Raw genomic sequence first — 56704 nt, 5'->3', positions numbered from 1 at the left:
GGTCGCGTGATCTCCACCTCCGCCACGGGACCCACTGTGCCGCACCCCGCGCCGGGCCGGGCCCGCGCGGGGGCCGTCCGGGGCACCGGGCTACCCCGCCGGGTGCTCCGGTTGCTCCGTACCGCTCCGCCGTCTTGCGCGCGGGCCGGTCCCCGCCGCACGCTCTGGGATGTTCCCGGTCCGGGCCCGCCCGGACCGTTCGCGCTCCCCGAGGAGGGGCAGTGGAAGCCGTACTGGACGTGGAACAAGCCGAAGACCATGTGGGCGGGATCTGTTTCAAGACGGGCCCGCCCCGTCGCGTCGGGGTGGAGCTGGAGTGGCTCGTCCGCGACAGCACCGACCCCGCCCGCCCCGTCCCCGCCACCCGGCTGGACGGGGTGCTCGACCCGCTCTGGACCCCGGGGGCGCTGCCCGGCGGGAGCAGGCTCACCCGGGAGCCGGGCGGACAGCTGGAGGTGAGCGCGCCGCCGGGTGACACGCTCGCGGAGTGCGTGGAGCTGGCCGCCACCGATCTCGCCGTGCTCCGCAAGTCCGTCGCCGAGGAGGGCGTCCTGCTCCACGGGCGGGGCCTCGACCCGGAGTTCGCCCCGCCGCGCGTCCTGACGCACCCGCGCTACCGGGCGATGGAGGCGTACTTCGACCAGTCGGGCCCCTGGGGGCGCACGATGATGCGCGCCACCGCCGCGGTCCAGGTGAGCCTGGACGCGGGGGACGAGTCCGAGGGTGTCACCGGGTACCGGCACCGCTGGCGGCTGGCGCACCGGCTCGGGCCCGTGCTCGTCGCCGCCTTCGCCAACTCGCCGCTGTGGCGCTCCCGTCCGACCGGGTGGCTCTCCACCCGGCAGCGCGTCTGGGACCGGATCGACCCGGGACGCACCCGGCCCCCGCCCGACGGCGGCGACCCCAGGGCGCTGTGGACCCGGTACGCGCTGGACGCCGAGGTGATGTGTCTGCGCCGCGATCCGCCCGCGGCGTGGACGGCCCCGCCGCGGCTCACCTTCCGCTCCTGGCTGGGCGGCCGGCACGGGCTGCGCCCGCCCACCCGCGACGACCTCGACTACCACCTGAGCACCCTGTTCCCGCCCGTACGGCCGCGCGGCTGGCTGGAGTTGCGGATGATCGACGCGCAGGCCGGCGACGACTGGATCGCCGCGACCGCCGTCGCCGCCACCCTGCTCAACGACCCCCGGGCCGCCGAGTCGGCCTGGGAGGCGACCGCCGCGCTGGCCGGGGAGCGCGGGCTGTGGGAGCGCGCGGCGCGGCAGGGACCGGCCGACCCGCTGCTCGGCCCCGTCGTCCGCGGCTGCGTGGCCGCGGCCGAGGAGGCGCTGGCCCGCACCGAGCCGGGCGGCGAACCGCACCGCGCCGTCGCCGCCTTCCACGAGCGCTACACCGCGCGGGGCCGCTGCCCGGCGCACGACCGACTCGACGCCCTGCGCGGCTGACCACCCGAGGAGCTCACCCCATGTCCCAGGACACCCGGCCACCGCGGCCTGCCCAGGCACCGACGATCCCCACGACCCCCGCCGGCTGCCCCTACGCCCGGGCCCGCGAGGCGCTGGAGCGGGCCAGGCGGCGGACCGCGCTGCTGACCGACGCCGTCGGCGAGGACGAACTGACGGCGCAGCACTCCCCGTTGATGTCCCCGCTGGTGTGGGACCTCGCGCACATCGCCAACCAGGAGGACATCTGGCTGCTGCGCGCCGCGGGCGGCGGCCCCGGGCTGCGCCCCGACCTCGACCCGGTCTACGACGCGTTCCGCACCCCGCGCGCCGACCGCCCCGCCCTGCCGATGCTGGCGCCGGAGGCGGCCCGCGCCTTCGCCGCCGAGGTACGCGTCCGCGCCCTCGCCGTCCTGGCCGAGGCGGAGTCCGGCACGCGCCGGAACGGGGCGGACGCCGCGGACCCGGACGCCGAGCGGCACCGGCGGCTGCTCGCCGACGGCTTCGTCTTCGGCATGATCGCCCAGCACGAGCAGCAGCACGACGAGACGATGCTCGCCACGCACCAGCTGCGCCGCGGCGCCCCGGTGCTCGACGCGCCCGCGCCGCCGGGCGGCTCGGCCGCCGGGCTGCCCGCCGAAGTCCTCGTCCCCGAGGGCCCGTTCGTGATGGGCGCCGAGGGCGAACCGTGGGCGCTGGACAACGAACGCCCCGCGCACACCGTCCTCACCGGCGCCTTCTGGCTCGACACGACCCCGGTCACGAACGCCGCCTACCGCAGGTTCGTCGAGGACGGCGGCTACGAGGAGGAGCGCTGGTGGGACCCGGAGGGCTGGGAGTACGCCCGCCACGCCGGGCTGCGGGCCCCGCTGTTCTGGCAGCGGGACGGCGGCCCGGCGGAGGCTCCCGGCGGGGGCTGGGTGCGCCGCCGCTTCGGGCACACCGAGCCGGTACCGGACGAGGAGCCCGTGCAGCACGTCAGCTGGTACGAGGCCGACGCCTACGCCCGCTGGGCCGGGCGGCGGCTGCCGACCGAGGCCGAGTGGGAGAAGGCCGCGCGGCACGACCCGGCCACCGGCCGTTCGCTGCGCCACCCCTGGGGCGACGCCGACCCCGGCCCCGAGCACGCCAACCTCGGCCAGCGGCACCTGCGTCCGGCCCCGGCGGGCGCGTACCCCGAGGGCGCGGCGCCGTGCGGCGCGCGGCAGCTGCTGGGGGACGTGTGGGAGTGGACGGCCTCGGACTTCACCGGGTACCCGGGTTTCGCGGCGTTCCCGTACCGCGAGTACTCCGAGGTGTTCTTCGGGCCCGGGCACAAGGTGCTGCGCGGCGGCTCCTTCGGCACCGACCGGGTGGCCTGCCGGGGCACCTTCCGCAACTGGGACCTGCCCGTACGGCGGCAGATCTTCGCCGGGTTCCGCACGGCGCGGACCGCGCGGCCGGGGGAGGGGCGCTGATGTGCCGTCACCTGGCCTATCTGGGCCCGCCGGTGCCGCTGGCCGAGGTCGTCTCCGGGCCGCGGCACGGCCTGTACGAGCAGTCCTGGGCCCCGCGCAGACAGCGGCACGGCACCGTCAACGCCGACGGCTTCGGCCTCGGCTGGTACCCGCCCGACGCGGGCGTCCCGGGCGCGCCCGCGCCCGCGCGCTACCGGCGCGCGGTGCCGATCTGGGCCGACCCCAACCTGCCCGACCTCACCCGCACCCTGACCAGCGGCGCCGTCCTCGCGGCCGTGCGCGACGCCACCCCGGGCACCTCGCAGGACGAGGCGGCGGCCGCGCCGTACGCCGCCGAGGGGTGGCTGTTCAGCCACAACGGCGCGGTCCACGACTGGCAGCGGCTCGCGGACGACCTGGCGGGCGCCGGGGGTTCCGGCGGCGACGTCGGCACGGCCGAGCTGCTCGCCATGGAGGCGCGGTGCGACTCGGCGCTGCTGTGGGCGCTGCTGCTGCGCCGTCTGCGCGCGGGTGAGAGCGCGGCCGACGCGCTGTCCGGGCTCGTCCGGCAGGTCGACGCCCAACGGCCGGGCGCCCGGCTGAACTTCCTGCTCACCGACGGCCGCACGGTCACCGCCACCCGGCAGGGCGACAGCCTCTGGTACCGGCACACGCCGGGCGCCGTCCTCGTCGCCTCCGAGCCGGACGCGCGCGAGGGCTGGCGCGAAGTGCCGGACGGGCACGTGCTGCTGGCCGGGCCGCACGGCGTCCGTTTCATCCCGCTGCCGGGGCCGGCGCCCGCGCAGCCCGTCACCGCGCCGGTCCGCTGACCGGCCGCCGCGCCCCGAAGGTCCACGACGCCACCGCCTCCGCGAGAGGAAGCCACCGCATGACGACCGATCCGCACACCCGTCCCGCACGGTTCGGGCTCGTCCGCCGGCTGCCCGTCGAGCACTTCGCCGACGCGCTGCGGGCCGATGTGCTCAAGGGGCTGACCGGGCGGCCCAAGACGCTGCCGCCCAAGTGGTTCTACGACGCCCGCGGCAGCGAGCTGTTCGAGGAGATCACCCGGCTGCCCGAGTACTACCCGACGCGTGCCGAGACCGAGATCCTGCGCGCCCGTTCGGCGGCCGTGGCGGGGGCGACGGGGGCGCGCACCCTCGTCGAGATCGGCTCGGGCTCCTCCCGCAAGACCCGGCTGCTGCTCGACGCGCTGGCCGCGCACGGCACCCTGGAGCGGTACGCGGGCCTGGACGTGAGCGAGGACGCGCTGCGCGAGGCGGGCGCCGAACTGTGCCGCGAATACCCGGAGTTGCACGTCGACGCGGTGGTGACCGATCTCCAGACCGACCTGGTGCTGCCGCCGGCCGAGCACGGCCCCCGGCTGGTCGCCTTCCTCGGCGGCACCCTCGGCAACCTGGACGCCGACGAGCGCCCGGCCTTCTACGCGGGCCTGCGCCGCCAACTCGCGGACGGCGACGCGCTGTTGCTCGGCGCCGACCTCGTCAAGGACCCGGAGGTGCTGGTCCGGGCCTACGACGACGCGCAGGGGGTGACGGCGGAGTTCAACAAGAACGTGCTGCGGGTGCTGGACCGGGAGCTGGGCGCGGACTTCGACCCGGACGCCTTCGAGCACCGGGCGGTGTGGGACGCGGCGGCCGAACGCATCGAGATGCGGCTGCGCGCCCGTACGGCCCAGCGGGTGGAGCTGCCGGCGCTCAACGTCGTCACGGACTTCGACGCGGGGGAGGAGCTGCGGACGGAGATCTCGGTGAAGTTCCGGCGGGACGGTCTGACGGCCGAACTCGCCCGCGGCGGCTTCGCCGTGCGCGAGTGGTGGACCGACCGGGCCGGGCGCTTCGCCCTGCTGCTGGCCGAACCGGCCTGAGCGGGCGGCCCGTTCGGGGACGCTCGCCCGGGTCAGCCCGCGAGCGTCCAGGTCATCGCCTGGCCGCTGCCGACCGCGAGGGCCAGCACCACGAGGTCGGCGGCGCCCAGCGTCATGCCGAACACGGCGCGGCCCCGGCGCGAGGTCCCCCGGAGCAGCGCGAGCCCGCCGAGCACGAGGGCGCAGGGGCCGAGGATCAGGTTGAAGACGAGCAGCCCGGTCAGCCCGAGCACGAAGGAGGCGACGGCCATGCCGTCGGCGTCCCGGTCCCGGACGCGTCCGGCCGCCGTGGCGGCGGCGGGCTTCGGCGGGGCGGCCGGGGTGGTGGCCGGGTTCCGGTCCGGGGCGGTGGCGGCGGGCCGGTGGTGCGCGTCGAGTGTGTGCGTCGCGCTCATGGTCAGCTCCCTTGACGGTGCTTGCGCTCACGGACGGCGAAGACGAGCAGCCAGCAGGCGATGACCGCGGCCGCTGCCAGGGTGGCGGGGAGCGGCAGGTGTGCCGCGGCTCCCACGACGAGTGCCAGCAGCATCACTGCGGCAACGATGAAGATCACGTGCAACCTTTCGGCGAAGGGCTGGATCCGCGAACTCGGGTGAGTCGGTGAACAGTTGGGATGACAACTGTTCACCGACTTCAGCGTACCTTGCCACCGATGGGAGAACGACTGTTTACTGAATGACATGAGCCACACCGCCACCACCCGTGAGGTCCAGAAGGCCAAGACCCGACGCGCCCTGCTCGACGCCGGGTTGAGGCTGCTGGAGCACCAGAGTCTGAGCAGCCTCGGGCTGCGCGAGGTCACCCGTGCCGTCGGCGTCGCCCCGGCCGCCTTCTACCGGCACTTCCGGGACATCGCGGACCTCGGCGTCGCCCTCGTCGAGGAGTCCCTCGGCAGCCTGCACGAGGTGGTGCGCACCGTCCTCGCGGAGCGTTCGGACGAGCTGGAGCGGATCGGCGCCACCGTCGCCACCCTCGCCAGGTACGTGCAGGAGCGCCCCTCGCACATCCGCTTCATCGCCCGCGAACGGCACGGCGGGGTGGAGGACGTCCGCAAGGCCATCGGCGCCCAACTCGACCGGTTCGCCGAGGAGGTGGCCGCCGCGCTGGGCACCGACGCCGTCTCCCGAGGGTGGAGCGCCGCCGACATGCGGATGCTGGGCGAGCTGTACGTCGACCACATGGTGATGACCGCCTCCGCCTTCCTGGAGGCGGCCCAGGGCGAGGGCCCGGACGCGGAGAGCGTCTCCCGCAAGGCCCAGCGCCAGCTCCGGCTGATCGGCCTCGGCCGCGCCCACTGGCAGGAAGCCTGACGGGGGAGCCCGACGGGAGGGCGGGGGCGTGCGCGCGGGTGTGTGCGCCGCCTCCTCAACTCCCTTACGTACCAGGTCTGTCGTCCCCGGCCCGGGGCCGGTAATCCAGGGGGTCACACCGGTCCGCCCTCGTCACGGAGACGCCCATGGCCACCGACCGCCCCACCCCCGAGAACGCCGAGCACCCCGACGGTGCCGACGCCGCGCAGCAGGCGCAGCTCCGGCAGGCCGCGCAGCTGATCGAGGCCATCATGGGCCAGCTGTACCCGGCGGCCCTGCACACCGCCGTCCGCTTCCGCATCCCCGACCTGCTCGCCGAGCACGGCCCCCGCACCGCGGGACAGCTCGCCGCCCTCGCGGACCTCAAGGAGCCGAACCTCTACCGCATCCTGCGCTACCTGGCCACCCGGGAGATCTTCCGCGAGGACGAGCAGGGCCGCTTCCACCTGACGCCCATGGCCGAGGCGCTCCGCGCCGACGCCCAGCCGCCGCTGCGGGACTTCGCGATGCTCCTCGGCGACGAGATGTTCTGGCACCCCACGATCCACCTGCACGAGACCGTCCGCACCGGCACCCCCGGCTTCGAGACGGCGTACGGCAAGACCTTCTTCCAGCACCTCTCCGAAGTCCCCGAGGCCGCGGCCACCTTCGACGCCGGGATGGCCGGCTTCTCCGACCTCGTCAACCACGCCGTCGCCGCCTCCTACGCCTTCCCGCCCGGTGCCACCCTCGCCGACATCGGCGGCGGACGCGGCGGGCTGCTGCGCGCGCTGCTCACCGCCGACCCCGTGCTGAACGGCGTGCTGTACGACCTCGAACACGTCGTCGCCGGGCACCGGTTGGACGTGCCCGAGCTGAAGGGTCGCTGGCGCACGGAGGCCGGTGACTTCTTCACCTCCGTCCCCGAGGGCTGCGACGTCCACCTGATCAAGCACGTGCTGCACGACTGGTCGGACGAGGACTCCGCGCGCATCCTCCGCGCCAGCCGCCGCGCGCTCCCCGACCACGGGCGGCTGCTCGTCGTCGACGCGGTGCTGCCCCGGGACAACGCGCCGCACCCGGGCAAGACCATCGACGGGCTGATGATGACGCTGCTGGAGGGGAAGGAGCGCACCCGCGAGCAGTTCGAGGAGCTGTTCGCCCGCTCCGGCTACCGCCTCACCCGGATCGTGCCCACCCCGTCCTTCGCCTGCGTCGTCGAGGCGGAGCCGGTCGCCCCCTGACGGGGTTTGCCGTACCGGCAACAATCTTTGCCTCCTCGCGTCCGCTCCCGCAGGGTGGTCCCCATGAGCCCACGGTGCGGTCGCGAGGAGGCCGGGATGAACGAGCAGGATGTGTACGACGTGGTGGTCGTCGGTGGCGGCGCCGCCGGACTGAGCGCGGCGCTGACCCTCACCCGCGCCCGGCGGTCCGTCGCGGTGATCGACGCCGGCGCCCCGCGCAACGCCCCCGCCGAGGGCGTGCACGGGCTCCTGGCCCTCGACGGCCTCCCGCCCGCCGAACTGCTGGCCCGCGGCCGCGCCGAAGTGCGCGGCTACGGCGGCCTGCTGGTCGACGGCGAGGTCACCGCCGTCACCCGTGTCACCGGGCGGGCGCCCGGTCCGGAGGTACCCGCCGCCTTCGAGGTGACGCTCGCCGACGGCCGTACCCTCCCGGCCCGCCGCCTGCTGGTGACCACCGGGCTCGTCGACGAACTCCCCGACGTCCCCGGACTGCGCGAGCGCTGGGGCAGGGACGTGCTGCACTGCCCGTACTGCCACGGCTGGGAGGTCCGCGACCGCCCCGTCGGCGTCCTCGCCACCGGGCCGATGGCGACGCACCAGGCCCTGCTCCTCCGCCAGTGGACCGCCGACGTCACGCTCTTCGCGCACACCACGCCCCCGGACGCCGAACAGGCGGAACAGCTCGCCGCGCGCGGCATCCGCGTCGTACCCGGCGAGGTGACGGCCCTGGAGACGGAGGACGACCGGCTCACCGGCGTACGCCTGGCCGACGGCACCGTGGTCGCCCGCGAGGCGGTCGTCGTCGCGCCGCGGATGCGGGCCCGCGCGGACCTCCTGGACCGGCTCGGGCTGCGGCCCGTCGCACACCCGTCGGGCGTCGGCGACCACATCCCCGTCGACGCGACCGGCGCCACCGAGGTGCCGGGCGTGTGGGCCGCGGGCAACGTGAGCGACCCCGTCGCGCAGGTCGGCCCGGCGGCCGCGGCCGGCACCGGCGCCGCGGCCCGGATCAACGCCGACCTCGTCGCCGAGGAGACCCGCCGCGCGGTCGAGGCCCGCCGCGCCACCACCCCCTGACAGCCCCCGCAGCACACCCGAAAAGGACCACCCCCATGCCCGAACAGCCCGCGGAATCCACCGAGTTCGACCGCACCTGGTGGGACGCGCACTACCAGGACCGCCACCACCACGGCCCGCACGGCCACACCCTCCACACCGCCGAACCCAGCCCCTACCTGACGGCCCGGGCCGGGGAACTCGCGCCCGGCACCGCGCTGGACGCGGGCTGCGGCGAGGGCGCGGACGCCGTCTGGCTCGCCGCGCGCGGCTGGCGGGTCACCGCTGTCGACCTCGCGGACGCGGCCCTGGGCCGGGCCCGCGACCGCGCCCGGAACGCCGGCGAGGAGACCGCAGCGCGGATCGACTGGCAGTGCGCCGACCTCACCGCCTGGACGCCGCCCCGGCGCGGCTTCGACCTCGTCACCACGCACTACGTGCACGCGGCGGAGTCCCGCGAGGTGCTGTTCGGGCGGCTGGCCGAGGCCGTCGCGCCGGGCGGCAGCCTCCTCGTCGTCGGCCACCACCCCGCCGACCCGGAGGGCGACGGCGGCCACGCCTCGCTGCCCGGCGTCCGCTTCACCGCGGAGGAGGCCGCCGCCGTGCTCGACCCGGAGCGCTGGGACATCCTGGCCGCCGAGTCCCCGACCCGGACGGTGACCAGGCCCGACGGGCAGACGGTCACGATGCGCGACAGCGTCCTGCACGCCCGCAGGCGCCGCTGACCCGCGTGCGGCTCAGTCCGTGCCGCGGCGGGCGCGGCTGGGCTGCACGCGCTTCGGCTCGCCCGGCGCCTTCGGATGGTCCGGCGGGTAGGGCAGATCGCCCAGGCCGTGGTCGCGCTCGTCCCGCGCGGCCAGTTCGAGCGCCGCGTCGAGCCGGCAGGGCGCGTCCTCCATGCCCGCGTGCACGTCACCGGCCTCGGCGAACCGCACCGGCATGGACGCCAGATCGAAGTCCTCGGGCCGCGCGTCCGCCACCTCGTCCCAGCGCAGCGGCGCGGACACCGGCGCGTGCGGGCGCGGCCGCAGCGAGTAGGCGCAGGCGATGGTGCGGTCCCTGGCCGTCTGGTTGTAGTCGACGAAGATCCGCTCGCCGCGCTCCTCCTTCCACCACGCGGTCGTGACCCGCCCGCCCGAGCGCCGCTCCAGCTCCCGGCCGACCGCGATCGCCGCCCGCCGCACCTGCGTGAACGTCCACTCCGGCACGATCGGCACGAACACGTGCAGCCCGCGCCCGCCCGAGGTCTTGGGCCAGCCCACCAGCTCCAGCTCCGCCAGCACCGGGCGCAGCTCGCGGGCCGCGCGCACCGCGTCCGCGTAGTCGGTGCCGGGCTGCGGGTCCAGATCGATGCGCAGCTCGTCGGGGTGGTCGGTGTCCGCACGCCGCACCGGCCAGGGGTGGAAGGTGAGGCAGCCCAGATTCGCGGCCCACACGACGGCGTCCACCCCCTCGGGGCAGATCTCGTCCGCGTACCGGCCGCTGGGGAAGGAGATCCGCGCCGTCCGCAGCCACTCCGGGTGGCCCTTCGGCGCGCGCTTCTGGAAGAAGGACTCGCCGTCCGCGCCGTCCGGGTACCGCTCCAGCGTCGTCGGACGGTCCCGCAGCGCGCGCGTGATCCCCTCGCCCACGGACAGGTAGTAGCGGGCCACGTCCAGCTTGGTGAACCCGCGCTGCGGGAAGTACACCTTGTCCGGATGGGACAGGCGCACCTGCCTGCCGCCCGCCGTCAGCTCCACCGCGTCAGCCATACGGCCACGCTAAGCCGCCCCCTCGGGCACCGCCGCCCGGAGCCCGTTCCCCGGACCGCGCCAGCGCCCCCGCTCCCGACGGGCGGCGCCCGCGCCGCGCCGCCACAATCACGGGCATGGACCTACCGGTGATGCCGCCCGTGAAGCCCATGCTCGCCAGGGCGGCGGCGCGCATCCCGCCCGGCATGCAGTACGAGGCCAAGTGGGACGGCTTCCGGGCGATCGCCTTCCGCGACGGCGAGGAGACCGAGCTCGCCAGCCGCACCACCAAACCCCTCACCCGCTACTTCCCCGAGGTCGCCACGGCGCTGCGCGACCACGTACCTCCCCGCTGCGTCCTCGACGGGGAGATCGTCATCGTGCGCGGCGGACGGCTCGACTTCGACGCGCTGCTGGAGCGCATCCACCCGGCCGAGTCCCGCGTCCGGCTCCTCGCCGAGCAGACCCCGGCCGCCTTCGTCGCCTTCGACCTGCTCGCCCTCGGCGACCGCTCCCTGCTCGACACCCCGCAGTCCGAACGCCGCGCCGCCCTCACCGACGCCCTCCGCGACACCGGCGACCCCGTCTTCGTCGCCCCCGCCACCCGCGACGTGGACCTCGCGCGCACGTGGTTCAGCCGCTACGAGGGCGCCGGCCTCGACGGCGTCGTCGCCAAACCGCTCGGACTGCCCTACCGGCAGGACGAGCGCGTCCTCACCAAGGTCAAGCACGAGCGGACCGCCGACTGCGTCGTCGCGGGGCTGCGCGTCCACAAGAGCGGCGAGGGCGTGGGCTCGCTGCTGCTCGGCCTGTACGACACCGCGGGGACGCTCCAGCACGTCGGCGTCACCGCCGCGTTCACCGCCCAGCGGCGACGCGAACTCCTCGCCGAACTCGGCCCGTTGCGGATGGAAGGGGACGAGGCCGCGGCCCACCCCTGGGCCGACTGGCAGCGCGAGGAGGCCCACCAGAAGGACCGGATGCCCGGCGGCCCCAGCCGCTGGAACGCGGGCAAGGACCTCTCCTGGGTGCCGCTCCGCCCCGAGCGGGTCTGCGAGGTCGCCTACGACCACATGCAGGGCGACCGCTTCCGGCACACCGCCCGGTTCCGCCGCTGGCGCCCCGACCGCGAGCCCGGCCAGTGCACCTACGCACAGCTGGAGGAACCCGTCGGCTACTCCCTCACGGACGTCCTCCGCACCCCGGGCCCGTCCCCGTACGACGCCCCCTGACCCGCGCACAGGACAAGGCCCCGAACACGTCACACGAGAGGAAACAGCGATGAAGTGCACGCGCAGCAAGGCCGGTTCGGCCGCCACCCGCAAGGACCTCGGCCTGCTCGCCCTGCGGGCCGGAACCGGCGGCGTCCTCTTCGCGCACGGCGCGCAGAAGGTCTTCGGCTGGTTCGGCGGCCCCGGGCTGGAGGCCACCGCCGAGGCCATGCACCAGATGGGCTTCCGGCCCGGACGGCAGGCCGCCGCCGCTGCCGGGGCGGGAGAGGCGGGCGGCGGCCTGCTCCTCGCCCTGGGACTCGCGACCCCGGCGGCCGGTGCGGCGGCCGCCGGGGCGATGGCGGGCGCCGTGGCCGTGCACGCGCCCGCCGGGTTCTTCGCGATGTCCGGCGGCTACGAGTACCCCGCGTTCCTGGGGTTCACCGCCGCCGCGCTGGGACTCACCGGTCCCGGAAGGTACTCCGTCGACCAGACCATGAACCACTGCTTCAACCGCCCGTGGATCATGCTGGCGTCCTTCGCCGGAGCGGCCGTGGCCGCCTCGGCCGTCGTCGCCTCCCGCGCCCGGGTTCAGTCCGAGGAGGCCGGGGGAGCGGAGGAACCGGACGCGGCGCCCGCCTCGACCGCCGACTGACGCACCTCGTCCATGTCCAGCTCCCGTCCCTGACGGATCAGGTCCTCCAGGGCCTCCTCCGGAAGCGCGCCCGGCTGCGAGAAGACGACGATCCGCTCGCGGACCATCATCAGCGTCGGAATGGACTGGATCTCGAACGCGGCGGCCAGCTCCTGCTGCGCCTCCGTGTCGACCTTCGCGAAGGTGAGGTCCGTGTGCCGTTCGGCGGCCGCCTCGTAGACGGGGGCGAACTGGCGGCAGGGGCCGCACCAGCCCGCCCAGAAGTCGATCAGGACAAAGTCGTTGCCCGAGACGATCTCGTCGAAGTTGTCCTTGGTGAGCTCGATGGTGCTCATGTACTGCTCCTGCTGTGGTGGGGCATGGTCGCCGGAACGGTCCGCGCTGCGAAACCGGTGCGGCCGAACTCTGTAACGTCGGTGCGCCCCGTCCGCATTCCCCGAGCAGGAAGAGGCCACACCCATGAGCAACCTCGATCTGCGGCCCGTCCCCGCGCCCTGCGGCGGCCGGGAGGAGATCTCGGCCCGGCCCGTCCACGAACTCCTCGAACCGCGCCGCGTCCCCCTCGGCGAGAGCACCGAGGTACGCCGGCTGCTGCCCAGCCTCGGCCGCCGCATGGTCGGCGCCTGGTGCTTCGTCGACCACTACGGGCCCGACGACATCGCCGACGAACCCGGCATGCAGGTGCCCCCGCACCCGCACATCGGGCTCCAGACCGTCAGCTGGCTGCACGACGGGGAGGTGCTGCACCGCGACAGCCTCGGCAGCGAGCAGACCGTCCGCCCCCGCGAACTCGGCCTGATGACCTCCGGGCACGGCATCTCGCACTCCGAGGAGTCCCCGCGCCCGCACGGCCGGTACCTGCACGGCGCCCAGCTGTGGGTGGCCCTCCCCGACGAGCGCAGGCACGGCCCCGCCGCCTTCGAACACCACGCGGACCTGCCCGTCGTCACCGGCGGCGGCGGACTGGAGGCGACGGTCCTCCTCGGCGAACTCGACGGCGCCCGCTCGCCCGGCACCGTCCACACCCCCCTCGTCGGCGCCGACATCTCCCTCGCCCGCGGCACCGACGTACGCCTGCCGCTGGAACGCGACTTCGAGTACGCGGTCCTCACCATGTCCGGCGAAACCGTCGTCGACGGCGTCCCCCTCGCCCCCGGCTCGATGCTCTACCTCGGCTGCGGCCGCGACACCCTCCCCGTCCGCGCCGAATCCGACAGCGGCCTCATGCTCCTCGGCGGCGAACCCTTCGAGGAAAAACTCGTCATGTGGTGGAACTTCGTAGGCCGCTCCACGGAAGAGATCGCACGGGCCCGCGCGGACTGGACGGACGGCCCCCGCTTCGGCACCGTCCATGGCTACGACGGCGCCCCCCTCACCGCTCCCGAACTGCCGCCGGGGAAGCTGAAGTTGCGGGGGAGGACGCGGTGAGCCGGGGGCCGATCGGCTGGTACGGGGGGGCGTCAGGCCTCCTCGGTAGGCGGGGAGCGAGGTGCTGCTTCGTCTGACGCCCTGCGACGTTGCGCACCTGGGGCCGTTCACGACCGGGAACACGTCACCGGGCTGCGGAGAGGTCCATGAGACCCACCCCCGGCGGACGCGGGTGATCCGAGTCGCCGCGCCGGGGCGGGTGCCACCGCCGCACGGAGCCAAGGGCCCCTTCGGGGGCCCTTTCTCGTGCCGCCCGTGGGGAACTGCCCGGCGTGTGACGGGAGTTGTCGGCGCGGGCCGCGTGTGCACGGATGTGCCAGTGCCCCTCCGGTGCAGCCGCGTGCCGGCCACCCGCATGCGCCGCGCGTCCACCGCGCGCTTGTCAACCTGCGTGCGGTTCTCCGTTCACCCGGTGTTGAGGCCCTGGAAAGAGCGCCGACATCCGGCCTCGGCTGAAAGGTGCCTCTTGCGCTGTCGAAGAAGGGTTCCAATACTCCCCTCAGCGCTTACCAGGTGCACATCAATACGCGATGGCCGCGCATCTGACCGCGTCTCACGGGCCTGCCCTTCGACGGCGGACCCCCGATTCCTTGTGGAGGAAGAAGTGAGGTTCCAGCGCGCTCTCAGCAGCACACCCACCCGCCGCAGACGAACCGCCCTGATCGCGGCGGCGTCCGGACTGGCCGCCGCAGCCGTACTGGCAGCACCGGCCGGGGCAGGCGCACAGTCCCCCCACACGTACAGCGCCGAGCAACTCGCGGCAGCCGGCGACGCGGTGCACGACGCCGATGTCGCGGGCACCGCCTGGTACGTCGACAAGGCCGCCGACGCCGTCGTGGTGACGGCCGACAGCACGGTGGACACGTCCGAGCTCGCGCAGATCAAGAAGGCCGCCGGGGCTCAGGCCGGCGCCATCGAGATCGAGCGGGTCCCCGGTACGTTCAAGCCCCTCATCTCCGGCGGTGACGCCATCTACACGAGCAGGTCGCGCTGCTCCCTGGGCTTCAACGTCCGCAGCGGCAGCGGGGCTCAGTACTTCGTCACCGCCGGCCACTGCACCAACGGAGCGAGTACCTGGTACGCGAACTCCAGTGGCTCCACGGTGCTCGGCTCCACGGCGGGCTCCAGTTTCCCGGGCAACGACTACGGGCTGGTCAGGTACTCCAACTCCTCGATCTCCAAGCCCGGAACGGTGGGCGGCGTTGACATCACGCGCGCCGCCGACCCCTCAGTCGGGCAGTCGGTCACCCGCCGCGGAAGCACCACCGGCACCCACAGCGGCCGCGTCACCGCCCTCAACGCCAGCGTCAACTACGGCAACGGCGACATCGTGCACGGTCTGATCCAGACCACGGTGTGCGCGGAGCCGGGAGACAGCGGCGGGGCGTTGTACTCCGGTTCCACCGCACACGGCCTCACCTCGGGCGGCAGCGGCAACTGCAGGTCGGGCGGCACCACCTTCTTCCAGCCGGTGGTCGAGGCGCTGAACGCCTACGGAGTCAGCGTCTACTGACCCGCCGCGGGACCGGCCGGTAACGCCCGGGGCCCGGCTCGTTACCCAAGGCCCCGCATGCTCCGGTCACCCGCTTTCTCTCCCTGTCCGACAGCGGGCCGAACAGAGAGAGGGGTGGGCCCCCTTTCCGCCCCGGCGCCCGGCACCGGTGGTCCGGCTGCTGGGCGCCGGGCTTCGGTGTGGGTCATCGCACGACGAGCAAGCCGCAACTGTAGGCGCGTGCGTGTCCGATGCCCCGGGTGAGTGCCGTCACGAATGTCTTCGGGTCGGTCACGGTGAGCGTGCCCTTGATTTCCGCACGGCCGATGCGCAGCCCCTTTCGCGACGTTGAGCTGGAGACCTTCGGGAGCATCCGCAGAGCAAGGCGTTCGGTGTCCACATCGGCTCCGATGCGGCTGACGCCGTCGGGGGCGATGGGGGACGGCGCGGACCGGATTGACGACCGTCCGGAAATCGACGCGGTCACCGGTGCGGAACGTGGCCCACGGACGCATGCCCGTTGCGGGGGGACGCGAGCTCGCCTTCACCGCTCGCGTGATCGGGCAGCAGGGCATGCGCGATCTGTTCCAGGAGGGCGGCGTCGGGGTGCTCCAAGCCGACGAGGAAAGCGGCGTCGGCGAGGTGCCAGCGCTCCGTCACGACGGATGCCGTCGCACCTGCCCTGAGATGAGCGCCTGATGCCGGATCCGCGGCGACGTACTTGGGGGAGCCGGGGTTCGGGAGAACTCCATCGCCGTATGACCCCCCCTCAGTACAGCCCGTGCCGGTAGTGGTCGTCGACGGTTTCGTGGAGGTTGTCGGCAAGGGGGCCGAGGGCGTCGGCCATCCTGGCGGCGTTCTCCGCGATCGTCAGGGTGTAGAAGTCCCCGTCGGCCAGGGCCGCTCGGGCGAGGTCGTGGGTTTCGGTGTTCCAGAGGGCGGCGCGGATGACGGCCTTGCCGCACTGGCCGAAGACCTCGCGGACGCGCACGATCGTGGCGAGTACGGCGGGTTTGCCGTCGGCGCCGAGCATGTCGAGGAGTTCCGGGTCGTCGGTGACGAAGGCGTCGCCGTTGACCCGGATCACCTCGCGCACGCCGGGGACGAAGAAGACGAGGCCGACCGCAGGGTTGCGGGTGAGGTTCTCGAAGCTGTCGGCGAGCTTGTTGCCGGGGCGGTCGGGGAGGGCGAGCGTCCAGGGGTCGAGGACGCGGACGGAGCCGGGCGGGTCGCCGCGGGGGCTGGTGTCCAGCTGTCCGTCGGCGCCGACGGTGGCCATGCAGAAGAAGGGGCTGTGGGCGATGAACCGGGCGGAGAACTCGCCCAGTCGGGAGTCCTTCTTCTCCGCGATGAAGCGCGGCGGGTGTCCGACGATCTCGCGGATGCGCCGCATCGTCACCGGGGTGTAGGCGTCCGCGGCGGTGCGGGGCGTGCCCATGGGGTGCCGTCCTTTCACGGGGCTCGTGGTCACAGGCCGAGGACGAGTCGGGGGGTGCGGGCGCGGGAGACGCAGACGAACATCCGGTCGCCGGCGGCCCGTTCGTCCGGGGTGAGGATCTCGTCGCGGTGGTCGGGCTCCCCCTCCAGCACGGTGGTCGCGCAGGAGCCGCACAGTCCGGAGCGGCAGGACGCCGGGACGCGGATTCCGGCGTCTTCGAGGCCGTCCAGGATGCTGCGGCCCGCGGGGACGGTGACGGTGGTGCCGGAGGTCTCGCAGACGACGTCGACGGGCTTGTCGTCGGCGGGTGCCTGGGGGCGGTGGGCCTTGAAGCGTTCGACGTGCAGGGTGTCCCGGGGCCAGTGGGCCACGGCGTCGTCGAGTGCGTTCAGCAGGGCTGCCGGGCCGCAGGCGTAGATCTTCGCTCCGGGTTCGACTCCGGCGAAGAGTGAGCTCAGGGGCATGCGGCCGACGGTGTCGGCGGGGTAGAGGCTCACCCGCGAGCCGTAGGGCCGCAGCTCGTCGAGGAAGGGCATCGACGCGGCGGTGCGGCCGCCGTACAGCAGCCGCCAGGGCGTGCCCCACGCCTCCGCCCGGCGGATCATGGGCAGGATCGGGGTGATGCCGATACCGCCGGCGACGAACACGTACGAAGTGGCGGGCCGGAAGCCGAAGTTGCTGCGCGGGCCCTTCAGGCGCAGGCGCTGGCCGGGGCGCAGGAAGGCGTGGACGTACTCGGAGCCGCCGCGTCCGGCCCGCTCCCGGCGTACGCCGATCCGGTAGGGGGCGCCCTCGTCCGTGGGGCCGCACAGGGAGTACTGGCGTTGAATCCCGGTCGGCAGCACGAGGTCGACGTGCGCCCCGGGTTCCCACGGTGGCAGCGGCCCGTCCCCGTCCAGTTGGAGGGAGACGACGCCGTCGGCTTCCCAGCGGAGCTGCCGGACGGTGACGTCGAGGGCGTCGGCGGGGGTGGAGGCGGTAGCAGGCATCTCGCTCCCTGGCTCAGAGTGTTAACAGCGTTATCAGCACTCGGGCACGCTACTGATAACATCGTTAACATGTCAATGGAGGAGAAGGGCCGCGGACGCAGCACACCGGCCGCCGCGCGGGCCGACCGTGCGGTGCGCGAGGCGCTCGCGCTGGTGGACGAAGGCGGCCTGGAGACGCTCACGATGCGCCGCCTGGCCGACCGGCTCGGCGTGCATCTGCCCACGCTCTACCGGCTGTTCGGCGGCAAGGACGCGCTCGTGGACGAGATGGCCGAGGCGATCCTCGCCCGGGCGCTGCCCGCCGCCCCGCCCGACGGCGCCTGGACGGACCGCGTCCGGGGCCTGGCCGCGAGCCTGCGCACGGCCCTGCTGGCCCAGCGCGACGGGGCACGCATCGTCGGCGGCAACTACGCCGCGAAGCGCAACAACCTGACCTACATAGACACCCTCGTCGGCTGCGTCCGCGACGCCGGCCTCCCGCGCGACCACGGCCTGTGGGCCGCCGGTTCGGTCTTCTGCTACGTGCTGGGGGAGACCCTTGAAGAGCAGGGCGCCGACGGAGGCGAGGCCGGCACACTCGCCGACGTCGTACGCACCGGCCGCTACCCGCACCTGGCCGCCGGCCCGGTCACCCCCCTGCTCGACTTCGACGCACGCTTCACCTTCGGCCTCGAACTCCTGCTGGCGGGGATCGGGGCGGCGGTGGGCTCCGTTCCGGGCGGGAGAGGGCGGTGATTGACGGGGGGGCGAGGTGCCGGGCTCCTCGGCTTCCGGCGGACGCTGAGACCGTCGCGGGACGCCAAGGTGGGTACGGGCTGCCGAATCCGGGCCGGTACGCGAGGGGCGTTCCGGTCCGGACGACTACCCCCGCCCCCCGCCCAACACCCCCGCGTTCCGCTCCGACCAGTTCCACACGTCGGTGGTGATGCCGTAGCCGCGGGAGGGGTCGGTGATGGTGTTCCAGTGGGTGGCGAGGGATTCGATGGTGGGTGGGTCCTCGGGGAGGTAGCCGTCGGTTTCGGCGATGAAGAAGCGGGCGAAGCGGCCCATGCCGCTGAGGAAGGTCTCGCCGGTCACCGGGCAGGACTCGTGGGCCAGGCAGGCGACCATGGGGGAGACGAGGTCGGCCGTGCGCTGTTCGGCGTCGGCGGGCACGTCGTCCTCCGCGCGGCCCGTGCCGATGGCGTTCATGCGGGTGTCGGCGAAGGGGGCCACCAGGTTGACCTTGATGCCGGAGGCCGCGCCGGACTGCGCGAGGGCGCGGGCGAGCCCCGCGACTCCCGCCTTGGCGCTGCCGTAGGAGGTCATGGTGCTCGCGCCGAGTGCGCCGGTCGAGGTCGTCATGACCACCCGTCCGTCGCCGCGTGCGGAGAGTTCCGGCCAGGCCGCGCGGGTGACGTTGAAGGAGCCGCCGACGTGGACGTCCCAGTGCCGGCGCAGGTCGTCGAGTTCGAGCTCGGGGAAGCTGTCCAGCTCGTAGATGCCCGCGTTGTTGATGACGATGTCGACGCGGCCGAACGCGTCCACCGCGCGCCGGACGAGCTCCCGCGCGCCCTCGGGGGCGGCGATGTCGGAGGTGTCGCTGATCGCGGTGCCGCCGGCCGCGCGGATGGCGTCGGCCGTCGCGCGGGCGGGGGTGGTGTCGCCTCCCGTTCCGGACGCGGTGACGCCGAGGTCGTTGATCACGACTTGGCAGCCCCGTGCGGCGAGCAGCCGCGCGTGGGCGGCGCCTATGCCGCGTCCGGCGCCGGTGATGACGGCGACGCGGTCGTCGAAGCGCAGTGGTTCCATGGTCGTCCTCGCTGTTCGGGTCATGACGCGTCGTCGCCGCTCAGGGCGAAGCCGGTGTAGCCGCCGGCGGCCACCTCGTCGCACTTCTTCCGGTACACGTCCAGCCCGCCGACGTACGGCATGAACACCCGGGGTTTTCCGGGGATGTTGGCGCCCAGGTACCAGGAGTTGGCCTCGGGGTAGAGCGTCGCGTCGGCAGCCTTGTTGACGTGCTCGACCCAGGCGTCCTGTGCGTCGGCGCGGGCGACGCTGCGGGTCAGCCCGTTCGCGCGCAGGTGGCCGAGATGGCCGGTGATCCACTCCACGTGCTGCTCGATCGACATGATGACGTTGGCCAGCACCGACGGGCTGCCTGGGCCGGTGATGGTGAACAGGTTCGGGAACCCGGCCACCGCCAGCCCCAGATACGTACGCGGCCCCTCGGCCGCCCACCGCTCGGCCAGCGGGACGCCGCCGCTGCCGCGGATGTCGATGCGGGTCAGCGGGCCGGTCATCGCGTCGTAGCCGGTGGCGAAGACGATCGCGTCGAGTGCGTGCTCACCGGCGGTCGTCCGGATGCCCCGCGGGGTGATCTCGGTGATGGGGTTCTCGCGGACGTCGACGAGGTCCACGTCCGGCCGGTTGAACGTCTCGTAGTAGCCGGTGTCGACGCAGATGCGCTTGGCGGCGATGGGGTGGTTCGTCGGGGAGAGTTTTCCGGCGGTGACCGGGTCCGAGACGGTTTCGCGGATCTTCTCGCGTACGAATTCGGCGACGAGCCGGTTGGAGCGCTCGTCGGTGAGGACGTCGGCGTAGGCCGCGACGAAGAAGTTCCCGCCGGCGCGCCAGCGCCTTTCGAGTTCGGCCGTGACCTCCTCGGGCGGGGCCGCGACCGCCGATTTCCCGGCGACCTCGATGAGCTGCCCGGAGGGCGTGTTGCGGGCCTGTTCCCGCAACTGCCGGTAATTTCGCTTGACTTCCCGCCGTTCCTCCTCGCCCAGCGGCCGGTTCCGCGCGGGTACCGTGAAGTTGGGCGTGCGCTGGAACACGGTCAGCCGCTCCGCCTCCTCGGCCAGCGGCGGAATGGCCTGGATTCCCGAGGACCCGGTTCCGACGACGCCGACCCGCTTTCCGGAGAAGTCCACGGGACCGTGCGGCCACCTGCCCGTGTGGTAGACCGCGCCGGTGAAGGAATCCAGCCCCGGGAAATCGGGAATGCGGGAGGCCGAGAGACAGCCCACGGCGGTGACCAGGAAACGGGCGGTACTCCGGCCGCCCGCCCCGGTGGTGAGGGTCCAGATCCCGGCTTCGTCGTCGAATACGGCGCTTTCGACGGGGGTGTTGAACGAGATGTCGCGGCGCAGGTCGAAGCGGTCGGCCACGTACTCGGCGTAGCGCAGGATCTCGGGCTGGGTGGCGAAGCGCTCCGACCAGTCCCATTCCTGCTCCAGTTCGGGAGAGAAGGAGTACGAGTAGTTGATGCTCTCCACGTCGCAGCGCGCGCCCGGATAGCGGTTCCAGTACCACGTACCGCCGACTCCGGAACCGGTCTCGAAGACGTGCACCGCGTATCCGTTCGCGCGGAGTTCGTGCAGCATGTGCAGACCGGCGAAACCGGCGCCGATGACCAGTACGTCGTAATCGGGCCCTGGTTGAGTGCGGGCCGAGGTGTCACTGTTCGTCAAGGGATGCACCTTTGGGAAGTTCCGGTGGAAGGTCAGGAGGCGACGCCCAGTCCTCTGCCGAGTGCGTCGAGGAGTTCGCGGTTCATCCGGCGGGACACACCGGCCTGCGGGAAAGCGCCCGCGGAACCGTGGAACGTGCCGGGAAACAGATGGAGTTCGACCGGAACCCCCGCCTGCACAAGGCGCTGCGCGTACCCGATTCCCTCGTCGCGCAGCGGGTCGAACTGGCAGACCGACACGTACGCCGGCGGCAGGCCGCCGAGATCCGTGGCACGGCTCGGGGCGGCATAGGGCGAGGCATTCCCGGGCACGGAATTGTCGCCCAGATAGTGCTGCCAGCTGCGAACGGCGTTGTGCCGGTTCCACATCGGGGTGCCGGTGAATTCCCGCATGGAAGGGGTGTCCAGCGCGTTGTCGAGCACCGGGGTCTCCAGCACCTGGAAGCACGGCGCGGGCCCGCCCTCGTCCCTTGCCCGCAGGGCGGTCGCGGCGGCCAGCGCGCCCCCGGCGCTGACGCCGCCCACCCCGATCCGGTCCGGGTCCACGCCCAGCGCCCCGGCCCGGTCCGCCACCCAGGCCAGCGCGGCGTGGCAGTCCTGGAGCGCGGCGGGGAACGGGTGCTCCGGCGCGACCCGGTAGTCGAGCGAGACGACCAGCACGCCGAGCTCGGCGGCGATCCGGGCCGCCGTCGCCGCGTCCGCGTTCTCGTCCGGGAGGACGAACCCGCCGCCGTGGAGGTGGAGATACGCCGGTGACGGCTCGACGCGGCCGTGCGGGGTGCAGACCGCGACGGACACCTCGGGTTCCCCGGGGAGGCCGGGGATCGTCCGCCGCTCCACCGCCACCGCCGGTACCCGCGTGCCCAGTTGGCCGTACATGGCGGCGACGGTGGCCCGGGCCGTCGGCAGGTCGCCGACGTCGAGTTCCGGCAGCTGCGACGGGTGCAGTTCCGGATCGAATCCGCTGTTCACGAGCGTCCCTCTTTTCGGTGAAGTGCTTCGTCAAGACTTCACCGGGGACGGGGGGACGGTCCTGGGACAGTTGGCGCCGGTTCGGGGGGCTTTTCCCGCCAGTTGGCCCTGGCCTTCCGTGCGTCCGGCTATTCGCCGGTGGCCACGTCGCGGAGCCGGCGCAGCGCCAGCGACAGGAGCAGCCGGTGCTGCCCCATCGGCTCGGTCACCCGGAACCCGAGCAGCGTCTCCGCCTTGGCGATCTGGTGGCGCACGGAGTTGTGGTGCAGGTGCAGCTCGCGCGCGGTGGCGCGTACCGTCCCGCTGAAGCACAGGACGTGCAGCGTGGTGAGGACCTCGGCCAGCGCCGGGTCGGCGGCCATCCCGTCGAGCACCGCCAGGTCCTCGACCTCGTCGAGGTAGGCGGTGTCCAGGTGCCGGGCGAGCAGGAGGTAGCCGCCCAGATCCTTGCTGAAGATCACGGGGTTGCGCGCGATCGCCGGACCGCCCGCGCCCGGCGCGTACGTCCGCGCGAACCGCAGCGCCGCCGCCGCACCGGCCCACGACCGCGGCGCCTCCAGCGCGGGCAGCCGCCGCCCGACGCCGATCCGTACGTGATGAGGCGCGCGCAGCTCCTCCGGCACCGCGCCGGTGGTGACCATCGCCCGGACCTTCCCCAGGTCCGTCGTCCTCAACCGGCCGCGGTGGTCCGGCAGTTGCTCGGCGACGGCCTCCCAGGCGCCCTCGGGTCCGGCCACCGCGAGGAGCTGCAGCTCGTCGGTGCTGTGGAAGCCCAGCAGCTGCGCGGCCCGCGCACGGTCGACGACGCCCGCGTCCTCGCCGATGAGCAGTTCGAGCAGGCCGGGGTCGCCGAGGCCGGGCAGCCGCGTGGCGAGCCGGTCCAGCACCACCGAGCACACGGCCGCCAGCCGCTCCAGCACGAGACCGTCGAGCGGCCACGCCGGCCCGCTCCGCGCGAGCCACACCTCCGCACCGGCCGGCAACGGCCGCAGGACCCGCCCCGGCGGCGGCTCACTGCTGCCCACCCGGCCCCCGGCATCCACCGAGAACCCGACCAACGGATCAGCTGCCCGCACCCCGCACGGACACCCGGCGACCTCGGCGGCCGCGGCCAGCAACTCTTCCAGCCCGGCACGCTCCTCAAGCAGCGAGTCGAAAAACCGCACAACCCGCAACACGCCCTCCGCGTCGGCCTCCCCCTCGCCCGGACGCCGTTCTGTGTCAGCCACGGGGGGACTTTATCCGGGGCGGCCGGGGCCGCGGCGGCATACGCCTCTCACCCCTCGTCGAACCTCTCCCGTGCCTCTTCGACGGCCGGCATGTGGGTGGTGGTCCAGTGGTGGAGGGCGTTTATCAGGTCCTGGAGGGTTGTGCCGAGGGGGGTGATGCGGTACTCGACGGCCAGGGGGCGGGTGTTGACGACGGCGCGCTCGATCATTCCGTTGCGTTCCAGGCGGCGGAGGGTGGCCGTGAGGGACTTCTGGGTGACGACGGGGATGGCGCGGCGGAGTTCGTTGAAGCGGGAGGGGTTTCCGCAGAGGGTGTCGAGGACCTGGAGGGACCACTTGTCGAGGATCTGGTCGAGCAACTCGCGGTGCGCGGCCGTGAGTTGGGGCACGGCGGCCTTGGAGGTATCGGGCACGACACCTGGTCTCGTTGAGGTTCCCTTTGGATACAAGGTAGTCATGGGATACCTACTCGGGCAAGAGCGAAGGGGAGTCCCATGACGGTCCAACTGTGCACCCCCGAGGGCATGTTCGAGCCTGTGCCCTACCACCATGTGTCGATCGGTACGGGTACCCGTCAGGTCCACGTGGCCGGTCAGATCGCGCGGGACGCCGAGGGCAACCGGGTCGCGACGGGTGACCTCACCGGGCAGGTCGCGCAGGCGCTGCGGAACACCGCGCGGGGCCTGGCCGGTGCCGGGGCGAGCTTCTCCGACGTCGTACGCCTCAGGTTCTTCGCCACCCGGTGGCGCCCCGAGAAGATGGACGACTTCATGGCCGGCATCGACCGCGTCGTCGCCGAACTCGGCATTCCGCAACCGTTGCCGCCGGCGTCGCTCATCGGCGTGGACTACCTGTTTGAGCCCGATGTCCTCGTCGAGGTCGAGGCGTTCGCCGTCCTCGACTGACCCGCTCCGGGCGGCCTCCGCCGCGTCCTCCTCCAGGGGGATGCGCCCCTTCGGGCAGCGGCCTTGCCCCCGTCCCGGTACCGCCGCCCGTTCCGATGGGCGGCGGCGGCCCGGTATCCGTGGAGGGTCGGCGGGAGGGAGCGGACATGGAGAGGGCCGGGCGTGAGGAGCGGCGGGGCGAGCGGGGGCCCCGGCGTGCGGCGCGGCGTGCGCCGGTGGGCGGCTCGCGGGCGGGGGCGCCGTCCGGGGCCGCGGGGCTGGCGGAGCTTCAGGGGGCCGCCGGGAACGACGCGGTGGTACGGATGCTGCGCGAGGGGCGGCAGGGTGCGGGGGCGCCGGCCGTGCAGCGGGTGCCGGAGGAGGGGGCCCAGGAGCCCCGGTCGGTCTTCGAGTCGGACACGGACTCCGCGTCGGAATCCGGAGCGCCGGCCGGGGAGCAGGCGAAGTCCGAGGAGGCCGCGCTGCCCTTCCACAAGCGGCTGCGGCCGCTGCGGACCGTGATCGAGAAGGGCAGGACGTCCCCGGAGGCGAAGGACAAGCCGTGGACGGTCACGGCGAAGATCGACTCCGGTGCGTCCTGGGTGAGCCGGGACTTCTACCGGGGCGAGGTGGGGCACGTCTGGATCGAGGTCGTCTCCCCGCTCGGGGACAGCACCGAGTTCGGCTTCTACCCGGCGGAGCCCATCACCGTCCGCAGCGCCCCCGGGGAGATCATGTGCCCGGACGGCCATGAGGGCCACGACGAGCGGAAGACGGCGCGCGTCGGCTTCGACGACGTGGTGGAGGGGTACCACGCGGCCTTCGCCAGGACCGGCGCCCGGTACCACCTCGGCGGCTACAACTGCGCCGCCTTCGCCTCCGAGGTCTGGAACGCCATGACGGGCAAACCGCTGCCGAACGGCCTCCTCGTCGCCAACCCGGCGTCCGCGGCCGAGTCCGTCGGGGCCGAGCGTGAGCTGCGCAAGGCGTACGGGGAAGGGCCGTTGAGCGACGAGACCGAGGACCTGATCGAGCAGGCGAGCTCCGGCCGCATGCCGCCCGCCATGTGACCTGCGACGGCGGGGACTTGCCCGGTCCGGACCCGGCGTTCACCGCGGCCCGTGGCGGCGTGTTGGGATGGAGGTGACCGGCAAGAGGGGGAGGTTCGTGGTGAAGACGCAACAGTTGACGGTGGCGTTCCTGATGTCGGCGGTCGCGCTCGTGCTGCTGTCGCAAGTGGTACCGGGAGCCGCCGCCGTGCTGTGGCTGGGTTCGCTCGGCTTCACGTTCGCCGCGTTGACGGTGGCCGTGCGGCAGATACGGGATCGAAAACGCTCCTGAGCGGAGCCCCGGGGTCACCCCGAGGAAGGCAGGCGCCCGGCGGACTGGATCCGCCGGGCGCCGCGCTGTTCCGGGCGTCAGGGTGCTCCGCGCGAGGCCCGCTTGGCCGCACGAGGTCTGCGCGTCCGTACCCCGGTGTGTGCCCGCGCCCGGGGTTCGCGCGACGGCCTGCTTTACCTGCCCGGCATCTGCGGTCCTGTACGTGGCCCGCTCGCGGGTAGGGAGCCCGCCGCACGTGCCTCGCGCTCGGGGTTCACGGGCCCGTCGTGGCTTGCTCGCCCGGACATGTTTCGTGCCGCACCCGGCCCGGGTTCCCGTCCGCACCTGGCCCGCATGTCCGGGCCGCAGTTGGTCCGCCCGCGGGCATGAACTGGCGTGCGCTGGTACGGAGTTCGCACGTGGCCTGCTCGCCCGCAGTGAGTCCGTGCGTCTGCACGTGGTCCGCTCGCAGGCGCGGGCTCGCGCGTGGCCGTACGGAGTTCGCGCCCGGATGTGGCCTGCTCACTTACCGCGCTCCGAGCCCGTGCGCCTGTGCGTGGCCTGCTCGCCCGCATGGGCTCGCGCGACCGTACGTTGCCCGTGTCCCGCACCCCGGTCCGGGTACCGTCCGCACCTGTCCGCATGCCCGGGCCCGTACCTGGTCCGCTCGCGGGCATGGGCTCGCGCGTGGCCGTACGGAGTTCGCGCCCGGATGTGGCCTGCTCACTTGTGCTCTCCGGGCCTGTGCCTGTGCGTGGCCTGCGCGCTCGCAGGGAGCCTGTGCGACCGGGCCCGTGTGCCGCACGGTCCGGGTGCCCGTCCGCACCTGGTCCGCATGCCCGGGCCCGCACCTGATCGGCTCGCGGGCATGAACTCGCGTGCGCTGGTACGGAGTTCGTATGTGGCCTGCTCGCCCGCACTGAGTCCGTGCGTCTGCACGGGGCTGCTCGCCTTTACGGGCGCACGACCCGCCAGCCCTTACGGAGTCTGTGTGCCCGCACACGACCCCCACTCGCCCGCACGGGCCCGTGTCCCGCACCTGGTCCGAGCCCCGGCCCGCGCCTGGTCGGCTCGCAGGCGCGGGTTCGCGCGTGGCCGTACGGAGTTCGCGCCCGTACGCGTCCCGCTCGCCTGCACTGAGCCCGTGCACCCGCACGTGGCCCGCGCCCGGTCCGGGTACCCGGGCCGCGCACTCGTCCCCACCTGGTGCGCATGCCCGGCCCCGCCCGCGCCCCGCGTACCCGCACCCGGGCCCCGTACTCGCCCCACCTGCTCCGCACGCCACAGACCCGGCCCAAGCCCCCACGCACCCAACCCTGACCCCACGAGACCCCCGTACCCCAAGACCCACCCCCGGGACCATCAGACCCCCCGCCCCTGCCCCATCGGCCACCCCCGTGAAGCCAACAAGGGCAGCCAACCCCCGCAACGCCCCTGTGAGGCCCGGAAGTTGGCGACGTGAGGCAGTCCCGGGTGCGCCTGGCGCGCACGGTGACGCCGGGTCGGATGGTCCTCAGGTGGTGATCGATCGGGGCCGCGGAGTTGCCCCGTGGAGGGGCCCTGTGGACCTGTTGCGGGGGACGGCGGGTGCGGTGGGGTGGATCTTGTGAGTGCCTCGTGAACAGGGACGATATGCGCAGTCAGGAGCGGTCGGTGGAGGACCTGGGAGGTGTGGCCGGCAGTGCGGAGTGGGTGCGCCGGGTGCTGGCCGGTGGCTGGGGGGAGCGGTGGGCCGGTGAGCCGGTGCGCCCGTTCTCGGCCGGTGGCGCCGTGCCGCTCAGTCACACCGCCGGCCTGTGGCGGGTGGGGGAGGGCACCGGCAGTCATGTGCTGAAGGTGCAGCTGAACCCGGAGGCCGCCCGCGCGCCGCGCTTCTACCCGCTCAAGGAGCGGATCGCGGCGCACTGCCGGAGCCGCGGCGTGCCGCTCCCGGCTCCGGTGCCCGCGGTGGACGGCGCCCCGGGCGTGTGGCGCGGGGGGCTCGTCTGCGAGCTCGTTCCGCTTCTGGAGGGCGCGGCCGCGGGGGAGTTCACCCCCGGGCAGGCGCGGGCCGTGGTGCGTACCGGGCTGGACCTGCGGACCGCGCTGGACGGGCTGCCGTCCGGGGTGCGGGACGAGCTGGCGACGGTCCACCTGCCGCGGCTGGTGGACGAGGAGCACTGGCCGTCCGCGCTCCGGGACGCCGTGGACCGGCTGCTGCCCCTGGCCGAAAGCGGCGAGGACGCATGGCACCGCACGGCCGCCGAGGCACTGCGCGAAGTGGCCGCCGCCGGGCGGCTGTTGGCCGAGCACCCGGTCCCCGCGACGGGGGAGCCGTGCGACCGTCCCGCCGTGGTGCACAGCGATCTGCACCACCACCACTTCCTGTTCGCCCCGGCGGGGCCGGGCCGGGAGGAGCCCACCGTCGAAGGGGTCCTCGATCTCGACAACCTGCACGTCGGCGACCGGCTGCTCGACCTCGCCTGGCTGGCCGAGGCCGCCGGACGGGTGGCCGGTCCGGCCGAACGCGCTCGCTCCGTCGGCGACTTCCGGCGCGTCGCCGAGCGGCGCGGGCTGCTGTGCCCCGGCGAGGAGCGGCTGTTGATGCCGCTGCTGCTGGCCCATTCGCTGCCGGTGATCGTCGACATCGCCAAGGACATCCTGGAGCGGGACATCCTCAGCCCCGTCTGGCCCGGCTACTTCGCCCTGCTGTCCCCGCTGCGCCGGCTGGAGATCCACCGCCTGCTCACCGCGCCGCCGCCGGCATGACCCGACGGGCGCCCGCGCGAACCCCCTGAACTCCCTTCTTCGAGCCCGACGTTCTCCCGCGACCAGAGAGAGATTCCGCATGCCTGCTCAGGAGACCGCGGCCACGCCGTGGCCGGCCGACATGTCCGCCTACTGCTTCGAGGTCCCGCACTCCGAGGACTCCCTGCTCTTCACCTCCGCCAAGGGAATCCGGCTGTCCGACGCGACCGGACGCAGCTATCTCGACGCCCTGTCCGGGGTGTTCGTCACCTGCTTCGGCTACGACTGCGGGCCGATCACCCAGGCCGTCGACGACCAGCTGCACACCCTGCCCTTCAACCCGCCGCTGCACGGCGCCAACCGGGCCGCGCTCGACCTCGCCGCCGAGCTGGTCGACCTGGCACCGGACGGCATCACGGCCGCGAAGCTCGTCAACGGCGGTTCCGAGAGCGTGGAGGCGGCCGTCCGGCTGTCCCGGCTCTACCACCGCTCGCACGGCAACCCGGACCGGGTGAAGGTGCTCAGCTACTACCACGGCTACCACGGGGCGACGTTCGGCTCGCTGACCCTGACCGGCCGCCCGGACGTCAGCCGCTTCGGCCCGGGCCTGCCCGGGGTCGTGCACGTCTGGCCGCCGGACTGCCTGGAGGAGTTCTGGGACGTGCCGCGCGAGAAGTCCGGCGAGCTGGCCGCCGCGATGATCGAGCGGACGATCGAGGCCGAGGGCCCGGACTCGGTGGCCGCGCTGGTCGTCGAACCGGTGATCCACCTGCGCGGGATGGCCGTCCCGCCCGAGGACTACCTCGCCCGGGTCCGTGAGGTCTGCGACCGGCACGGCGTGCTGCTCGTCTTCGACGAGATCGTCACCGGCTTCGGCCGCACCGGACACCCCTTCGCCGCCCAGCACTTCGGCGTCACCCCGGACCTGATGTGCGTCGGCAAGGGCATCTCCGGCGGGTACGCGCCGCTGGCCGCCGTCCTGATGCACGAGCGGATCGCCGCGGTGCTGGACAGCGGTGACGGCAAGGTCTCCTTCGCGCCCTCGCACACCTACGCGGCCAACCCGATGGCCGCGGCCGCCGGACTGGCCGCCGTCCGGCACTTCCGCGAGGGCGACCACCTCACCAAGGTGCGCGCCCTCTCCGCCCACCTGGAGCCGCGGCTGCGCGAGCTGCTCACCGGGCGCGGCAGGCTCCGCGCCACCGGCCTGCTGTACGGGGCGAAGCTCGACGAGGGCGCGGCCGTCGACGGCGGCCGGGGCCCGATCGGCGAGCGGCTCGCGCGGGCCTGCCTGAACCGGGGGCTGATCATCCGCGGGCAGGACGACTGGGTGGTGCTGGCCCCGGCGTTCGTCACCACGCGTGCCGAGGCCGACGAGATCCTCACCATCCTGGGCGAGGCCCTGGACGAGATCTTCGGGGCGGGCCGATGAGCGAGCTGCGGACCCTCGTCGACCGTGCGGCACGCGCCGCGCTGCCCCGCCTCACCGAGGCGGAGAGCGCGGTGGTGCGGCGCGAGCTCGACGAGCTCGAACGGGGTGACTACAGCGGCCCGTTGACGGAGAGCCTGCGCAAACTCGCCGCCGCCGTGCCCGAGCGGCCCCACGAGGACAGCGCGCGGGTGCTGCTGCGGATGCACGAGATCGCCGGCTCGGGCAACTACCAGAGCAACCTCTCCTCGCTGGCGATCGTGCGGGCCTGCTTCGAGCTCGGCCTGGCCCCCGAGGACGGTCCTGGCGCGGGCGCCGGAGCGGGGACCGCCGTCACGCCCACCGGCACCGGACCGGCCGAACTGATCGTCGGACGCGGGCACATCGCCCCCGCCTTCTACGCCGAGCACCACGTCCGCGGCACCTTCCCGTTCGCGCCGCTGGCCACCCTCCACCAGGGCGGCCTGACCGGTGTGATCCACCGCGAGCTGGGCTTCACCAACACCATGCGCTACAGCCTCGGCGTGGGCGTGGCGCAGGCCGTCAGCCTCGCCTTCGAGCTGGCGCGCCGGGGCGAGGACCGCAAGGTGGTCTGCCTGTCCGGCGACGGCGAACTGCAGGAGGGCGTGGCCTTCGAGTGCCTGCGCTTCGCACACGAGGCGGGCCTGGCCAACCTGATCCTCGTCGTCGACACCAACGGCAAGGGCATCGAGCCGCTGCCCGAGCCGCTCAGCCGGGACTACCTGGCGAGCTATCTGGGCCGGGTCGAGGAGACCGACGGCCTCGACACCGCGGCCGTACGCGGCTCCCTCGGGGAGCTGCTGGCCGGCCCTACCTCCGCCGCGCTGGTGTGCCGTACCCGCAAGGGCGACCACAGCTTCAAGCCGACGACGTCCGCCGCGTCGGCCACGGCGCCGAAGCCCGCACGGGCACCCGACCCGGCACGGGGGCCCGATCCGGCCCCGGCGCCCGCCAAGGTGTCCTTCGCCACCACCTCGGGCGCGGTGCTGGCCGCGCACCGGGAGCGCACCGGGCGTGAACCGGCCGTGTTCACCGCCGACATGGCGGCCCGCTTCGGGCTGCGGGGCCACGTCCCGTACACCAACACCGGCCTCGCGGAGACGTTGAGTCTCGGGCTGACGCTGGCGCTGCCCGAGGACACGCTCAAGGTCGTCGCCACCGACGCGATGTACTACATGGACTCGCTGAGCATGCTGACCGAGGCCACCACCAGCGTCCGCCGCCTGCTGGTGCTCGCCGGACGCAGCTGGGGCGCCTGGGGCGGCGCGCACAACGCGACGAACCTGCTCGGGCGCATCCTGCACACCCGGGTCTACGAGCCGGTGACCAAGGCCGAGTACGCCGCCTGCGTCGAACGGCTGGAGCAGCACCCGGACGTCACCCACGTGGTGAGCGCCGTTGACGCCAAGTTCGACCCGCCGGCCTTCGACTGCTCGGCCGGGCTCGACGGCGGCGTGTGGGTCACCCCGCCCGGCCCCGGGCAGCCCGAGCGGGCCGTGGTCACCTTCGGCTACGCGAGCGTGCTCGTCGCCGAGGCCAACCGGGAGGCCGGCATTCCGCACCTGCACTGCGCGGCCCTCGACCCCGAGTTCGACTCCGCCACCCTGGCCCTGCTCGCCGGGTGCCGGCGCCTGCTGACCGTCGAGTACAACGGCGTCGACGGCGGCTTCGGCGAGCGGCTGCGCGCCAAGTACCTGCTGCCCGCGCGGGTCCACGGCGTACGCCGGGACATCGCCAACTGCGTGCACGCCGAACAGCTCCGGCGGCACGGCATGAGCCCGGACCAACTCCGGGACCTGCTCGGCGGGTTCGCACAGGCCCCGGCCGACGACGCACCGGGGGAGGGCGCCCGTGCTGCTGCATACGCATGACTACCGCTCCCCGGACACCGAGGGCATCGTCGACGGCGCCATCCTGATGCACCGTGAGATGGCCGAACTGCTCACCCGTATCCGGCGGGTCTCCTGGCACGACCTGACCCTCGGCCAGGACAGCGTCGCCTCGGCCGGACCCGGTGACGTGGTCTACGCGGGCTCGGGGCCGTACGCCTTCCTCTACCACCGGTGGCGGGAGCGGACCGGCGGCCGGTTCCGGATCGTCCGCGAGGTGCACACCGCGCTGTGGTCCGGCTACTGGGCGCAGGAGGAGCTGTGCGCGCCGCTGGTGCGCGAGGGCGACCTGGTGCTGTTCCCCACCGAGTACACCCGCCGCCTGTTCATCCGGCACTTCTCCTCGGTCACCGAGGAGAACTCGGCGGTGGCCTACCCGATGCTGGACCGGCTGCCCCGGTCCGCGCCGAAGCGCATCCCCGGGACGCGGGAGACGCTGCGCATCGGCTACCTCGGCGCGCTGTCCCTGGCGAAGAACTTCGACCAGGTGCTGTCCGTCTTCGCCCGCTGCCACCGGGAGAGCGGCGGCCGCGCGAGCCTGGTGTACGCGGGCAAGCCCAACCACCCGCGCTGGCGGCCCGACGCGGTGGGCGAGGCCCTGCACGCGCAGGGCGTCCCGCCGGGCTCCGCCGAGCAGTTGGGCGTCCTCGGCCAGGACCGGCTCGCCGACTTCTTCGCCCGCGTCGACGTCCTGCTGTTCCCCAGCACCGCCTCGCGGGAGACGCTCGGCCGGGTCGTGCTGGAGGCGCTCGCGCACGGCGTGCCGGTACTGGCCGCCGACGTCGGCCCGGCCGTCGAACTGCTGCCGGCCCGCAACCTGGTGCCCACCGCGCTCGACACCTCCGGCGAGTTCGTCATGAGCCGGGTCGGCCCGCTGGGCCGGGTCGACGAAGACACGCTGGTACGCAAGCTCACCGAACGGGACTTCGCACCTGCCGAGGTGCGCGGCGCGGAACCGTTCCGCGACGAGGCGTTCCTGCGCGCCCTCTCCGGCGAACCGGCCGACCGGCACATCGCCTGCGACACCCGGCTGCCCGCCCGGCTGCGCGTCGCACCCCGTACCGGCGCCGACCCCGAACGGGACCTCGCGCGGGCCGAGCAGCTGTTCACCGACTTCTTCGGCGGCCGCGACCGGGCGGTCCTGGACGCGCTCGACACCGCGGCCGCCGGACCCGACGGGCCCACCGGCCGCGAACTGGCCGCGCTGCGCGAGCTGGTGACGGGCCCGGACCGCAACCTGGCCGACTACCGGGCCTTCCCCCGGCTCCTGGACGCACTCGTCCTGCCGCCGCTCCCCTATCGCCTCGCGCCCGAACCGGTGGGCGCCGGGGCAGGAAAGGAATGACACGCATGGATCTCCCCGCGGACTTCACCGGCAAGGTGGCACTGGTCGTGGGCGGTGGCCGGGGCATCGGCTCGGCCGTCGTCGAGCAGTTCGCCCGGCGCGGCGCCACCGTCGTCGTCGCCGACACCGACCGGCTCCCCTCGCACTTCAACCACTACGAATCCACGCAGGTCACCGGCTACGCCGACGCGCAGAAGCTGGCCGCCAGGATGACCGAGTCGGGGCTGCGGGTGACCGCCGCGCAGGCCGACGCCACCGACGAGGACGACATCCGCCGCCTCTACGCGGATCTGGCCGAGGACGCCGGGCGGCTCGACGCGGTGGTCAACGCCTTCGGCGTGACCCACGTCTGCCCGGTGGAGCGGATGGAGCTGGCCGAGTTCCAGCAGGTCGTCTCCGGCAACCTGGACGGCGTCTTCCTCTCCGCCAAGCACGCGCTGCCGCTGCTGCGCTCCTCCGGCGGCGGCGCCATCGTCAACTTCTCCTCGGTGTCCGGGCGTTCGGGCTTCGCCAAGGTGGCGCACTACTGCGCCGCCAAGTTCGGCGTGGTCGGCTTCACCGCCGCGCTCGCCCAGGAGGTGGCCCGCGACGGCATCCGCGTCAACGCGGTCTGCCCGGGCATCGTCCGGTCCAACATGTGGCGCTACCTGCTCTCCGAGTTCGTCCGCCCCGGCGAGAGCGAGGAGGAGTGCTGGGAGCGGATGCGGACGATGATCCCGCAGCGCGAGTTCCAGACCCCCGAGGACCTCGCGGAACTGGTCGCCTACCTGGCCGCCGCGACCAAGGTCACCGGCCAGGCGATCAGCGTCGACGGTGGGATGACGGCACCGTGACCGGAAGCACCGAACTCTCCTGGCCCGACGGGACCGACGCCGGTGACCCCTGGCAGTGGCGCGGCACCCCCGCCGCCACCTCCCGCGACGGCCGGCTCCTGCGGATCGAGGCACCGGGCGGCGCCGACCTGTACGCGCTGCCCGGCTCCTACGAGGCCGACGGGCTGCCGCTGCTCCAGCGGCCGGTACGCGGCGACTTCACCGCCTCCGCCCGGATCGCCGTCGAGGGCGGCGCCTTCGGCGACGCCGCGGGCCTCGCCCTGCACGGCGAGGACGGCTGGCTCAAGGTGTGCGTGGAGCGGACCAGGGCGGGCGGCTGGGCGGTCGTCACCGTGCACTCGCGCCCGGCGTCCGACGAGGCGATGGGCCCGGCGCTGGCCGGGCCCGCCGCCGACCTGCTGCTGACCAGGGAGGGCAGGCGGCACGCCGTCTTCTTCCGCCAGGAGCCGGACGGGGACTGGCAGTTCGTCCGCACCTTCCACGGCTTCGCCGCCGACGAGCTGCGCCTCGGCCTCTTCGTCCAGGCCCCGTTCTCCCCGTCCGCCGCCGGAGCCTTCACCCCGGTACGGATCAGCGCCACGCCCCTGGGCGACCGGCGGTGACCCGAGGCACACCCGCGCCCGCCGGCCCGCTCGTCGGGGCCGCGCTGGCCCTCTCGCTGCTGCTGGGGGTCGTCACCGGCGCACTCGGCGCCGCGCTGCCGCTGCTGCGCACCGCGTACGCGCTCGGTGACGGCAGCGGCACCGAGGCCGTCGTGCTCTACAACCTGGGCGCGCTGGCGGCGATCCTCGGCTGCGGGCTCGGCGCGCGCGGCGGCCGCACCGGCCGGGGCCGGGTCACCGCGCTGCTGCTCGCCTTCGCGGCCGGCAGCGCGGGCCTGGCCCTCGCGCCCGCCTGGTGGGTGCTGTGCGGCTTCGCGCTCCTCGCGGGCGCCGGATACGGCGGGCTGATCCTCCAGCTGAACACCTTCCTCGCCCAACCCGCCACGCCCCGCCCGGTGTTGATGCTCAACCTGCTGCACGCCTGCTTCGGCGCCGGGGCCACGCTCGGCCCGCTGCTGGTCGGCCGGCTCGACGGCGTCTCCGGGCTGCTGCTGACCACCGGCTGCCTCGCGCTGCTGCTCCTCACCGCCCGGCGCACCGGCGACGTGGCCGAGGAGCCCGGCACCGCGTCGCCCGCGCCTGCCTCGCTGCCGCTGCTCACCGTGTTCGCCGCCGCGGCCCTGCTGTACGCGGGCGTCGAGGCGGGCATCGGGGCGCTGGAGTCGACCCACCTGGCCGCCGCCGGGTACCCGGCCGCCCGCGCGGCCGAGTACACCGCGCTGTTCTGGGCCGGGCTCACCGCCGGCCGTCTCGTCCTGCCGTGGGCCGCCGGGCGGCTCGGACCGCCCCGGCTGATCGGGCTCTGCCTGCTCGCCGCCGCCGGGGCACTGGCCGCCACCACGGTCGGCGCCTGGGCACCGACGGCGTACGGGCTGGCCGGGCTCGCCCTGGCCGCCGTCTTCCCGACGGCGCTGGCCTGGGCGAACGCCCTGCTGCCCGCGCCGCAGCGGGTCAACTCCGTGCTGCTGGTGGCCAATCTCGTCGGCAGCGCGGCCCTGCCCCACCTCATCGGCCTGGCCGCGGGCCCGGGCCGGACCGCCGTGATCCCCCTCGCGCTCACCGGCCTCACCCTGCTCACCGGCGCGGCGGTCGTCCTCGCCGCCCGGCTGGCCCGCCGTCCCGCGCCCGTACTGCCCGGCCGGACGTCCCGTACCACCCCGCACGCCGAACTGGAGAGATCCCCATGACCTCACCGCAGCCCGTCACCGACCTGATGTGGGCGCACTGGAAGACCAAGACCATGCTCAGCGCCGTCGAGCTCGGCGTCTTCACCGAGCTCGCCAAGGAACCCCTGACCGGACCCGAACTGCGCGACCGGCTCGGCCTGCACCCCCGCCCCGCCGCCGACTTCTTCGACGCCCTGGTCGCCCTGGACCTGCTGCACCGGAACGACGCCGTCTACGCCAACGCGCCCGAGGCCGCCGAGTACCTGGACGCGAACCGGCCGACCACCTACCTCGGCGACAGCTTCGTCACCCAGTGCGCCGGACTCGCGGACGACCTGACCACCGTGCTCCGCACCGGCGAGGCCGCCCTCGGCGCAAGGGACGGACGGGACTTCTACGCGTCCATGTACGCGGCCGACGACTCCGTCCGCGCCTTCCAGCGCGACATGACCGCGCTGAGCATGGGCTCCGCGCAGGCCATCGCCGACAAGTTCCCCTGGCAGGGCTACCGTTCGCTGGCCGACATCGGCTGCGCCGAGGGCGCCCTCCCCGGCCACGTCCTGCTGCGCCACCCGCACCTGACCGCCACCGGCTTCGACCTGCCCCCGGCCCGCGAGGGGTTCCGGGAGTACACCGAACGGCTCGGCGTCGCCGACCGGACGGTCTTCCAGGAGGGCGACTTCTTCCGCGACCCGCTGCCCTCGGCCGACGTCCTCGTCCTCGGCCACGTCCTGCACAACTGGGGCCGCGAGGAGAAGCTCCGGCTGCTGCGCGCCGCCTACGAGGCGCTGCCTGAGGGCGGCGCCGTCCTGGTCTACGAGACGCTCATCGACGACGACCGGCGCAGCAACGCCGTCGGGCTGATCCTCAGCCTGATCATGCACGCGGAGGTGCCGGGCGGCTTCGACTACACCGGCGCCGACTGCCAGGAGTGGCTGCGCGAGACCGGCTTCGGCCGGACCTGGGTGGAGCACCTGGACGGCCCCGAGTCCATGGTCGTGGGCATCAAGTGACCGGCACCGCCCACCCGGAGGAGCCGGAGGCGGACGACGCCGACCTCGTGATGTTCTGGAACCTCTACGAGGCCGGCATCGACCGCCTGTACGGCCGCGACACCCGCTGGCACCTGCAACGCGACCTGATCCGCGAGCACCGCCCCAGGGTGCTGATGACCACCGAGGGCTGGGGCTGGGAGCGGAACGGCCGCGCCTTCTTCGAGGACGCCAAGGCCGCCCTCGGCATGGAAGGGACGCTGTTCCCCGCGAGGACCGGCTGCAACCTGGCCGTCTTCTGGCAGCCGGACATCCGCCTCCTCGCCGAGGACCAGCCACCGCCCGAGCTCACCACCTGGCACGGCCACGGCAGCGTCACCCTGCAACTCCCGGGCAGATCCGCCCCGTTGACCTGCGTGGTGGCCCACCTGGACCCGTTCAGCGCCACCAACCGGCGCATCGAGTCCGACCGGCTGCGCCAGTACGCGGCACCGGACGCGCACCCCACGCTGCTGGCGATGGACGCGAACTCGCTGCCGCCGGGGGACCCCGAACCGGACTGGTCCACCGTGCCCCGCCACCGCCGCGCGGACCACACGCTGCCCGGCGAGACCCGCGCCGACCGGGAGCCGCTGCGCCGCCTGCTCGGCGACCCGGAGGACCCCCTGTTCCTCGACGCGGGCGCCGAACTCGGCGAACGGGCACCGACCTTCGGCTTCCACCCGCCCCACGAGGCACCCCGGCGGATCGACGTGTTCCTGCTCACCCCCGCCCTGTTCCGTGATCTTGTGAGGTACCGGGCCCTGGACGATCCCCGGCTGCACCCCGACGGCGAGCGTCCCGGCGCCTCCGACCACCGCCCCGTCGCGCTGCGGCTGCACCGCCGCTGACCGCCCGGGCCCCGCGTACCCAGAAAGGCACCCGCTCCCCGATGAGCCCCACGAACCCTGCGGAAACCGAGCTGGACCGGATCAAGGCCAGGCTGTCGAGCGGCGAGCTGTACTCGGCCACCGACCCCGAGCTGACGCCCTACCGGCTGCGCTGCATGGACCTGCTCGACAAGTTCAACTCCACCGGGATGACCGACTTCGCGGCCCGCGAGACCCTCCTGGGCGACCTCGTGGGCCGGGTCGGCCCCGGCGGCTGGGTGATGCCCCGCTTCCTGTGCGAGTTCGGGTTCTTCATCGAGCTCGGCGCCGGAACGAAGGTCAACTTCGATGTGACGATGCTGGACTGCGCCCCCATCGTGATCGGCGAGGACGTCCTCATCGCCCCCCACTGCCGGCTCTACACCGCCAACCACCCCTTCGATCCCGGGCTGCGCCGCGACATGTGGGAGATCGCCGCCCCCGTCACCGTGGGCGACCGGGTGTGGCTCGGCGGCGGCGTGACCGTCCTGCCCGGGGTGAGCATCGGCGCCGAGACCGTCGTCGGCGCCGGAAGCGTGGTGACCAAGGACCTGCCGCCCAAGGTCCTCGCGGTCGGCAACCCGGCCCGCGTCATCCGCGAACTGTGACAGCGGCCGGCCCGAGCAGGGCAGCACCCGACCCGACCGAGGAGACGCACATGACCGACACCGCGACCCCCGCCCCCGCCGAGGCCGTGATCTTCGACCACGACGGCGTCCTCATCGACTCGGTACGGTCCGACTTCCTCGCCTGCTCGGCCCTGTTCGCCGAGCACGGCGCCGAACTCCCCGCGCAGGTGTGGGCCCGCGAGGTGTGCGGCCGACCGGACGCCTACCCGCGCCTGTTCGCCCTGCTCCCGGACCCCGGCCCGGGTAAGCACCCCGAGCTCAAGCAGCGCCTCGGCCGGCTCTGGGAGCGGTACATGACCCCCGAGCACATCCGACTCCTGCCCGGCGCGGGCGAGTTGCTCGCCCGGCTCCGGGACGAGGGCCTGCCGGTGGCGGTCGCCTCGGCGGCCGACGCCGCGTGGGTGCGGCGCTGGCTGGACCACTTCCGGATCGCCGAGTACGTCGACGTCGTCGTGGGCGGCGACGAGGTGGACGGCCGCAAGCCCGACCCGGCCGTCTACCTGGAGGCGGCCGCCCGGCTCGGCGTGCCGCCGGCCCGCTGCGTCGCCTTCGAGGACTCGCTGACCGGCATCCGCGCCGCCCAGGCCGCCGGGATCACCGTCACCGCCGTCCCCACCGAACTGACCCGCTCGCTCGACCACTCGGCCGCCGACCGCGTCCTGCCGGGCCTGTGGGCGGTCGGTGCGGAACACCTCGCCCCGGCGGTGCGCACCCCGTGAGCCGCCCGGACCCGAGCCCGCCGCCCCCGCCGGACGGTCACGACTGGTGGCGGCACGCGGTCATCTACCAGATCTATCCGCGCAGCTTCGCCGACGGCGACGGGGACGGCACCGGCGACCTCGCGGGCGTCCGCGCCCGGCTGCCCCACCTGGCTCGACTGGGCGTCGACGCCCTGTGGTTCACCCCGTGGTACCCCTCGCCGATGGCCGACGGCGGCTACGACGTCGCCGACCACCGGGGCGTCGACCCGCTGTTCGGCACCCTCGACGAGGCCGAGCGGCTGATCGCCGAGGCACGCGCACAGGGCATCCGCACCCTCGTCGACCTGGTGCCCAACCACCTCTCCCGCGCCCACCCCTGGTTCCGCGCCGCCCTCGCCGCGCCGCCGGGCAGCCCGGAACGGGCCAGGTTCCACTTCCGCCCGGGACGGGGCCCCGGCGGCGCGGAACCGCCGAACAACTGGCGCTCCGAGTTCGGCGGCCCCGCGTGGACCAGGACCACGGACCCCGACGGCACCCCCGGCGAGTGGTACCTGCACCTGTTCACCCCCGACCAGCCCGACGTCAACTGGGGCCACCCGCAGGTCGTTTCGGAGTACGAGGACGTCCTCCGCTTCTGGTTCGACCGGGGCGTGGCCGGGGTCCGCGTGGACACCGCCATCGCCTCGGCCAAGGACCCGTCCCTCCCGGACCTCGCGGAGGACGGTCTGACCGCCGCCGACGGCGGCCCCCACCCCTACATCGACCGCGACGAGCTGCACGGCATCTACCGCTCCTGGCGCCGCATCGCCGACTCCTACCCCGAACCCCGCGTCCTGGTCGGCGAGATCTGGCTCCCGGGCGCGCCCGAGCGCTTCGCCCGCTACCTGCGCGCCGACGAGCTGCACACCGCCTTCAACTTCGACTTCCTCAGCAGCCCCTGGGACGCCGCCGAGCTGCGCGCCCGGATCGACGGCACCCTCGCCGCGCACGCCGACGTCGGCGCCCCCGCGACCTGGGTGCTGTGCAACCACGACGTGACCCGCACCGTCACCCGGTACGGACGTGCCGACTCCTCCTTCGACCTCGCGGCCAAGACCACCGGCACCCCCACCGACCTGGCCCTGGGCACCCGCCGCGCCCGCGCGGCCGCCCTGCTCACCCTCGCCCTGCCCGGCTCGGTCTACCTCTACCAGGGCGAGGAACTGGGCCTCCCCGAGGCGGAGGACATCCCTCCGGACCGGCTGCGCGACCCCGTCCACTTCCGCTCCGGCGGCACCGACCCCGGCCGCGACGGCTGCCGCGTCCCGCTGCCCTGGTCCGGCACGGCCCCGCCGTTCGGCTTCACCCGCACCGACGCGGAACCCTGGCTTCCGCAGCCGGAGGAGTGGGCCGCGCTCACCGCCGAGGCGCAGGACGGCGCACCCGGCTCGATGCTGGAGCTGTACCGCACGGCCCTGCGCCTCCGCCGCTCCGGAACCGTGCCGCACGGGGCACCGCTGCACTGGCTGCCCGGTTACGACGGGGACGAGGGGGACGTCCTCGCCTTCCGGCGCGGCGATCTGCTCTGCCTGGTGAACTTCGGCCCGCGCCCCCTCGCCCTGCCTGCCGGCCACACCCTGCTGCTCGCCAGCGCTCCCGCCGACGGGGGCGAGCTGCCTCCCGACGCCGCGGCCTGGCTGCGGGCCCCGGGCCGTGGGTGACCTCCGGGCCGGGTGTCAGATGTGGCCCTCGCGCAGCGCGTAGGCGACCGCGTGGGCCCGGTTGCGCAGGTGCATCCGTGTCATCAGGGTGTGCAGCACCTTCTTGACGGTCCGCTCCGAGTAGGCGAGCTTGTCCGCGATCTCCCGGGTGCCGAGCCCTTCCGCGACCAGCCGCAGGACGTCCACCTCGCGGGGGGCCAGGCCGAGCGTCAGCGGCTGGTCCGCGTCGCTCAGGCTGTGCCGGTACAGCCTGCCCGTCTGCACCATCAGGCGGTCCAGCAGATCGGGGGGTACCAGGGACTCGCCGCGCGCCGCGGCGTGGATCGCCTCCACTAGCTGGGCCGGGGTGGCCTGCCCGCGCCAGACGACGACGCGGACCCCGCACTCGACGACCGCCATCATCTCGGGCTCGCGCAGCTGGTCGGCGACGAGCACGATGCTCTGCTCCGTGCCGCGGGCGAGCCTGCGCAGCCTGGTCTCGGCGAGCTCGTGCAGGCGTCCGGTGATGACGACGGCGACGCCCTCCGCGGGGGCGTCGCTCCCGCCGACGAGGGTGAGCGCGGGGTCGTCGCGTAAGCAGCTGAGAATTCCGGCTTCGGTCAGCGGATCGGACGTGTGGACGGACACGGGTATGCGTTTCACTATCGCCCCTATTTCTCAGAGGTTCCGCGCCGCCGAGGCGCCGGTGAATTAACGGAGAACGGAGAAACGGGAATTGCTGGGGTGTGCACCTCGGATGTGTCTCGGGGTCGGCCGGTAAGGCCCGCCTAATTGTTAGCCGGTGTCGGTTGGATCATCAAGAGAGGGTCAAGTCGGTACTGCCCGGATGACTGAAACCGGCCCCCTCCGCAGGTGCCTTCCCGCTACTACCCGTGTCGCCAACTCCCTTTGTCCCAGGTCGAGTTGGACGCACGCCCGGCGCGCCGTACGTGCGCGATCCAGCCATCCGGGCCCTGCCGCCGGTACGTCGGCTTCGGGAAGTAGCAAAGGAACGGCGGGGGAGACCCGGTGTCCCGGACCGGCCGCCGGCGGGGCCCGTCCCGCGCTCTGCGTGATGCGTCACAGTGCGCGGAAGGCCGGTTGGATCCGGGTGCGGGTGTGCCGTGCCGGGTGGTGGAGCGCAGATGTCGCGCAGTGGAATGCGAGATGAACGGACGGTTCGCCGGGAACCGCCTTTGCCGTAATTCGGGGCGGCTGGCGTCGAGTTGGGCGTAGTGAGCGGCGGGTAAGCAGTCACGGCCCCTTCCGCGTTCTTTATTTATTCCTCAACTCCGGGGCCGTAAGGGAAAGTTAAGCGAATCCCCGGGAACTTTTGACTCGCTCTTGGGGCGCTGTCATGTTGGGGCCTCGTACGCGTACTCCTTCTGTTCCCCGCAAAGTTGAGGAAACGCATGACTTCCCTGAACCGACGCTCTCTCATCGCCGCCGCGGGCGTCACCGCGGTCGCCGCCTCCGCCGGATACGCGGTGGGGTCCGAACCCGGCCCCGACCCGGACGGCGTCACCACCACCTACGGAAAGGGCGACGCCCCCAGCGCCGTCGACGAGAGCGAACTCGATTTCGGCGACAAGGACGACTTCGCCGACGCCGACAAGGGCTTCATCGCGGCCCTCACCCCCGGCGTCGTCAAGGACGAGAAGGGAAAGGTCGTCTGGGACAGCGATTCCTACGACTTCCTGAAGGGGGACGCCCCCAGGACCGCCAGCGACAGCCTCTGGCGGCAGTCGAAACTCGCGTCGAAGCAGGGCCTCTACAAGGTCACCGACCGGGTCTATCAGGTGCGCGGGCTCGACCTGTCGAACATCACGATGGTCGAGGGGGATCGCGGAATCATTGTCATCGACCCTCTCCTCGCCGCCGAGACAGCCGCCGCCGCACTGGAGCTGTACCGGGAACACCGCGGGAAGAAGGCCGGAAAGACCGAGGTCACCGGGCTCGTCATCACCCATACCCACGCCGACCATTTCGGCGGCTGCCGAGGGGTCCTGCCCGACGGCGAGCCGGGCGACATCCCCGTTCTCGCTCCCGAGGGATTCATGGCGCACGCCGCCGCCGAGAACGTGTACGCCGGCACGGCCATGGAGCGCAGGGCCGCGTACATGTACGGCGCCCAGCTGCCGCGTTCGGCCTCGGGGCAGATCGGCTGCGGACTCGGACAGACCACGGCCTCCGGCACCACGGGCCTGGTGCCGCCCACCAAGGACGTCACGGAGACCGGGCAGACCGAGGTCATCGACGGCGTGCGCTTCGAGTTCCAGATGACGCCGGGGACCGAAGCCCCCGCCGAGATGAACTTCCTGCTGCCCGAGCTGAACGCCGTGTGCATCGCGGAGATCGCTCTGCACACGATGCACAACATCATCACGCTGCGCGGCGCGCCGGTCCGTGACGCACGGCAGTGGGCGCATTGCCTGAACGAGGCGATTGCACTCTGCGAGGGCAAGGCGGACGTCATGTTCACGACGCACCTCTGGCCGACGTGGGGCGAGAAGAACATCCGCGAAATGCTGGAGAACCAGCGCGACCTGTACACGTACATGCACGACCAGACCCTGCGGATGATCAACCGGGGAATGACGGGCCCGGAGATCGCCGAAGAGATCACCCTGCCGCCGGCCCTGGCGAAAGCCTGGGAGAACCGCGGCTATTACGGCTCGCTCAGCCACAACGTCAAGGGGATATACCAGCGTTACATGGGCTGGTTCGACGGAAACCCGGCACACCTGTGGGAGCACCCGCCGGCCGCCCAGGGAAAGCGGTACGTCAAGGCGCTGGGCGGAAAGAAGGCCGCGCTGGCCGAGGCGAAGAAATGCGTCAAGGAGAAGGACCTCCGGTTCGCGGCCACCCTGCTCAACCACCTCGTCTTCGCCGAGCCCGAATACGAGGCCGCCAAGCAGGAATTGGCGAAGGTCTACACCGACCTCGGGCACGCCTCGGAGAACGCCGTGTGGCGGAACTTCTACCTCACCGGCGCCAAGGAACTGCGCGGCGGCGTCGAGAAAACCCCGACGAACGTGGCCGGCGGCGACATGATGCAGGCCCTCAGCGTCGACCAGCTCATCGACATGATGGCCGTCCGGATCGACGGGCCGGAGGCGTGGGACCTCACCCTCCGGATGGACTGGAACCTGCCGTCCGAGGACCGCGTGTGGCACCTGACGCTCCGGAACGGCGCGTTGACCTACCTCAGCGACGGCAAGACCGACCCGGACGCCGACGTCACCCTCACCATGACCAAGCCCCAGCTGATCGGGCTGGTGACCGGGAAGGGCCTCGGGGACGTCAAGGTGAAGGGGGACGCCTCGCTGCTGAAGAAGGTCTGGGACGTGGTGGAGGAGCCGAACCCCAACTTCGCCATCGTGACCCCGTGACGGACCGGCGCGGTTGAGAAGGGTGTGGGCCCGGGCAGACTCCGCCCGGGCCCACGCGCGTACCGAGAGGGGCCCGTACAGGGCGATTTCCTGCCAAAGTTCGTGACGGCTCCGTAAAGCCGTGAACCGCTCGCCGCCGTTCTGCGTAGAGGTCACTGTGCCCGCGTATCGCGGCCGCGTTCAGCGCCTCCGGCGAGTGGGGGAACACGGACATGGCAACTGGCAGCATCAGCACCGGACCAGGGGGTCCGGGGACGCGGCGACCCGGCCGCGCCGGACGAAGGGCGCCACCGGGGCCGGCGCCCCGGCCCGGAACCGGGGCCCCGGGAGCGCGCGTGCTCCCGCGGAGATGGGCCGGTCGGGACAGCGTGCCGCGTCCCCGGGGGAGGCCCGTGCGCGTGCGGGCCGGTGATCAGTGTTTCGGGACAGGGGCCAGGGCGTGGCCATGACCACTTCGGCGAAATACGACTGCGGCGGGACGACTGCCGCATGGGGGAAAAGTTGAACAGTACAGTGCGAAGCACGGGGCGGAGCCGGGTACGGGGAACGATCACCACCGAACCGACGGGGACGGGACGCACGGCCACGACCGGGCCGGCCCGGGTCCCCGTGGTGGTGCATTCCGAGGACCCCATCTCCCGCGCGGGGACGGTCAGTCAGTTACGGCTGCACCCCGAGATCGACCTCCGCGACGTCACGGAGTCGGCCGTTCCGGGGACGGTGGCGGTACTGATCGGGGAGACCCCGGACGAGAGCACCCTGACCAGCCTGCGCAGACTCGTCCGCGGGGAGGGCGCGCACGCCGTCCTCGTGGTGCGGAACCTGCGGGAGGCGGAACTCCTGGAAGTCATCGAGTGCGGCGTGGGCGCGGTGGTGTGGCGCCACGAGGCCACCGAACAGCGGCTGTTGCAGGCCGTGCTGGCCGCCGCGCAGGGCGACGGCGACCTGCCCGCCGACCTGCTCGGCCGGCTGCTGAACCGGGTGGCCACGATGCAGCGCTCCGCCGCCCAGCAGACCGGCACCCCCGTCGCCGGGCTGGTGCCGCGCGAGGTCGACGTCCTGCGGCTGGTCGCCGAGGGACTGGACACCGCGGAGATCGCGGAGGAACTCGCCTACTCCGAACGCACCGTCAAGAACGTCATGCACGGGATCACCACCCGTCTGCACCTCCGCAACCGCGCGCACGCCGTCGCGTACGCGCTGCGCGAGGGCTACATCTGACCGTGAGGGCACGGCCGGCCCGCCCCCGGGGGCAACCGGCCGTGCCCCCGTCCCGTCCCCGGCGGTCCCTGCCGGGGACGGGACACCACGGGCATGATCGGCACCGGGCCGGAACGGTCCGTGCGGCGATGGCAGGCGGGAGCGCGACGGTGATCCACGAGGTGGACGAAGTCCTCAAGGGCCTGCTCGACCAGGGCACGCTGGCCGGTTCCGGCATCGGCCTCGCCTTCGAGGCGCCCACCCGCGACTGGGCGGCCCGGCGCAACGCCCCGGCCCTGAACCTCTACCTGTACGACATCCGCGAGGACGTCGCCCGCCGCCAGCGCGGCACCGTCCCCGTCACCGACGAGGAGGGTGCGGTCCGGAAACGCCGCCAGCCGCCGCGCTGGTTCCGGCTCTCCTACCTGCTCACGGCATGGACCAAGGCACCCCAGGACGAGCACCGGCTGCTGTCCGCCGCGCTCGCCACCCTGCTGGTCCGCGAGGTCGTCCCGCCGGAGGAACTCCCGGGCACCCTGCGGGAGTTGGGGCTCTCCGTGCCGGTCACCGTCGCGGGCATCCAGACCGAGGCCCGCTCCCTCGCCGAGATCTGGTCGGCGCTCGGTGGCGAACTCAAGCCGTCCGTCGACGTGGTGGTGACCGCCCCGTTCCCGGCCTCGCCCGAGTACGACGCCGGGCCCCCGGTGACCGAGGGCGCCACCGTCCGCACCCGCGCCGTCGACGGCGGCCCGGACGCGGCGGGGGAGCGGCACCACCGCGCACACCAGGTCGCCGAGGCCCGCCGGGCCGCCCTCGCGCGCCGCCGCGCCCGATGACCACCGGCACCCACCGCAACGGCGCCGCACCGGACGCCCGGACTCCCGGCGCCGACAGCCCGGTTGACGCCGCCGACGCGCTGCTGGCCCGGGTGGCCCGGCTCCGCGCCCACGTGGCCCGTCTGGTGGAACGGCGCAGCGCCGACGACCCGACGGCGGCCGACCCGCTGCGCGGCCTCTACCTCGACGAGACGGCCGTACGCCACGCACTGGCCACCCCCGCCCCGCCCGGCGACGGGACGTGGGAGGACGGCGCGCACCCCGGGGACCGGCTCCCGCCGCTCGCCCGCCGCCTCGGCCTCACCGCCACGGAGGCGCGGCTGCTGCTCGTCGCCCTCGCCCCCGACCTCGACCGCTCCTTCGAGCCGCTGTACGGCTACCTCAACGACGACGTGAGCCGGCGCCGGGCCACCGTCGGCCTCGCCCTCGACCTGTGCGGGCTGCCCGCGCACCGGCCCGGCGCGCGCGCCGCCTTCCATCCGGAGGCACCGCTCACCGCGTACGGGCTGCTCACCGTCGAGGAGCCCGAACGGCCCTTCCTCAGCCGCACCCTGCGCGTCCCGGACCGGACCGTCGCCCACCTCCTCGGCGACGACACCCCCGACCCCGCCGTCACCGGAGGGCTCCGCCCGCTCACCGCCCCGGCCGCCCCGTACGAGGACCACGTCACCCGCCGCCTCGCCGAACGGGCCGCCGCCGGGCCCTTCCTGGCCCACCTGCGGGAGCGCCGCGAGGGGGACGGACTCGGCTGCGCCGCCTCCGCCCTGCGCGCCGCCGGCCTGGACGCCCTGCACCTCACCCCCGGGCCCGCCCCCTCCGACGCCGCCGAACCGTACGCCGAGGTGCTCAGGGAGGCCCGGCTGCGCGGCCGCGCGCTCGTCGTCTCGCCGCTGCCGGACGAGCCCGGGCCGCTGCTGCGGGCGCTCTCCGCGCCCGACGTGACCGTCCTGTTCTGCGGCACCCGCGCCTACGACCCGCGCTGGTGCGCCCGCGACCCGCTCGTGCTGGACGCGCCGGGCACGGCCGGCGGGGCCACCGAGGCGTGGGCCGACGCGCTCGGCGGGGCCCCGGACTTCGACCTGGAGGCCACCGTCGCCCCGTACCGGCTGGCCGGGGACCGGCTCGTCCGCGCCGTGCGCGCCGCCCGCGAGCTCGCCGCCTTCGAGGGCACCGCCGTGACCGCCGGTCACCTGCGCCTGGGCGCGCGCCAGCAGTCCGCCTCGGGCCTGGAGCGGCACGCCCGCCGCATCCGGCCCGACGTCGGCTGGCCGGACCTCGTCCTGCCCGAGGAGCCGCTGGACCGGCTCCGGGAACTCGCCCTGCGCGCCCGGCACCGCCAACGCGTCCTCGGCGACTGGCGGTTGAGCGCCGGGGGCGGCCGGGGCCGCGGGGTGCTGGGGCTCTTCGCCGGGGAGTCCGGCACGGGCAAGACCCTGGCCGCCGAGGTCGTCGCCGCCGAACTCGGCCTCGACCTCTACGTCGTCCAGCTCTCCTCCGTCGTCGACAAGTACGTCGGCGAGACCGAGAAGAACCTGGAGCGGATCTTCACCGAGGCCGACCGCACCGACGCCGTGCTGCTCTTCGACGAGGCGGACGCCGTCTTCGGCAAGCGCTCCGCCGTGAAGGACGCGCACGACCGCTACGCCAACCTGGAGAGCGCCTACCTGCTCCAGCGCCTGGAGTCCTTCGACGGCATCGCGCTGCTCACCACCAACCTGCGCGCGAACATCGACGAGGCCTTCACCCGCCGCCTCGACCTGGTCGTCGACTTCCCCTTCCCCGACGCCGGGCAGCGGCTGGCCCTGTGGCGGCACAGCCTCGCGGGCGTACCGTGCGCCGAGGACGCCGAACCGGAGCCCTGCGCGCGCGAGTTCGAGCTCTCCGGCGGCTCGATCCGCAGCGCCGTCGTCACCGCCGCGTACGCCGCGGCCGCCCGGCCGGACGGCGCGGTGACCACCGAAGACCTGCTGGAGGGCGCCCGCCGCGAGTACCGCAAGGCCGGGCGCCTGGTCCCGGGCGAGGGCGGCTGGTGAGGGGGGCGGGCCACGCGGCCCGCCCCGCGCGCGGTCAGCTGTCCTGCGTCTTCACGATCCGCCACCCGTGGTCGTCGGTGGTGGCGCAGTCGAACAGCATCAGGTCGGTGTCGTTGTCCCGGACGCGGTTCCCCGCCACGTCCAGGCATTTGTTGTTGCTGGCGAAGTTCCGGAACCAGTACGAGCCGTCGTCCTGCTCGGCCGCCCACCACAGCTGGTTGTCCTCGGGCGTGCCGTTGCAGCGGCCCTCCCACACCTTCGTACGCACGGGCTGGGCGCCGAACTCGGGCAGGTCCATGCAGAGCCCGTCCTTGGCGTTGACGATCAGGAACAGCGGGCGGCCGCCCGGGCCGCCCTTCGGCTGCTTCACGTCCAGGTGCCAACGCTGGTTGTCCCGCGGGGACTTGTCGCAGGCGAACTGGCGCACCGGAGCGGCCTCCCGGCCCTTCCCGAAGCCCGGGATGTCGGCGCACTTCTCGGTGGCCGTGTTGTACAGCGCCACGTTCCGCGCGGGCACCGGACCCTGCTTCTTCGGCGGCTGCGGCGGCGGCTTGTCACCCCCGCCGCCCCCGCCGTCGCCTCCGCCGCCGTCCTCGGGCTTCTCCGGCTCCTTCGGCTGCTCCGGCTCCGGCGGCGCGTCGCTCGGCGTCGGCGCGATGCTCTGCCCCGCGCCCTCGCTCTTTGCCGTGGCGGCCGTGCGCACCTGCGGTTTGTACGCCATCCACAGCACCACGAAGGTGATCGCCAGAGCCAGGAACACCGTGCAGAACGTGGCGAGCCAGCGCGGCAGCACCCCGCGCTGCACATAGGTGCCGTCCACGGCCAGCGGCTCCACACCGGAGCGCTGCACCGCCATCGTGTACGGCCGCTGCTGCGCCGAACCGAACCAGACGATCTGCTTCGGCCGCAGCGTGGCGTCCACGAACGCGGCCCGCCCCGGCTCGATCTGCACATTGCCCGGATGGATCTCGTAGGACAGCTCGTCCGCGGTGTCGCTGCCGCTGATCGAGGCGGTGAGCCCGGTGTTGCCGAGGTTGTCGACCGCCAGCTTCGGCCGCCCCCGGAACCTCCCCTTCACGGTGGGGGGTACGAGGTCGGCGCGTACCTCGGTGAACGGCGTGACCGTGAGGTTGCCCTCCGGCACGGTCACCGCGTCCGGATGCTCGGTCGGGGTGATGCGCACCGCGTACGGATGCGGCCCGGCCGCCGCGTCCGGGGTGCGGGGCGGGGCGAACGTCAGCTCCACCGTCCCGGTCGTGCCGGGATACAGGCGCAGGGACTGCGGCTCCACTCTCGTCCACGGTGCCGGGTCGCCGACGGGCTCGAAGCGGTACTCGTCGACAACGTCACCGGTGTTGCGTATCCGCAGCCGCACGGTCGTCGTGCCGCCGGGGTCGACGGTCGCCGAGGCGGGTTCCAGGGAGGTCCACAAGCTCATACCGCGACGCTACGGAGCCACCCCGCCCGCTGTCGCAAGCTGAGGGGTAGCGACCCCTGCCCGAAGGCGCAGGCTCGGCTGTCCTCGCGGGCAGGGGCGCCGGAGGAAGCACCGCTGCCCCGGGATCTGCCCCCGGGACTCTCCCCGGGGACCGCCCCCTCCCGTAGGAAGACGCCGTCGCACCCCTACGGACGGAGGCGGTCTTGCACGCACAGGAACGGCCGGAACAGCAGACGTCCCGGACCCCACGACGCGCCGAACGCCCGCACACCGCGTCCCCGGCGGCGCACAGACTGCGCGCCCTGCAACGGAGCGCCGGCAACGCCGCGGTGGCCAGGATGCTCGCCGACGACGGCCCTCCCCTCCAGCGGTCGGTGGCGCACGAGGTGCTCCGCTCGGCGGGGAAGCCGCTCGACGAACCGGTCCGGAACGAGATGGAGGCCAGGCTCGGGGCCGACTTCTCCGACGTCCGCCTGCACACCGACGGCACGGCCCGCCGCTCGGCGGCCGAACTCGGCGCGCGGGCCTGGACGTCGGGCAGCCACGTGGTCCTCGGCGAGGGCGGCGCCGACCGCCACACCCTCGCCCACGAACTCACCCACGTCATCCAGCAGCGCCGCGGCCCCGTCGCCGGCACGGACAACGGCTCGGGCCTGTCCCTCTCCGACCCGTCGGACCACTTCGAACGGGAGGCCGAGGCGAACGCGACGAGGGCCCTGAGCGGGCCGGTGCCGGTCGGGCCGGAGCAGGGCGGGGATGTACGGGCGGGGGGCAGTCCGGAGGCCGTGCAGCGGACCGTCGTTGCCTACAGCACGTCGGACAAGGGGGCCGACGAAAAGGTCATGGAGGACCTGGCGGCCTTCGCAAAGAAGCTCGATGCCGCCGTCCGGCTTGCCTGGCTACAGGCAACCCAGAATCCGACCGACCCCAAGGTCTCGGAAACGGACGGGCACACGAAGCTGTGGGCGCAGGAGTGGCAGGCGTATGAGGAGGGACGGGTGACGCCGCAGGACATGGCCGGCATGCTGCCCAGCCGGGTCGGTTACGCCATCGAATCCCTGGGGACCAAGGTGTTCCTCAAGCTGGGGAAAGAATGGGCAGGGTCGGCGTCCGGCCACACGTTCTCGGTGCTCCTGCAGGCCACCGACGGCAACACCCGCCCCGATGTCGTGCTCTCACACGGCAAGAAAGCCGTCGGCTGGTACGACATCACGTCCGAAAACTCCAAGGGGCACATCACCGGGAAGGACGGTCCCGGGTGGGCGAACAAGCCGTACGTCGCCGAGATCACCTATCCGGCGGTGAGCCTGGAAACGGTCACGTCGCATACGGATAAATGGGAGAAGGCGGGCAGACCCGCCATCGCGGACGATCCCATGGTCTTCGCCGACTACTGGCTGGAGCGGGCGTCCTTCGAGCTGACGATGGACCGCATGCGCAAGGACATCGCGGGTGCCTCCCCCTCTCTTCTCGACCATGCCCGAAAGGCGGCCGACGGCGTCACCGGAGGCGCGAATCAGAATACTCGCAGGCAGTACATGGGCCACTGCCTTGCGCTCTACAAAAGGGGCACCCTCTCCGGTACGTCCGAGGAATCCACGGTGGCCGCCGAGCTCAAGGACGCATTCGAGAAGGGGGCGACCGATGCATTCAAACCGCAGCCCAAGGACGTCGCTTCGATCATCCAGTGGCTCACCGGCGACAGCAAGAAGTACGGCTTCCAGGGCACCGACGGAAAGGGCACGTACAAGAGCCTGAGTGTTCAGCCCGGAATCAGCTGGCTCCAGGACTGCGCTGCGTACAAGCAGTTCACCGTCCCGGACGCCGATGTCCGGGCGTACATCGAGACGACCTATCCGGACGGCCGCCAAGCGCTCAGCGAGGCCGGGCTCACGTGACCTGCCCCTGACCCTTCACCCCCAACTGCCCCCGAGGGCAAGGACCTTGCCCCGGGGCTGGTCCCGGAGGCCGTACCCCGGGGGGCCCGGGGGACGCAGGGTGGGCGGGGCCCGATCGAGTACCGGAGGAGAGTGGAGCATGCCGTCCTACCTGTCGCCCGGCGTCTACGTCGAGGAGGTGGCCAGCGGGTCGCGCCCCATCGAGGGGGTGGGGACCTCGGTGGCGGCCTTCGTCGGTCTCGCACCCGACGGGCCGCTGAACGAGCCGACCCTGGTCACCAACTGGACGCAGTACGTGGCGGCCTTCGGGGACTTCACCGACGGGTACTACCTCGCTCACAGCGTCTACGGCTTCTTCAACAACGGCGGCACGGCCGCGTATGTCGTCCGCGTCGGCGGAACACCCGGCGGCCCCGAGGCCGATGCGGGCCGGAGCGCCGACGGCACCGCCGCGCCGGCCGAACTCCCGCCCGGCGAACCGGCGGAGCTGGGCACCTTCCAGGTGCGGGCCGTGGCGCCGGGAGCGCTGACGGTGGAGGTCGCCGACGCCGACGGCGAGGGGCCGGCCGAGCGCTTCAAGCTGATCGTCAAGGACGGCGACAAGGCCGTGGAGACGTTCAGCGTCAGCGCGAAGAAGAGCAGCCGCAGCTACGTCGTCACCCAGGTCAAGGAGCGCTCCAAGCTCATCACCGTGCAGGAGGCGGCCGCCGCGGGGCAACTGGCCAGGCCCGACAACCAGACCGTGACGCTCAGCCCGCCCGCAGCGGCGCCGGCCCCGGCCGTACCCGCGGAGCCCGCCGCGCAGCCGGGGCCCGCCGAGTACCTCGGGGACTCCGCCGACCGCACCGGCTTCGGCGGCCTCGAGGCCGTCGACGAGATCTCCATGGTGGCCGTGCCCGACCTGATGGCCGCCTACCAGCGCGGCGCGATCGACCACGACGCCCTGAAGGCCGTGCAGTTGGGACTGATCGCGCACTGCGAGCTGATGGGCGACCGGGTCGCCGTCATCGACCCGCCGCCCGGACTGAACGCGCGCCAGGTCCGCCAGTGGCGGCAGGACACCGCGGGCTACGACTCCAAGTACGCGGCCCTGTACTACCCGTGGCTCAAGGTCTTCGACCCGGCCACCGGCCAGCCCCGCATGGTCCCGCCCAGCGGTCACATCTCCGGGATCTGGGCCCGCAACGACTCCGAGCGCGGCGTGCACAAGGCCCCCGCGAACGAGGTCGTGCGCGGCGCCGTCGACCTGGAGCTCCAGATCACCCGCGGCGAGCAGGACCTGCTCAACCCGCTCGGCATCAACTGCGTCCGCGCCTTCCCCGGCCGCGGCATCCGCGTCTGGGGCGCCCGTACGGTCTCGTCCGACCCGGCCTGGCGGTACCTGAACATCCGCCGCTACTTCAACTACCTGGAGGAGTCGATCCTCATCGGCACCCAGTGGGTGGTGTTCGAGCCGAACGACCACGCGCTGTGGGCCCGTATCCGCCGGAACGTGTCGGCGTTCCTGGTCAACGAGTGGCGCGGCGGGGCCCTGTTCGGTGCGCGCCCTGAGGAAGCCTTCTACGTCAAGTGCGACCAGGAGACCAACCCGCAGGAGTCGGTCGACCTCGGCCGCGTCATCTGCGAGATCGGCATCGCGCCGGTCAAGCCCGCCGAGTTCGTGATCTTCCGGCTGGCCCAGTTCTCCAGCGGCAGCGGGGAGCTGGAGGAGTAACCACCCCGGTAGCGGCGGCAGTTGAGGCCGTCCGCGCTCCGGAACCTCGATCGGACCGACAAGGACAGGGACGCACCAGACATGAGTCTCCAGCCGGGTGACGCGCTCACCTCACACAACTTCGGCCTGCAGATCGACGGCGTCATGGTCGAGTACCTCGCGGAGGTCAACGGCCTGAGCATCGAGCAGGACGTCATCGAGTACAACCAGGTCTCCGCGCAGGGCAAGGCGATGGTCAAGAAGCTGCCCGGCGTGAAGAAGGCCGGCACCTGCACCGTCGTGCGCGGTATGACGCAGTCCGCTTCCTTCAACGAGTGGATCAACGAGTCCGTCAACGGCCAGATGGACTCGGCCCGCAAGAACGCCACCATCATGATGCTCGACTTCCAGGACAACCCCGTGAAGCGCTACAACCTGCGCAACGCCTGGTGCAGCAAGATCGACACCAGCACCGTGAAGGCCGGCGAGGCGGCCGCGCTCACCGAGACCGTGACCATCACCTTCGAAGAACTGGTCATCGAGTAATGCGCCGTTCCGCCCTCAAGCCGCCCCCGGGAGAGGCCGGTCAGGACCCGGAGACCCCGCCCGCCCCGGCCCCCGAACCGCAGCGGCTCCGCACCGAGTTCCCGTTCGAGCTGCCGCGCGGGTACGTCGACGAGTCGGGCACCGTGCACCGGGAGGGCGTGATGCGGCTCGCGACCGCCAGGGACGAACTGGTGCCGCTGCGGGACGTCCGGGTGCAGGAGAACCCGGCGTTCCTGTCCGTGGTGCTGCTCGGCCGCGTGATCACCCGGCTCGGCACGCTGCCCTCGGTGCACGACGGCGTCGTGGAACAGCTCTTCGCCTCCGACCTGGCGTTCCTCCAGGACTTCTACCGGCAGATCAACGCCGAGGGCCACACCCGCGCCGGCGTCTCCTGCCCGCACTGCGAGCAGCCGTTCGAGGTCGAACTCGGCGGGAGCCGCCTGGGGGAATCGTGACGTACGCGACCGACCGGCTGCACGCGGAGATCGCGTACGTCGCCTACCACTTCCACTGGAGCCTGGAGGACATCCTGGACCTCGAACACCCCGACCGCCGCGAGTACACCCACCAGATCGCGGCCCTCATCACCCGCGCCTCGGAGGGGTGAGGCGCACGTGGGGATTCTTGAGTGGTTCAGGCGTGGGGGTGGACTGGGGGGATCGGGGGCCGTTGGGTCGTCGGGTGGCTTGGGGGCTTCGGGGTCGTCGGACGTCTCGGGTGACTTGGGTGGCTCAGGGTTCTCGGGTGACTCGGGGGCCTCGACGGCCTCGGGGTTCTTGGGTGACTTAGGTGGCTCGGGCGCCTCGGGTGCTTTGGCGGCTGCGGGTTCGTCGGACGCCTCGGGCGCTTCGGATGTCCCGGGGGTGCCTGGTGGTTCGGGGGCTCCGGGGGTGTCCGGGGCGAGTGGTGGGGCGTGGAACGCGCTGCCGCCGGTGCAGCGGGTGAGCGCGGCGACGGCGGGGCCGGTCGCGGACGCCGGTTTCGGGGACCGTCTGTCCACCCGCCAGAACCCGGCCTTCGGCGGAGCCCTCTCCCACGCCGTACTGGACAGCGCCCCGGGCGGCCTGGTCTCGGGCCTGCTGACCGTACCCGGAAGCCCCGCCACGGGACTTGAGGGCCCGCCCCCTTCCCTTCCGGTCGCGTCGGATACGCCGGACGGGCAGGGGAGCGCACCGGGTGGAGCTGCCGGGGGCCGGTCCCGGGTGCAGCGCTCGGTACGGGCTCCGGTGCCAACTGTCCTGCCCCGACGCGGGGTTGAGGTGCGTCCGGTGCCGTCGGGCGGCGGTGACGTGGGGCGTGACGGTGGCGCTGTGCCGAGGTCCGGGTATACGACGTCCGAGACGCCTGGTGCGGCTCCGGGGCCTGCGACTCCTCCGGTACCTGGGACGTCTCCGGCGGCTGCGGTTTCTCCCAGGCCGGCGGCGTCCGGGAAGTCTCCGGTGGATGGGGCGCCTGGGATGCCTGCGGCGTCTCCGGGGTCGGCGGCGTCCGGGAAGTCTCCGGTGGCTGAGGCGACGGGGACGCCTGTGGTGTCTCCGGGGTCGGCGGTGTCCGGGAAGTCTCCGGCGGCCGAGACGCCTGGGATGCCTGTGGCGTCTCCCGGGCCGGTGGTGGCTGAGGCGCTCGGGGTGCCTGGGGCGTCACCGAAGCCGTCGGTGCCTGGGACGTCTCCGACGGCTTCCGGGTCTGGGACGTCTGCCGTGCCTGCGCAGTCTGCGCTGCCTGGCGGAACCCCGGATGCGCCTTCTGCGTTGCCTGTCGCGCGGGCGGTGAGCCGGTCGGCGGGTGCCGGTCGGGTGGAGTCGGGCTCGCGGCGATCCGGCGGCGGTGGAGGAGAAGGGACTTCCGGCCGTGGGGTGTCTCGCGCGGTGCGGCGTCCGGTGGGTACGTCGTTGATCGCCTCGCGGCGCGCGCCTGCGGTGCAGCGGCGGACCCTGCCGGCTGTCACTTCGGCGGACCGGACCAACACCCCTGGTGAGGCGCCGAGTTCGGACACGGCGGGACGATCGGATACGGAGGCGGAAGCACTCCCGCCCGAGAAGCCCACCGCCGGGAGGGAGCGGCCGGTCACACCGCCGAGGTCCGGGGGAGTCCCGGAGTCGGCGGCAGGCCGGCCGGGACGGACGGCGGACGACGCGGCGACTGCTTCGGCGGCCACTCCTGTCACGCACCCCGGAGAAGCCCCGGCCCCGGCAACGGGCCCGCGAACGGCACCCGTCCAGAGAAGCGCCCGCCCGCGGCCCCGGCCCACCGAGACCCGAAGCGCGGGCCCGAAACCCGCACCGACGGGCCTCGGCCCTCCGACAGCCTCGGACGGCCACCCGCCGAAGCGGCCGGAGCCGGCTCCCCGTACGCGACCGCTGCTCGGCGCGCCACTCGCCACGCCACCGGCGGACGCCACACCGCTCCTTGGCCGGGGAGTGCCCGACAGGGGAGGGGAGTTCACGCCCGAAGACCGTTCGGCGGCCGCGCCCCGGCCCGCCCCGGCCCGGAGCACGGCGCAGAGCGGACCGGCTCCGGCCCAGCGCACCCGCGCCGCCGAGCCACCGCGCCCGGATGGTCAGGCGAGCGCCGCCGGTTCCTCCCCCGAGCCCTCCGCCGTGCAGCGGCACGCCCTGGCCGAGACCCAGCAGCCGTCTCCCGGTCCGAACTCCCGGACAGAGACACCGAGTTCGGGACGCAAGACGGAAGCACCCGGCGAGCGGGAGGCGAGCACCCCCGTACCCATACCGGTACGCCCGCTCGCCTCCGCACGTGCCCTGACTCCCGCGATCCCGTATCCGGCCGCAGGACCGGCGACGCAACAGCCGCCCCCCGCCGTACAGATGCGCCGGGTCCCGGACACCGGCCGCCCCGCCCCGTCAACCGCCCGACGCCGGCCCGCCCCACCCCGCACCCCGCCGCGCCACGACCCCGATCCGTCCGGCACCTCGCCGACCGGAGCGCGCCCGACCGGAGCCCCGCACACCAGCCCCGGCGCCACCCAACCTCACCGACCCAATTCGCCTGCCACACCGACCAGTTCACCCACAACACCGACAGGCACACCGCGAGGCCCGTCACCGGCCCACCCGTCCGCACTCCACCACGCCCCCGCCCAGCGCACACCCACCCGAACCCCGCCCACCCCCGCACCGCGCCCGGAAGGGCCGGCCACTTCCCTCCCACCCGCCCACACAGCCCTGGCAGCCCCTCCCACCGTCCCCCGCCCGTCCACCACACATCCCGTACAGCGGGCAGCAGCAACGACCCCCACCACCCTGCCGACCCCAACTCCCCCCGGAACCACGGCTCCGACGCCAACCCACCCCGAAGCGCCGGCCACTTCCCTCCCGCCGACTCACACAACCCCGACCCCAACCGCCCCGATACTCCCTCCCGCCTCATTCCCGCCCACCCCGCACCCCGTGCAGCGAGCGGCCACAACGACTTCCACCACCTCACCGACGCCAACTCCCCCCGGAACCCCGCCTGCGACGCCGCCCCGTACTGGCACTTCGCCCGCGAGGCCAACGCACCCCGGAGCCTCGGGCGTGACGCCGCCCCGTACCGGAACCTCGGGCGTGACGCCGCCCCGTACTGGCACTTCG

General features: G+C 73.4%; 53 protein-coding genes (1 of these 53 cut by a window edge). 37 read left to right on the top strand and 16 right to left on the bottom strand.

Annotated elements, in window-relative coordinates; genetic code table 11:
- On the bottom strand, positions 1–26 hold the beginning of the coding sequence (ligD, locus tag HCC30_RS25635) for a non-homologous end-joining DNA ligase (RefSeq protein WP_346776811.1). 856 nt of this gene lie to the left of the window's left edge; the window shows 26 of its 882 coding nt (coding positions 1–26); its start codon is at positions 24–26; the stop codon falls past the left edge of the window.
- Positions 27–221: 195 nt separating this feature from the next.
- Here ligD (HCC30_RS25635) and egtA point away from each other — a divergent pair, with 195 nt between their 5' ends.
- Genes egtA through egtD form a run of 4 tightly spaced genes read left to right on the top strand, consistent with a single transcriptional unit; the run spans position 222 to position 4766 of the window.
- A complete protein-coding gene (gene egtA / locus HCC30_RS25630) occupies positions 222–1445 on the top strand; it encodes an ergothioneine biosynthesis glutamate--cysteine ligase EgtA (protein ID WP_169445158.1) in 1224 nt (407 codons plus the stop codon).
- Between the two features lie 20 nt (positions 1446–1465).
- Complete coding sequence (egtB, locus tag HCC30_RS25625) at positions 1466–2899, top strand: ergothioneine biosynthesis protein EgtB (RefSeq protein WP_169445157.1); 1434 nt, start codon at positions 1466–1468, stop codon at positions 2897–2899.
- Entirely contained in the window at positions 2899–3708 is an 810-nt protein-coding gene (gene egtC, locus HCC30_RS25620) for an ergothioneine biosynthesis protein EgtC (protein WP_169445156.1), read from the top strand. The genes egtB and egtC overlap by 1 nt, the downstream gene beginning before the upstream one ends.
- Before the next feature lie 59 nt (positions 3709–3767).
- Entirely contained in the window at positions 3768–4766 is a 999-nt protein-coding gene (egtD, locus tag HCC30_RS25615) for an L-histidine N(alpha)-methyltransferase (RefSeq protein ID WP_169445155.1), read from the top strand.
- 32 nt (positions 4767–4798) lie between these two features.
- Here the strand turns inward: egtD and HCC30_RS25610 are convergent, their stop codons facing one another.
- Positions 4799–5161 carry a DUF4190 domain-containing protein gene (locus tag HCC30_RS25610; RefSeq protein WP_169445154.1) on the bottom strand — a complete coding sequence of 121 codons (363 nt, stop codon included), beginning with the start codon at positions 5159–5161 and terminating at the stop codon, positions 4799–4801.
- A gap of 2 nt (positions 5162–5163) precedes the next feature.
- A complete protein-coding gene (locus tag HCC30_RS25605; RefSeq protein ID WP_169445153.1) occupies positions 5164–5319 on the bottom strand; it encodes a hypothetical protein in 156 nt (51 codons plus the stop codon).
- Between the two features lie 127 nt (positions 5320–5446).
- Here HCC30_RS25605 and HCC30_RS25600 point away from each other — a divergent pair, with 127 nt between their 5' ends.
- From HCC30_RS25600 to HCC30_RS25585, 4 genes are all read left to right on the top strand, one after another.
- Positions 5447–6076: a TetR family transcriptional regulator gene (locus tag HCC30_RS25600; RefSeq protein ID WP_169445152.1), complete on the top strand. Its 630-nt coding sequence runs from the start codon at positions 5447–5449 to the stop codon at positions 6074–6076.
- A 146-nt stretch (positions 6077–6222) separates the two neighbouring features.
- Positions 6223–7299, top strand: coding sequence for a methyltransferase (locus tag HCC30_RS25595; protein ID WP_169445151.1), 1077 nt, complete (start codon positions 6223–6225; stop codon positions 7297–7299).
- A 96-nt stretch (positions 7300–7395) separates the two neighbouring features.
- Positions 7396–8376 (top strand): NAD(P)/FAD-dependent oxidoreductase, encoded by a 981-nt coding sequence (locus HCC30_RS25590; RefSeq protein ID WP_169445150.1) that lies wholly within the window; start codon positions 7396–7398, stop codon positions 8374–8376.
- A gap of 35 nt (positions 8377–8411) precedes the next feature.
- The gene (locus HCC30_RS25585) at positions 8412–9080 is read left to right on the top strand and encodes a class I SAM-dependent methyltransferase (protein ID WP_169445149.1); all 669 of its coding nucleotides are present in this window, start codon (positions 8412–8414) and stop codon (positions 9078–9080) included.
- A gap of 12 nt (positions 9081–9092) precedes the next feature.
- On the opposite strand, the gene ligD (HCC30_RS25580) is transcribed toward HCC30_RS25585, so the two are convergent.
- Positions 9093–10106, bottom strand: a complete 1014-nt coding sequence (ligD, locus tag HCC30_RS25580) for a non-homologous end-joining DNA ligase (protein ID WP_169445148.1) — start codon at positions 10104–10106, stop codon at positions 9093–9095.
- A 116-nt stretch (positions 10107–10222) separates the two neighbouring features.
- On the opposite strand from ligD (HCC30_RS25580), the gene HCC30_RS25575 reads away from it, so the two are divergent.
- Both HCC30_RS25575 and HCC30_RS25570 read left to right on the top strand, forming a co-directional pair.
- Positions 10223–11317 carry an ATP-dependent DNA ligase gene (locus tag HCC30_RS25575; RefSeq protein WP_169445147.1) on the top strand — a complete coding sequence of 365 codons (1095 nt, stop codon included), beginning with the start codon at positions 10223–10225 and terminating at the stop codon, positions 11315–11317.
- Positions 11318–11366: 49 nt separating this feature from the next.
- Positions 11367–11951 carry a DoxX family membrane protein gene (locus HCC30_RS25570; RefSeq protein WP_169445146.1) on the top strand — a complete coding sequence of 195 codons (585 nt, stop codon included), beginning with the start codon at positions 11367–11369 and terminating at the stop codon, positions 11949–11951.
- On the opposite strand, the gene trxA is transcribed toward HCC30_RS25570, so the two are convergent.
- Complete coding sequence (gene trxA / locus HCC30_RS25565; RefSeq protein WP_169445145.1) at positions 11888–12286, bottom strand: thioredoxin; 399 nt, start codon at positions 12284–12286, stop codon at positions 11888–11890. The genes HCC30_RS25570 and trxA overlap by 64 nt on opposite strands.
- Positions 12287–12410: 124 nt before the next feature.
- On the opposite strand from trxA, the gene HCC30_RS25560 reads away from it, so the two are divergent.
- Positions 12411–13379 carry a pirin family protein gene (locus HCC30_RS25560; RefSeq protein ID WP_169445144.1) on the top strand — a complete coding sequence of 323 codons (969 nt, stop codon included), beginning with the start codon at positions 12411–12413 and terminating at the stop codon, positions 13377–13379.
- 604 nt (positions 13380–13983) lie between these two features.
- Positions 13984–14892 carry a S1 family peptidase gene (locus HCC30_RS25555; protein WP_346776810.1) on the top strand — a complete coding sequence of 303 codons (909 nt, stop codon included), beginning with the start codon at positions 13984–13986 and terminating at the stop codon, positions 14890–14892.
- A 184-nt stretch (positions 14893–15076) separates the two neighbouring features.
- Here HCC30_RS25555 and HCC30_RS29245 read toward each other — a convergent pair whose 3' ends face one another.
- The 4 genes from HCC30_RS29245 to HCC30_RS25535 form a co-directional block, all read right to left on the bottom strand.
- Positions 15077–15358, bottom strand: a complete 282-nt coding sequence (locus tag HCC30_RS29245) for a type I-E CRISPR-associated protein Cas6/Cse3/CasE (RefSeq protein ID WP_346776809.1) — start codon at positions 15356–15358, stop codon at positions 15077–15079.
- Entirely contained in the window at positions 15355–15531 is a 177-nt protein-coding gene (locus tag HCC30_RS25545) for a hypothetical protein (protein WP_169445143.1), read from the bottom strand. The genes HCC30_RS29245 and HCC30_RS25545 overlap by 4 nt, the downstream gene beginning before the upstream one ends.
- A gap of 109 nt (positions 15532–15640) precedes the next feature.
- Positions 15641–16309 carry an MSMEG_1061 family FMN-dependent PPOX-type flavoprotein gene (locus tag HCC30_RS25540; RefSeq protein ID WP_169445142.1) on the bottom strand — a complete coding sequence of 223 codons (669 nt, stop codon included), beginning with the start codon at positions 16307–16309 and terminating at the stop codon, positions 15641–15643.
- Between the two features lie 29 nt (positions 16310–16338).
- On the bottom strand, positions 16339–17298 hold the full coding sequence (locus HCC30_RS25535) for a PDR/VanB family oxidoreductase (protein WP_169445141.1): 960 nt from the start codon (positions 17296–17298) through the stop codon (positions 16339–16341).
- 69 nt (positions 17299–17367) lie between these two features.
- Between HCC30_RS25535 and HCC30_RS25530 the strand changes: the two genes are divergently transcribed.
- Positions 17368–18033, top strand: a complete 666-nt coding sequence (locus HCC30_RS25530; protein ID WP_240979889.1) for a TetR/AcrR family transcriptional regulator C-terminal domain-containing protein — start codon at positions 17368–17370, stop codon at positions 18031–18033.
- A gap of 126 nt (positions 18034–18159) precedes the next feature.
- On the opposite strand, the gene HCC30_RS25525 is transcribed toward HCC30_RS25530, so the two are convergent.
- The 5 genes from HCC30_RS25525 to HCC30_RS25505 all read right to left on the bottom strand — a co-directional run bounded on the left by HCC30_RS25525 (position 18160) and on the right by HCC30_RS25505 (position 23366).
- Entirely contained in the window at positions 18160–19089 is a 930-nt protein-coding gene (locus tag HCC30_RS25525) for an SDR family NAD(P)-dependent oxidoreductase (RefSeq protein ID WP_169445140.1), read from the bottom strand.
- A 20-nt stretch (positions 19090–19109) separates the two neighbouring features.
- Positions 19110–20753, bottom strand: a complete 1644-nt coding sequence (locus HCC30_RS25520; RefSeq protein ID WP_277348047.1) for an NAD(P)/FAD-dependent oxidoreductase — start codon at positions 20751–20753, stop codon at positions 19110–19112.
- A 32-nt stretch (positions 20754–20785) separates the two neighbouring features.
- Positions 20786–21724: an alpha/beta hydrolase gene (locus tag HCC30_RS25515; protein WP_346776808.1), complete on the bottom strand. Its 939-nt coding sequence runs from the start codon at positions 21722–21724 to the stop codon at positions 20786–20788.
- Between the two features lie 128 nt (positions 21725–21852).
- Positions 21853–22953: a helix-turn-helix domain-containing protein gene (locus HCC30_RS29240; protein ID WP_169445139.1), complete on the bottom strand. Its 1101-nt coding sequence runs from the start codon at positions 22951–22953 to the stop codon at positions 21853–21855.
- A gap of 47 nt (positions 22954–23000) precedes the next feature.
- On the bottom strand, positions 23001–23366 hold the full coding sequence (locus HCC30_RS25505; RefSeq protein ID WP_169445138.1) for a helix-turn-helix domain-containing protein: 366 nt from the start codon (positions 23364–23366) through the stop codon (positions 23001–23003).
- 81 nt (positions 23367–23447) lie between these two features.
- Here HCC30_RS25505 and HCC30_RS25500 point away from each other — a divergent pair, with 81 nt between their 5' ends.
- From HCC30_RS25500 to HCC30_RS25430, 15 genes are all read left to right on the top strand, one after another.
- Positions 23448–23858: a Rid family hydrolase gene (locus HCC30_RS25500; protein ID WP_169445137.1), complete on the top strand. Its 411-nt coding sequence runs from the start codon at positions 23448–23450 to the stop codon at positions 23856–23858.
- A 146-nt stretch (positions 23859–24004) separates the two neighbouring features.
- Entirely contained in the window at positions 24005–24907 is a 903-nt protein-coding gene (locus HCC30_RS25495) for a hypothetical protein (protein ID WP_169445136.1), read from the top strand.
- A 100-nt stretch (positions 24908–25007) separates the two neighbouring features.
- Positions 25008–25178, top strand: a complete 171-nt coding sequence (locus HCC30_RS25490) for a hypothetical protein (protein WP_169445135.1) — start codon at positions 25008–25010, stop codon at positions 25176–25178.
- Positions 25179–26810: 1632 nt separating this feature from the next.
- Positions 26811–27905, top strand: coding sequence for a phosphotransferase (locus HCC30_RS25485; protein ID WP_346776807.1), 1095 nt, complete (start codon positions 26811–26813; stop codon positions 27903–27905).
- 79 nt (positions 27906–27984) lie between these two features.
- Complete coding sequence (locus tag HCC30_RS25480) at positions 27985–29316, top strand: aminotransferase class III-fold pyridoxal phosphate-dependent enzyme (RefSeq protein ID WP_169445134.1); 1332 nt, start codon at positions 27985–27987, stop codon at positions 29314–29316.
- Positions 29313–31205, top strand: a complete 1893-nt coding sequence (locus tag HCC30_RS25475) for a 1-deoxy-D-xylulose-5-phosphate synthase N-terminal domain-containing protein (protein ID WP_169445133.1) — start codon at positions 29313–29315, stop codon at positions 31203–31205. The genes HCC30_RS25480 and HCC30_RS25475 overlap by 4 nt, the downstream gene beginning before the upstream one ends.
- Positions 31186–32568: a glycosyltransferase gene (locus tag HCC30_RS25470; RefSeq protein ID WP_346776806.1), complete on the top strand. Its 1383-nt coding sequence runs from the start codon at positions 31186–31188 to the stop codon at positions 32566–32568. The genes HCC30_RS25475 and HCC30_RS25470 overlap by 20 nt, the downstream gene beginning before the upstream one ends.
- 5 nt (positions 32569–32573) lie before the next feature.
- Complete coding sequence (locus tag HCC30_RS25465) at positions 32574–33401, top strand: SDR family NAD(P)-dependent oxidoreductase (protein WP_206324320.1); 828 nt, start codon at positions 32574–32576, stop codon at positions 33399–33401.
- A complete protein-coding gene (locus HCC30_RS25460) occupies positions 33398–34003 on the top strand; it encodes a DUF1349 domain-containing protein (RefSeq protein WP_169445131.1) in 606 nt (201 codons plus the stop codon). The genes HCC30_RS25465 and HCC30_RS25460 overlap by 4 nt, the downstream gene beginning before the upstream one ends.
- Positions 34000–35190 carry an MFS transporter gene (locus HCC30_RS25455; protein ID WP_169445130.1) on the top strand — a complete coding sequence of 397 codons (1191 nt, stop codon included), beginning with the start codon at positions 34000–34002 and terminating at the stop codon, positions 35188–35190. Before HCC30_RS25460 ends, HCC30_RS25455 begins: the two co-directional genes overlap by 4 nt.
- On the top strand, positions 35187–36182 hold the full coding sequence (locus HCC30_RS25450) for a methyltransferase (RefSeq protein WP_169445129.1): 996 nt from the start codon (positions 35187–35189) through the stop codon (positions 36180–36182). The genes HCC30_RS25455 and HCC30_RS25450 overlap by 4 nt, the downstream gene beginning before the upstream one ends.
- A complete protein-coding gene (locus HCC30_RS25445; RefSeq protein ID WP_346776805.1) occupies positions 36179–37051 on the top strand; it encodes an endonuclease/exonuclease/phosphatase family protein in 873 nt (290 codons plus the stop codon). The genes HCC30_RS25450 and HCC30_RS25445 overlap by 4 nt, the downstream gene beginning before the upstream one ends.
- A gap of 41 nt (positions 37052–37092) precedes the next feature.
- Positions 37093–37677 carry a sugar O-acetyltransferase gene (locus HCC30_RS25440; protein WP_169445128.1) on the top strand — a complete coding sequence of 195 codons (585 nt, stop codon included), beginning with the start codon at positions 37093–37095 and terminating at the stop codon, positions 37675–37677.
- A 50-nt stretch (positions 37678–37727) separates the two neighbouring features.
- Positions 37728–38417, top strand: coding sequence for an HAD family phosphatase (locus HCC30_RS25435; protein WP_169445127.1), 690 nt, complete (start codon positions 37728–37730; stop codon positions 38415–38417).
- Entirely contained in the window at positions 38414–40099 is a 1686-nt protein-coding gene (locus HCC30_RS25430) for a glycoside hydrolase family 13 protein (RefSeq protein WP_346776804.1), read from the top strand. Before HCC30_RS25435 ends, HCC30_RS25430 begins: the two co-directional genes overlap by 4 nt.
- A gap of 15 nt (positions 40100–40114) precedes the next feature.
- Here the strand turns inward: HCC30_RS25430 and HCC30_RS25425 are convergent, their stop codons facing one another.
- Complete coding sequence (locus HCC30_RS25425) at positions 40115–40726, bottom strand: response regulator transcription factor (protein WP_346776803.1); 612 nt, start codon at positions 40724–40726, stop codon at positions 40115–40117.
- 764 nt (positions 40727–41490) lie between these two features.
- Between HCC30_RS25425 and HCC30_RS25420 the strand changes: the two genes are divergently transcribed.
- The 4 genes from HCC30_RS25420 to HCC30_RS25405 all read left to right on the top strand — a co-directional run bounded on the left by HCC30_RS25420 (position 41491) and on the right by HCC30_RS25405 (position 47539).
- The gene (locus HCC30_RS25420) at positions 41491–43470 is read left to right on the top strand and encodes an alkyl sulfatase dimerization domain-containing protein (protein ID WP_169445125.1); all 1980 of its coding nucleotides are present in this window, start codon (positions 41491–41493) and stop codon (positions 43468–43470) included.
- Between the two features lie 549 nt (positions 43471–44019).
- Complete coding sequence (locus HCC30_RS25415) at positions 44020–44691, top strand: response regulator transcription factor (protein ID WP_346776816.1); 672 nt, start codon at positions 44020–44022, stop codon at positions 44689–44691.
- A 149-nt stretch (positions 44692–44840) separates the two neighbouring features.
- A complete protein-coding gene (locus HCC30_RS25410; protein WP_169445199.1) occupies positions 44841–45506 on the top strand; it encodes a DUF4255 domain-containing protein in 666 nt (221 codons plus the stop codon).
- Positions 45503–47539 carry an AAA family ATPase gene (locus HCC30_RS25405; protein WP_169445123.1) on the top strand — a complete coding sequence of 679 codons (2037 nt, stop codon included), beginning with the start codon at positions 45503–45505 and terminating at the stop codon, positions 47537–47539. The genes HCC30_RS25410 and HCC30_RS25405 overlap by 4 nt, the downstream gene beginning before the upstream one ends.
- A gap of 34 nt (positions 47540–47573) precedes the next feature.
- On the opposite strand, the gene HCC30_RS25400 is transcribed toward HCC30_RS25405, so the two are convergent.
- On the bottom strand, positions 47574–48977 hold the full coding sequence (locus HCC30_RS25400) for an RICIN domain-containing protein (protein WP_206324318.1): 1404 nt from the start codon (positions 48975–48977) through the stop codon (positions 47574–47576).
- Positions 48978–49315: 338 nt separating this feature from the next.
- On the opposite strand from HCC30_RS25400, the gene HCC30_RS25395 reads away from it, so the two are divergent.
- The 5 genes from HCC30_RS25395 (at position 49316) to HCC30_RS25375 (ending at position 53721) form a co-directional block, all read left to right on the top strand.
- Positions 49316–50875 (top strand): DUF4157 domain-containing protein, encoded by a 1560-nt coding sequence (locus tag HCC30_RS25395; protein ID WP_169445122.1) that lies wholly within the window; start codon positions 49316–49318, stop codon positions 50873–50875.
- Positions 50876–51014: 139 nt separating this feature from the next.
- Positions 51015–52589 (top strand): phage tail sheath subtilisin-like domain-containing protein, encoded by a 1575-nt coding sequence (locus HCC30_RS25390; protein ID WP_169445121.1) that lies wholly within the window; start codon positions 51015–51017, stop codon positions 52587–52589.
- 81 nt (positions 52590–52670) lie between these two features.
- The gene (locus HCC30_RS25385) at positions 52671–53114 is read left to right on the top strand and encodes a phage tail protein (protein ID WP_169445120.1); all 444 of its coding nucleotides are present in this window, start codon (positions 52671–52673) and stop codon (positions 53112–53114) included.
- The gene (locus HCC30_RS25380; protein WP_169445119.1) at positions 53114–53569 is read left to right on the top strand and encodes a hypothetical protein; all 456 of its coding nucleotides are present in this window, start codon (positions 53114–53116) and stop codon (positions 53567–53569) included. Before HCC30_RS25385 ends, HCC30_RS25380 begins: the two co-directional genes overlap by 1 nt.
- On the top strand, positions 53566–53721 hold the full coding sequence (locus HCC30_RS25375; protein WP_169445118.1) for a DUF6760 family protein: 156 nt from the start codon (positions 53566–53568) through the stop codon (positions 53719–53721). The genes HCC30_RS25380 and HCC30_RS25375 overlap by 4 nt, the downstream gene beginning before the upstream one ends.
- Positions 53722–56704: the final 2983 nt, after the last annotated feature.

Origin of the sequence: Streptomyces sp. HNM0574 (assembly GCF_012726235.1) — a bacterium.
GTDB lineage: Bacteria > Actinomycetota > Actinomycetes > Streptomycetales > Streptomycetaceae > Streptomyces.
The sequence above is the reverse complement of the archived record's forward strand: the minus strand, read 5'-3'. Positions and strand labels throughout refer to the sequence as shown.

Excerpts from the sequence above, each read along its gene's own strand:
- HCC30_RS25585 (WP_169445149.1), top strand. The coding sequence starts at position 8,412 with ATGCCCGAACAGCCCGCGGAATCCACCGAGTTCGACCGCACCTGGTGG.
- HCC30_RS25525 (WP_169445140.1), bottom strand. The coding sequence starts at position 19,089 with ATGGAACCACTGCGCTTCGACGACCGCGTCGCCGTCATCACCGGCGCC.
- ligD (WP_169445148.1), bottom strand. The coding sequence starts at position 10,106 with ATGGCTGACGCGGTGGAGCTGACGGCGGGCGGCAGGCAGGTGCGCCTG.
- HCC30_RS25420 (WP_169445125.1), top strand. The coding sequence starts at position 41,491 with ATGACTTCCCTGAACCGACGCTCTCTCATCGCCGCCGCGGGCGTCACC.
- HCC30_RS25530 (WP_240979889.1), top strand. The coding sequence starts at position 17,368 with ATGTCAATGGAGGAGAAGGGCCGCGGACGCAGCACACCGGCCGCCGCG.
- HCC30_RS25400 (WP_206324318.1), bottom strand. The coding sequence starts at position 48,977 with ATGAGCTTGTGGACCTCCCTGGAACCCGCCTCGGCGACCGTCGACCCC.
- trxA (WP_169445145.1), bottom strand. The coding sequence starts at position 12,286 with ATGAGCACCATCGAGCTCACCAAGGACAACTTCGACGAGATCGTCTCG.
- HCC30_RS25440 (WP_169445128.1), top strand. The coding sequence starts at position 37,093 with ATGAGCCCCACGAACCCTGCGGAAACCGAGCTGGACCGGATCAAGGCC.
- HCC30_RS25395 (WP_169445122.1), top strand. The coding sequence starts at position 49,316 with ATGCTCGCCGACGACGGCCCTCCCCTCCAGCGGTCGGTGGCGCACGAG.
- HCC30_RS25435 (WP_169445127.1), top strand. The coding sequence starts at position 37,728 with ATGACCGACACCGCGACCCCCGCCCCCGCCGAGGCCGTGATCTTCGAC.
- HCC30_RS25540 (WP_169445142.1), bottom strand. The coding sequence starts at position 16,309 with ATGGGCACGCCCCGCACCGCCGCGGACGCCTACACCCCGGTGACGATG.
- HCC30_RS25465 (WP_206324320.1), top strand. The coding sequence starts at position 32,574 with ATGGATCTCCCCGCGGACTTCACCGGCAAGGTGGCACTGGTCGTGGGC.
- HCC30_RS25495 (WP_169445136.1), top strand. The coding sequence starts at position 24,005 with ATGGAGAGGGCCGGGCGTGAGGAGCGGCGGGGCGAGCGGGGGCCCCGG.
- HCC30_RS25560 (WP_169445144.1), top strand. The coding sequence starts at position 12,411 with ATGAGCAACCTCGATCTGCGGCCCGTCCCCGCGCCCTGCGGCGGCCGG.
- HCC30_RS25575 (WP_169445147.1), top strand. The coding sequence starts at position 10,223 with ATGGACCTACCGGTGATGCCGCCCGTGAAGCCCATGCTCGCCAGGGCG.
- HCC30_RS25590 (WP_169445150.1), top strand. The coding sequence starts at position 7,396 with ATGAACGAGCAGGATGTGTACGACGTGGTGGTCGTCGGTGGCGGCGCC.
- HCC30_RS25600 (WP_169445152.1), top strand. The coding sequence starts at position 5,447 with ATGAGCCACACCGCCACCACCCGTGAGGTCCAGAAGGCCAAGACCCGA.
- HCC30_RS25405 (WP_169445123.1), top strand. The coding sequence starts at position 45,503 with ATGACCACCGGCACCCACCGCAACGGCGCCGCACCGGACGCCCGGACT.
- egtC (WP_169445156.1), top strand. The coding sequence starts at position 2,899 with ATGTGCCGTCACCTGGCCTATCTGGGCCCGCCGGTGCCGCTGGCCGAG.
- HCC30_RS25450 (WP_169445129.1), top strand. The coding sequence starts at position 35,187 with ATGACCTCACCGCAGCCCGTCACCGACCTGATGTGGGCGCACTGGAAG.
- HCC30_RS25610 (WP_169445154.1), bottom strand. The coding sequence starts at position 5,161 with ATGAGCGCGACGCACACACTCGACGCGCACCACCGGCCCGCCGCCACC.
- HCC30_RS25475 (WP_169445133.1), top strand. The coding sequence starts at position 29,313 with ATGAGCGAGCTGCGGACCCTCGTCGACCGTGCGGCACGCGCCGCGCTG.
- HCC30_RS25390 (WP_169445121.1), top strand. The coding sequence starts at position 51,015 with ATGCCGTCCTACCTGTCGCCCGGCGTCTACGTCGAGGAGGTGGCCAGC.
- HCC30_RS25500 (WP_169445137.1), top strand. The coding sequence starts at position 23,448 with ATGACGGTCCAACTGTGCACCCCCGAGGGCATGTTCGAGCCTGTGCCC.
- HCC30_RS25570 (WP_169445146.1), top strand. The coding sequence starts at position 11,367 with ATGAAGTGCACGCGCAGCAAGGCCGGTTCGGCCGCCACCCGCAAGGAC.
- HCC30_RS25535 (WP_169445141.1), bottom strand. The coding sequence starts at position 17,298 with ATGCCTGCTACCGCCTCCACCCCCGCCGACGCCCTCGACGTCACCGTC.
- HCC30_RS25380 (WP_169445119.1), top strand. The coding sequence starts at position 53,114 with ATGCGCCGTTCCGCCCTCAAGCCGCCCCCGGGAGAGGCCGGTCAGGAC.
- egtB (WP_169445157.1), top strand. The coding sequence starts at position 1,466 with ATGTCCCAGGACACCCGGCCACCGCGGCCTGCCCAGGCACCGACGATC.
- HCC30_RS25480 (WP_169445134.1), top strand. The coding sequence starts at position 27,985 with ATGCCTGCTCAGGAGACCGCGGCCACGCCGTGGCCGGCCGACATGTCC.
- HCC30_RS25385 (WP_169445120.1), top strand. The coding sequence starts at position 52,671 with ATGAGTCTCCAGCCGGGTGACGCGCTCACCTCACACAACTTCGGCCTG.
- egtD (WP_169445155.1), top strand. The coding sequence starts at position 3,768 with ATGACGACCGATCCGCACACCCGTCCCGCACGGTTCGGGCTCGTCCGC.
- HCC30_RS25595 (WP_169445151.1), top strand. The coding sequence starts at position 6,223 with ATGGCCACCGACCGCCCCACCCCCGAGAACGCCGAGCACCCCGACGGT.